This window comes from Rhodococcus sp. T9N (genome assembly GCF_024436645.1).
In the GTDB taxonomy this organism is placed as follows: domain Bacteria; phylum Actinomycetota; class Actinomycetes; order Mycobacteriales; family Mycobacteriaceae; genus Rhodococcus_F; species Rhodococcus_F qingshengii.
Genome location: NZ_JAMSKS010000010.1, coordinates 172,279 through 229,949, shown reverse-complemented (window position 1 = coordinate 229,949; position 57,671 = coordinate 172,279). Strand labels below are relative to the sequence as shown.

The following is a 57,671-nucleotide window of genomic DNA, read 5'->3' as shown; positions in this document are numbered from 1 at the left end:
CCGCACCGGCGGCGGCGCTCGCACCGCAGGCTCCACCGGTGGCCGTCCCGCACGCTAGGCCACACCGCCGCCCCGCGCGCAACGCCGCCCGGTACAACTCAATAGGTTTCGTAGTGGACAGCGTCGGCCAATGGCCGGCGCTGTCGCCATCCGAAGCGTTCGAGATCCGGAACCTGTTGAAACTCGGTCACCTTCCCGACGCACAGCCACGCAATGGGGCGAACGGGTGACGGAATGCCCATTAGTTCGGTGAGGTACTTCTCGTCGTAGAACGAAACCCAGCCGATGCCGATCTCCTCGGCTACCGCGGCGAGCCACAAATTCTGAATTGCCAGTACCGCCGAGAACAGTCCGGTGTCGTCGACGGTATGACGGCCGAGGATGTTCGGGCCACCGCGCGACGGGTCGTAAGTGACGACGATGCCGGTACCGCTCTCGGCGATTCCCTCGATCTTGATGGGGTCGAACGTCGAGCGGCGATCCTCGGGCAAAGACTGCGCGAATTTCACCCGGGCATCGGCGACGTGTGCCGCGAAGGTGTCGAGCGTCTCCGGATTACGAACGACGACAAAATCCCACGGTTGCGTGTTTCCCACGCTCGGCGCGCGATGGGCGGCGTCGAGAATGCGCATCAGAGTTTCGTCGGGGACGATCTCTCCCGAGAACTCGGCGCGAACGTCTCGGCGTCGCCGAATCGCTTCGTACACGGATACAGCTGATTCACTCACGCCCCGACGGTATAGCGGTGCAATCCCAGCATGGCGTCGGGGTGCGGTTCGACCGTTTCTTCGCGCATGCAGGCGCGGAGCGCGCTGCCGACCGCCCCCGAATCCATCCCGGTGCCGATCACGACCAGTTGCGTGGTTCGAGGTTCGCCCGACTTCCATCGCAGCGGCGTGATCCGGACATGATCACCCACCGATTGGATCTCGAATTTTCCTGTGTAGCCCGGAATCTCGAAGTTCACGAAGCCCTTGATGCGGTAAACACCCGACGGCTGATTCTCGAGAAAGTGCGTCAGAGCCCTGGCATCGAGAGGCGTCTCCGATGCGAAATCAACCGATTCGTAGCGGTGGTGCAGGTGATCGTGGTGACACGAGCCGTCCTCGTGATCGTCGTCGTGCCCGTCGCGCAGGAGCTCGTCGAGGCTCAGTTGATCGCCCGGAGCCGGAGGGGTCACCTCGCCGGTATCGAACAACAGAGCGGGGTCTATCCGCGAGTGCGAGGTTTCCACCATCGGCGCTCGCGGATTCAACTTACGAATTTCGGTCGTGAATCGCTCGCGTTCGGCGACCGGAACGCTGTCGATCTTGTTGACTACCACCAGGTCTGCCAGGCGGACATGTTGATCGAGCTCGGGATGTTCGCGGCGAACGGTGGAGAAATTGGCTCCGTCGACCAGGACTACCAGGCCGCCGTAGACGACCGACGGGTTCTCACTTCCGAGGACGAGTCGAATCATGTTCCGCGGCTCGGCAAGCCCGCTGGCCTCGATGACGATCACGTCGATCCCGGACTGCCGGTGCGCCAACTTGTTCAGCATCTCGTCCATGTCCGAGACGTCGACAGCGCAGCACAAACAGCCGTTGCTGAGAGAGACCATCGAATCGACCTGACCGGCGACCATCATCGAGTCGATGTTGACGGAGCCGAAGTCGTTGACGATCACGCCGATGCGTACACCGTCGTTGTTACGCAGAAGATGGTTGAGCAGCGTCGTCTTGCCCGAACCGAGAAAGCCTGCGACGACTATTACGGGAATCTGCTTCTTCGCCACCACACAACCTTCCGAAACCACACGTACCGATCAGTGATCGTAGTGGAGTGTGGCTCCGGAAGGTTCACGCTGACAGCAGACTCACACCGTGCAGAGCGGACGGATGTCCGACGTGCCCTCGGTGGTCGGTGACGTCAGGATCGTGCATGCGTTGTATCCACGGGATTCGGCGACCCGGCGGATCTCACTCCAGCCTGCCGCGTCGACGACCGCCGACCGTGAGAGCACGAACCCGGAAAGCCTGAGCGGATCGCCCACCAGTGCCCACGAATAGTCGTCGGCAATGTAGGTGACGATGTAGTTGGGTGGGCCGTCCAAGCTTTCCTGTGAGGGCACCCCGGGGAAGCTCACGTGCAACTGGGCACCCGTTGCTGGATCGGTAACTCGGGCATTCCCGACGATCTCGTTGGCTTGACCGGTCCACGTCGTACACGTGTTCTTCACGCTCACGTTCGACGAATCGACGATCCCGTAACTCGCCCGGGTGTCCTTCGCGCACGCGAGGTTGAAGGGCTGAGGAATCGCCGCCACCTGGTTCCATTCCCCTACGTAGCGCGCGACGTCCAGGTTCGCCACCGGCTGCAAGGGTTCCCAGAGTGGGCTCGCCTGCGCGGTTCCCGAAAACATCGTCACTGCGGCGCACACTCCCGCAATCGCAATCGCACTTCGCCCCGACCACTTCATGTCACTGCTCCTCGTCTGTACACCGCTCGATCGGCATTGGTTCCTCAAGGCATTCGGAGCTGACGGACTGGAGGATGGGGCGGTATGTAAAACTACTTTTGGTTTGTTATGGACCTACTTCACAAACCTTATGTAGTCTTTGCTAAAAGATAGCTGAAAGTCGGACGGAGCTACTGTGATGAAGGTTGTCGACTTAGGTCTAGAACGCACTCGCTATGCAGTCATCGACGAGACGATCGAGTCGAGGTGGCGCCGCGTCACCTCTATGCAGCACGACGCCGTTGCCGTCGTGACTCCGCGCGACCGGATCACTTTCGCCGAACTCGAACTCCGGACCGACGCATTGGTCCGCGAACTTCGCCTACGTGGGTCACACGGGGCACGCCCGGTTGCGGTCGATCTCGAACCAACGGCCGAGTCGGTGCCCGCCATCCTCGCCACTCTGATTTCCGGTCGGCCCTTGGTCATGATCGACCCACAACTCCCCGAGGCCCGCCGAGCGCACATCATGAGCACCTCGGGTGCAGTCCCGCTGCAGTCGATACTCGACGAGTCTGCTGCGACGGGCTTCAGATTCGACAGCGCGTTGGAACCATCGAGTTCCGACCCTGCCATGATCGCGTTCACGTCAGGCACCAGCGGGGCACCCAAGGGGGTCGTGTTGAGCCACTCCATGTGCCTGAACAAGGCCGACGAACTTGCCGCAGCAATCGACCTGCGACCCGATGATCACATCGGGAACCTGTTGCCCGTCAGTTTCGGAGCCGGAATCACGGCCCTGATCATGGGCCTGATGAACGGAGTCACGGTCTTCTGCTGGGATCCACGTATCGACGGCGTCTCGGGAATCGACGATTGGCTGATCGAGAATTCGATCACGACCACGCACTGTGCGCCGTCCTTTCTGCGGGCGTGGTCGGATCTCGATTGCGATGCAGCAAATGATGATTCGATCGGTTCCCTACGCGTCGTCGTAACGTACGGGGAAGCAGTTCACGGCGAGGACTACGCGCGCCATCGCAGTCACGGCTTCGCTCGCGTCACGTACGTCAACTGGCTGGCCACCACCGAGACCGGTGTCGTCGCGTACAACGCGTTCCCACCACATTCCGAACTACCCGTCGGAGTGGTACCGGCCGGACGTGCTCGCGACGGCAAGGACGTACAGATCGTCGATGTGAACGGCGTGCCTCTCCCCGACGGAGAGATCGGAGAGATTCAGGTTGTCTCCAGTGATCTTGCCGACGGATACCACGGCGACCCGGATCGAACTGCAACACGATTCACGCGCCTGGGCGACGGAGTGAGCATCTACCGGACCGGGGACCGGGGACGCATCGACGAACGCGGAGAACTGCAACTGCGGGGACGCGTCGACGACGCCGTCAAGATTCGGGGCTACCTGGTGGAACCGATGGAAGTCGAGTCGCATATTCGTCGAATTCCCGGCGTCGCCGATGTTTTCGTGGCCGTCGTCCTCGAGAACGATCGACCGGAGATCGTCGCCTACGTGGTCCTGACCAACACCGTGATGGCACGGTCGGGCGCCGAGATGCGGCGCGAACTGGCGACATATCTGCCGGCCTGGATGCTCCCCCGACATTTTCTTCTGATGCCGGCGTTGCCCCGCAACGAAAGAGGAAAGGTCGATCGAACAGCGCTGCCCTCCGTCGAGGTGCGGTCCACTCCACCGACTCTCGCCGGGCCCGCCGAATTGTGGTTGTCCTCGATCTGGGAGTCGATTCTCGGCATCGACTCCATCGACCGTGAGGACGACTTCTTCGAACTCGGCGGCGACTCGCTTGCTTCAACCGAAGTGGTGGCAAAGATTCACGACATGTTCCGGATCCGGATCACGGCTGCGGAGTTCGCGGCCGCCAGTACCGTCAAAGACCTTGCAGCGCTGGTGGATCGGCGCAGAATCGATCCCGATGATCGCGTCTGTCACAACACGATGGTGCCACTGAAGCTCGAAGGCTCCGGGCGACCGCTGTTCATCATGAACGGAGCGGGGTGCCCATCGACGACGCTGTCCACCTTGTCGAAAGCGCTGCACACCGATCGGCCGGTTTACGCACTTCAGCCACACGGCTTCGAATCTCGCGGACTACCCGACCGGTCGGTGAAAGCAAGCGCCCGCCGTTTCATTTTCGAAATCAAGAAGATTCAGCCCACCGGGCCATACCTCCTCGCCGGATACTCGTACGGCGGCTACGTGGCGCTGGAAATGGCGACACAGCTGTCCGAGTCAGGTGACACTGTCGAACACGTCACCGTTCTCGACACCAGAATCTCCACCGAGGCTGCCGCACGACTGGCTGGTCGAGCGGGCATCACTTTGGATCCGTCGATCGTCGACCTTGCACCACAACCATCCACCAATGCCCGCTGGAAGCCGACCAGACGCACCGTCGCGGCCATGTGGATCCGCACGCTGTTCGCCGGCATTCTGCAGTACCCGCCGGCCACCCAGTGGACCGTGTTCCTCTACATAGGAGGCCAGGCGCTCCAGAAGCATCGGATACGAGCATGCGCCGCGCCCGTCACCGTGATCCGTGGGGCCACCAACAACCGTGGACGCGAGATCTGGTCACTCATTGCCACGGGCTCACTGGATTTCGACGACGTCGACGCGTGCCACGAAGACGTCGTCCGCCAACCGTACGTCCGCAAGACTGCGGCGATCATCGATCGAGTCTGTGATCGAGCGTGACCAGCGCTCCTCATGTCCAGCTGTAGAAGAAAGAGCGGCGCGGAGTGAGTGCCCAGTCGGTCGTCGATGAACACACTCGTTCCTTGACGAACGCACCCGCCCTGCCTGCGACGAACATGCCCGTTGCGTTGTCGACACGAGTGGTCCGCTGGAACACACCTCGCCGCCTCCCGAGACTGATGCACCGGCCTGCGAACTTCGGAGCCACCGGGCGCGGCGCGGAACCTTCGAGTCGATGCAGGATCGTCTCGGCCGCATGGACTCCCAAGGGAATCGCGGCCTGACAACTCATCCTCAGTAAAAGATCACCGACTGCGACCGCATCACCCGCACCGACGATGTTGGGGTGGGACGAGCATTCGAGTCGGTCGTCGACCTTCAGACGACCGAGACCGTCGACGGGAAGGCCACTTCGGCGCGCCAGATCGGGGACCCCGAATTCTGTCGCGAGAATCGTGCAATCTGCCTCCACCCGTGCGCCTCCCGCAAGCTCGCAGGACGAACCGTCAATGCGTGTAACCCGGGATTCGGTGACGATGTCGACCCCAAGATCGGTCAATGTTCTGAGAATTGCAGATCGCGCACGCTCTGACAGATCCGGGGCCACGATTCCTCCGGTCACCAAAGTGATTCGGCTGCTTCGCTGCTCAGCCAATTCTGCGGCAGTCTCGATTCCGGTGAGACCGCCGCCGACAACGCAGACCGTAGCCTTCCCGTCGAGTGTCGCCATTCTGGATTCGAGGCGAACCGCGTCCTCGAATTCGGAGACGCTGAACCCGTGCTCCGCCGCCCCGCCGATAGTGCTGGGTAACTGCCCACTTCCGACTGCGTAGACCAGATAGTCGTAGTCGAGCACACTGCCGTCGTCGAGGGTAAGCCTGCCGAGCCCCGCCTCGATCGTCGTCACCTCTCCGAAGACTCGGTGTGCCGCACGCGGTAGCGCCCTGTCGAACGAGACCGTCGCGTCGTAGCCAGCCGCGATCATCTGATGGAGCCTGATTCTTTGCACGAAGTGTGGGCGCGGATTCACGACGGTCACCGTGATGTCCGACCGAGTTCTCAGCAGTCGCTTCGCTGCCATGACGCCCGCATATCCTGCCCCGATTATCACCACGTGTGCACTCATGGTTCTCCGTTCCGCCAACGGTCCCCATGCTGAGAATGCACGGGATGATCAGGCCTCGTCGCGGACGTTATTGAACATTGACGCCCTGGCGTTATGGCGGTCGACACATCTAGGCAGAACTGTGCTGCATGCAATAGAGACTCGAAAAACACAGGGTCGACAACACAACACTGGCTCGAAAACAACAAATGCTCTGCACCGATTGGTGCAGAGCATTTGTTCAGGTGGAGCTAAGGGGACTCGAACCCCTGACCCCCACACTGCCAGTGTGGTGCGCTACCAGCTGCGCCATAGCCCCGTATTCAGTTCACTCTAACAGTCGAACTCGCAGCGGCTGTTCTGCTTTCCGCTTGCTGGAAGAAAGTTACACCACTTGACTCCTGGGCAACAAATCGCCTGGTCAGAGCGAAGCGGCCGCTCCTCGTCGGAGCGGCCGCTTCAGCTCAGGAGGAGAGCTTGGAAACCCAGTCGCTGCTGCCCGTGTCAACGATCTTGCCGTTCGCCACTACCGTGGGCGTCCCGTTCGACCCGACATCCTTGAGCGCCTGGCTGGCGGCTGCGGCATTGGCCGCGGCGGCTTCGACGTTGGTACCGGAAGAGATGCAGGTTGCCACGTCCTCGGATGCGCCCGCATCACGAGCGATCTGGGCGAGGTCGTCGTTGGTGTGGTCGCTGCTGCCGCCCTCGGCCGGCTGCGTGTCGGTCGCGAAAAGCTTGTTGTGGAATGCGGAGTACGCAATCGCGTCACCACCCTGAGCGACGCAGAGCAGAGCGGCGCCGGCCCGTGTGGAGTAGTCACCGCTGCCCGACGCCCGGTTGAGGAAGTTCAACATGTGGTACCGCACGGCGACGTCACCGTTGTCGACGGCGGCCGCGAGAGCCTGGCCACTGAGGTGTTCGAGAGCAGCACAGGCCGGGCACAGCGGATCCTCGAAGAGATCAATGGTTGTCGCGGCGGAGGGCTTGCCGAGCAGCACCACTCCGTTGTCCTGCACCGTGACGGCAACTTCGGAACTCTGCACGGAGCCGTAGCCGTCGTTCTGGGGCTTGTTCTTGCTGTTCGTCCACAAGACACCGCCGATGACGAGGGCCGCGATCACGAGCACCGCGAGGCCACCGATGATGTAGGTGGAGCGGCTCGAGACCGGTTCCGGCGAGTATTTGTTCTTGCTGCTCTTGGTGCTCACGCTGATGCAGTCCTTCGTGCGTCGAAACGATTTACCGATTGCTTACCTTGCCACTGAAGACTGAGTATCCACTGAGAACGCCGCGCGTGATCCGGGCCCTAATGCGAGTGGCGAACGCGGGAACACGAGCAGCCAGACGGCAAGTGCCAAGAAGCCCAGGTCCCGGAGAATCTCCTTCGAATAGTCCCAAGCGCCGACGTCGGCTGCGCCTCCGCCGCCGAAACATCCGCAGTCGATGGACAATCCCCTGGCCCACACCGAAATGATCACCGCAATGAGAACCGTGAGGATGACCACCGAGACTGCAGCAGATGCTCGCACCGCCAACCCGACGAGGATCAGCAGGCCCAGGACTATTTCGACCAGGGGAAGAGCCGTCGCCACCGGACCCACCAGTGACTCGGGCAATAGTTGATAGGCGCGCACCGCGATCTTCGTCTGAACGGGATCAAAGAACTTGAGTCCCCCGGAAATCAGCCAGACGGCCGCCAAACCCAATCGGGCCACAAGACTCACGATGCGAATTGCCACCCGATCGAGAGTACAGAATGCCCGGTCAGTCCAGGTTTGTCCGCGCAGGAGTATCCGTTAGCACCGTCACATCAGTCAGATCTTCGACGACGGATTCGACGGGCTTCGTTCGCGACGGAACGAACAACCAACCCGTCGCCGACACGACTACTACGGCTCCCATCACCGCGAAGGCCGCCGAGTACGACACATGCTGGGCGATCAGTCCGGCACAAATCGGCGCCACTACCCCACCGATGTCGGACATCATCTGAAATACCGCCAGAACGGGTCCGCCTCGGGCCGTCGATCCGACAACATCGGCAACCGCGGCCTGCTGGGCCGGACTCATGAGGCCGGAGCCGACACCAGTCACTGCGGCAATGGCGAAGAACACCACGAGGTTGTCGGTGAATCCCATTGCGATGGTTCCCAGACCGCAGATGAGTAGGCCGCTCACGACAAAGGGCTTGCGTCCGAAGCGGTCCGAGAGTCGTCCGGAGACGATCAACACCAACGCATTGCCGACGGCGAAGATCGTCAGGGCGTAGGCCGCAATCGAGGGGTCTCGGCCGAGGAACTCGACGACGAACAGGGGAACCATGGCAACGCGAACTCCGAAGATCACGCCACCGAAAGCGAGGTTCGATCCGAGCGCTGCCCGGTACACCGGAGACTGGAGGCCTTCTGTGAGAGTCATCGACTTCACATCGACAGCCTTGTCCGGTGACGCCAAATGAGATCCACGCAGGCTCACGAAGACAACGAGCGCGGCGATCACCAACGCAATTGCGTAGATGATGAACGGCATCCGCAGACCGAACTGCAACAGCGCACCGCCGACCAGCGGGCCGCCGATCGATCCCATGAGAAAGCTTGTCGCGTACAGACCCGACACGCGGCCGCGACTGTCCGACGGTGACATGCGAATGATCAGCCCGAGGGCCGACACCGTGAACATGGTCGACCCGATGCCGCCCAACGACCGGAACAGCAGAAGTTGCCAGTACTCCCCCGCGAAAGCGCACGCACCGGTCGAGACCGCGACGATGAGAAGGCCGACGATGTAGACCGGCCGCTCACCGAGTTTCTGTACCAAAGTGCCGCTCATCGGCGCGAACACCAACCGCATGAAAGCGAAAGACGAGATCACGATCGTGGCGGCGGTGACCGATACGTCGAAGCTGCGTGCGAACTGAGGTAGTGCCGGGGCGACCAACCCGAATCCGAGGGCGATGACGAAGCTGGCGGCGACCAGTACCCAAATTTCCTGTGGCAGCTTGGCTGCACGAGTTTTCATGTCGCCCGGAATTCTAGCCGGGCGACCTGAGCGGTCCGCGGGCTAGTTCGCCTTCAAGACGCCGGACACCAAGTCCTTGGCCGCTGCCTGAACCTGAGCCAGATGATCGGCTCCCTTCATCGACTCGGCATAGATCTTGTACACGTCCTCCGTGCCGGACGGCCTCGCTGCAAACCACGCGTTCTCCGTCGTCACCTTGAGACCACCGATCGCCGCGCCGTTTCCGGGCGCGGCAGTCAGTGTCGCGGTGATCGGTTCACCCGCCAGCTCGGTCGCACTCACCTGGTCGGGAGACAATTTTGCCAAGACTGCCTTCTGTGCGCGTGTCGCGAGCGCATCGATCCGTGCGTACGCCGGGCTCCCGAACTTCTCGGCCAACGCGGCGTAGTGCGCTGACGGAGACTTTCCCGTCACCGCGGTGATTTCCGACGCGAGCAACGCAAGGATGATGCCGTCCTTGTCCGTCGTCCAGACGGAACCGTCGTGTCGGAGGAAGGACGCGCCGGCGCTTTCCTCGCCGCCGAATCCCACAGACCCGTCGAGCAATCCGGGAACGAACCACTTGAACCCGACCGGAACCTCGAGCAAATCGCGGCCCAGGCTGCTCACGACACGGTCGATCATCGAGGAACTCACGAGGGTCTTGCCGACCTTGGTATCTGCGCCCCAACCTGGCCGGTTCGCGAACAGGTACTCGATGGCAACGGCCAGATAGTGATTCGGGTTCATCAAACCGCCGTCGGGAGTGACGATGCCGTGGCGGTCGGAGTCCGCATCGTTTCCGGTCGCGATGTCGTAGCGATCCCGAATCCCGATCAGCGACGCCATCGCGTCGGGCGACGAGCAGTCCATGCGGATCTTGCCGTCCGTATCGAGCGTCATGAACCGCCAGGTCGGATCGACGAGAGGATTCACCACTTCGAGGTCGAGTCGGTGAGTTTCGGCAATCGCGCCCCAGTAGTCGACGCTTGCCCCGCCGAGGGGGTCTGCACCGATCGTGATTCCGGCATCGCGGATCGCGTCGAGGTTGAGGACACTGGGGAGGTCTTCGACGTAGTAGCGGAGGAAGTCGTAGCGTTCGACGCGGTCCAGCGCTTGTGCCGCCGTCACACGCCGTACCCCGGAAAGCCCCTTGCGCAGTAGCTCGTTCGCTCGATCGGCGATAACCGACGTCGCATCCGTGTCCGCGGGCCCGCCGTGCGGCGGGTTGTATTTGAAGCCACCGTCACGCGGCGGATTGTGTGACGGTGTCACGACGATGCCGTCGGCCTTGGCCTCCGGACCCGTCGAGTTGTATCGCAAGATCGCGTGACTGACAGCTGGGGTAGGAGTGTAGGCGTCGCGTGAATCGACGAGGACGACGACGTCGTTGGCGACCAGGACCTCCAAGGCCGACAGCCAGGCAGGCTCCGAGAGCGCATGTGTGTCCCGGCCGATGAACAGCGGGCCGTCGATTCCCTGCGCAGCGCGGTACTCGACGATCGCCTGGGTTGTCGCCAGGATATGAGCTTCGTTGAACGCCGAGTCGAGACTGGAACCGCGATGTCCTGAAGTGCCGAAAAGTACCTGCTGCATCGGGTTCTCGGGATCCGGAGTGCGCGTGTAATACGCGGTGACCAGATGAGGAACATTGATCAGATCCTCTGGCAGAGCCACTTGTCCTGCTCGTTCGTGCGCCACGAATCCCCCTCGGCCCGGTGGTCGACCACTGTGTCGACGCGACTGTGGACAATTGTCTACCCTGGCCGCGTGGCGTGCACGCTCGGCGCCGGATCCGTCAATCCGTGATCTGGATTCCCAACCACGCAGCGGACAGTCCCACGATCAGACTGAGGACGATGTAGATCAGAGAAAGCGCCGTCTGGCGCCTCTCGATCATCCCGACGTTCTCGGTCGCGAAGGTCGAATAGGTGGACAAGCCGCCGCAGAAGCCGGTCGCCAGAAGTGCGGCCATCTCGGTGGAAAGAGCTGCCCCGGTGAACAATCCAAGGAGGAAGCAGCCGATCACGTTCGCGGCGAACGTCGCAGCCGGAAATCCCTTGTACGCGGGCACATACCGCGCCAACAGGTACCGGCCACTCGCACCAGCGCCGCCGCCGAGCGCCACCAGGAGAACTGTCATGCCGACGCTCCGTCCCGCGCGCGGATCCAGCGTTCACCGAGCCCTTTGCCCAGTGCTGCAGCGAGGATCGCGGGAATCAACGTCCCGAGAACATAGAGAATCGATCGCCACGGACTCTCCGTCACGGCGTGAACCGCGAAGGACGAGAAGGTGGTGAAGCCGCCGCAGAAGCCTGTGCCGAGAAAGAGGTACCCAACCTTGTTGTGCACGAGCAGGGCCGCGAGAACACCGAGAACGAACGAGCCGACGACGTTGATGACCAGCGTCGTCCAGATGTGGGGAAAGAGCTCCCCCAGACCGTAGCGGCTGAGCGCGCCCAACCCTCCGCCGACGGCAACCGCGCATACCGCAGCCGGCAGTTTCAGATCACCCATGCTCTGGCCTCACCCGAAAGAGCCTACGTCCCGGAGCGGGCTTTCGGCGGGCGAGGAATGAAGTAACTTGTCCGCTGCTGATACTCGCGATAGCCCGGACGCTGTTCCATGTGTCGCTCGAGCAACCGCGCTCCGGTGGCGAAGACCAGGAAGTACGTCATGGCGATCGGTGAGAGGACGGTCAACACCCCCGGCCACACGGACGCCGAGACGAGGAAGATCCCCCACCAGACACACGCGTCGCCGAAATAGTTGGGATGCCGCGTCCATGCCCACAAACCTTGATCCATGATGTGGCCACGGCTGCCCGGATCGGATTTGAACTCCTCCATCTGTCGGTCGCCGACCGTCTCGAACGTGACGCCGACAATCCACAGCGCGATTCCGAGTACGACAAGAAGTCCGAAGCTGCCGTTCGACACTGCTGCGACCTGGATCGGCAGGGAGACGAACCACAACGAAATCCCCTGCGTGAGATAGATCTTGCGGATCGCATACAGCGTTCGATTACCCGTCGCTCGTCCGAGCATTTCTTCGTACCGCGGGTCTTCACCTTTGCCACGCGATCGAATCGCCATGTGCGTCGCCAACCGCAGACCCCAGATCGCCACGAGCGCAAGCATCAGCAACCGGCGCCAGAGGTCGCCGGTTCCCACTATCGCGGACACGAGCGCGATCAGAACGAAGCCGGCGCCCCACGACACGTCGACAACGTTGTGGCGCCCGATCCGTACACCGATCGTGGCTGTCACCGCCATTCCGACGGCGATCGCCAGCAGACTCGTGAGTGTGACCACTCCGAACGCGCCCCAGTCGAATCCGTTCATCGCCGCGACACCCACTGCGGCCGTACCGGTTCCATACCCGATCGACCATCACCGTGCGGCCGGACCGACAGAATCTGATCGACGCCCATCCTGCCGTCCCGAAATGCCATTCCTCCGCCGACGAGGTAGAGACGCCACACCCGAGCGACTTCGACACCTACGAGTTCCACGACGCGATCCCAGTTCGATTCGAAGGTCTCGATCCACGCGTCGACGGTCCGCACGTAGTGCTCACGCAGGGCGTGGACGTCCCGCACTTCGAGTCCACCTTCCTCGATCATCGCAACAGTGCGACCGACGGGCCGCATGTACATGTCCGGCGCGATGAACGACTCGATGAACGGACCTCCCCCGGGGTGCGGGCCAGTGCGGGACATCTGCTGAATCAGCACACGGCCACCGGCAATAACATTGTCGTGGAGCGCTTTCACGTAGGTCGGATAGTTGTCCTCACCGACATGCTCACCCATCTCGATGGAAGCGACCGCATCGAAGGGACCGTCTGGAATCTCTCGATAATCTTGGAGGCGAATCTCGACCCAGTCTTCCAAACCGAGCGCGCGGACCTTCGCGTCGACAAAAGCCTTCTGCTCCGCCGAGATCGTGATTCCGACAACCCTGGCACCGTACTCCCGCGCTGCATGCAGGCTCAACGAGCCCCAACCACAGCCGACATCGAGAAACCGCAAGCCTCGCGCTCGATCGAGACCGACCTTGCGGCACACCAGGTCCAGCTTGTCTGTCTGTGAGTCTTCGAGCGTGTAGTCCGGTGCATCGGAAGTCCAATAGCCCGAGGAGTACGCCATGTTCTCATCGAGGATCAATTGGTAGAAATCGTTCGACAAATCGTAGTGGTGCCCGATCGCCTCGCGGTCGCGGGCGAGGCTGTGCAGGCGCCCCTTCACCTGAGCCTGCGACGCCGGCGGAGCCAAAGGTCTCCCGAAAGCACCGAAGGATCGCGCAGCCTTGACCACGGCCAGGACAAGCGAGGGTGTCGGGGTAATCGACCCGAGCCCCCGCTCGGCAGACACCTTCCACACGTGTGTGAGTGCATCGCCTAGATCGCCCTCGACGTCGAGTTCACCGAGAACATATGCCTGCGCAGCCCCCAACTCGCCGGGATTCCAGAGCAAGCGTCGCAAAACGTTCGGGCTGTAGAGCGTCACTTTCGGAGCATCTTCCGGACCTGCCGTGCTGCCGTCCCATGCAGTCAACCGCACCGGAAGTTCGCCGCCGACAAGTGGACTGAGGATGTCCGAGAGACGACCCGCAACGCCGGTACCTTGTGTCGTTCGATCCATTGTGGCAGTCATCGCTGGTTCCTCCGATCGAGAACAATTTGCTGGACGTCGAGATACCCCGACCGAAACCCCGCCTCGGAGTAGCAGAGATAGAAATGCCACATGCGCGCGAACACTGCGTCGAACCCGAGCGCGGACGCCTCGTCGGTGCGAGCGCTGAATCGCTCGTCCCACAGTCGCAACGTCTGCGCGTAGTGATCGCCCATCGACATCCGCTCACGCACCCGCAGGGTTGTCATGCGCTCGGTGACGTCCTCGATCGCCCGCACCGACGGGAGAAATCCGCCGGGGAAGATGTACTTGTGCACCCAGGTGTAGGTGTTGCGGGTCGCGAGCATTCGATCGTGCGGCATCGTGATGGCTTGGATCGCCGCGCGCCCACCCGGCGCCAGCAGGGCGTCGATCGTCTGGAAGTAGCTTCCCCAGTACTGGTGGCCGACGGCCTCGATCATCTCGACCGACACAACGGCGTCGTACTCCCCCTGTACCTGCCGATAGTCGAGAAGGTCGACCTGAACGCGATCTGCCAGTCCCGCAGCGCTTATCCGCTTCGCTGCCAATTCCTGCTGTTCGACCGAAAGTGTCACCGAGCGCACCGTCGCTCCCCGTTGGGCAGCTCGGATCGCCAATTCTCCCCAGCCTGTGCCGATTTCGAGCACTCGCGAACCGGGTCCGACACCTGCGCCATCCAGCAGTCGATCGATCTTCCGATGCTGCGCCGCTGCGAGCACGTCCCACGATGGGGTCGCCCCTACCGACAGATCCTCGAAGAGTGCACTGGAATACGTCATGGTGTCGTCGAGGAACAGTTCGAACATCTCGTTCGAGAGGTCGTAGTGCCGGGAGATGTTCGAGCGCGTGTTCTGCGTCGAATTCCGTTCACTGCGAGGCTGCTTCGGAATGTAGAGGCCTCGTAGCCGCTGCAGGAAGTCGGGAATGAGCGTCGCCACGCGGGAGGCGAAGACTTCCAGGACCGCAGTGAGGTCGGATGCTTCCCAATCGCCCGCCATGTAAGACTCGCCGAATCCGATCAAACCACTGTCCCCCACACGAGCAGCGAAGTCGTCTGGGCGGTGAATGACCATCAACGGCGAATCGGGGCTACCGCCACCGGAGAACTCACCGTTGGGCATCTGGACACGCAGCGGCAAACGTGCGACCGCCTTGTGGAACAGGGCGCGGGCAACCGGTGATGCAACCCGCACTTTGAGCCCGCTCGGCACGGTGGCGACGCCCGGCCACCGCTCGGTTTCGATCGTGTGAGCGGAAGGTTCGGTGCCGAGAGTGGTTGTGGTCATTGCACTGCCTCCTGCGGGTGATGTTGCGGTCGGGGAACGATGGGTAAGCGCCTGGCCCACAGCCGGATTCCTTGAAATCTGATCTGCGCGGCGACTCGGAGCGGAGCCAGCGGGATGGCGAGCGCACTGCGCACGATCTCGCGCGTCGTCGCCGGCACACAACGACCGGACACCGTGGCCACGAAGGGCGCCTTGCCGTCACGGGCCAGAACTATCGAGAGCGCGAGCGCGGTGTCGGGTAGCGGAAGTCGCATCCGGTACTCGCCGTCCAGATCGTTGAACGGAGATACGTAGAACTCTTTGGACGTGCGAACCGCGCCACGTTCGTCGGTTTCGAGCAGGTAGCAGTGCCGCTCGCCGTAGGTGTTGTGAACCTCGGCAACGACGCACCGCTGACTGCCGTCGTCGTTCAGACACCAGAACACACTCAGCGGGTTGAACACATGGCCGAACACACGCGCGTTCGCAAGCATGAGGATGCGACCGCCGGCGAACTCCAATCCGTTGGTTGCCAGAAAAGTCTCGACGTTGGCACGAATCGATCGAGTGGGGTCGCCGAGGTGATCCCCGGCGTCGAACTTCGCCAAGGGCCGCAAAGCCTTCGGAAGCTCGGGCAAATCGTCGACGTCGACGAGCCAACTGTAGCTTCGGTACTCGAACTCGTTGTGCAACGGCTCCGTTCGAACGTGCCGAATGCTCGTATGAACGATGGACGGCGTGATGGGTGCGGTCACGGCCACCGACCTCCGACGCGTTCGGCGGCGCGCAGGCCAGAGAGTGCACCGTCCTCGTGGAAGCCCCATCCGTGGTACGCACCGGCAAACGCGAGCACGTCCGAGTCCAACTCGGGAAGCCGCGCTTGAGCGGCGACGGAGGTGGGTGTGTACTGCGGATGCTCGTAGGTCATCTGATCGATCACCGAGTCCGGGGACACCATTTCGCCTCCCCCCAAGGTCACCAGGTAGCGCCGGCCGGTCTCCGGGAGCCGCTGCAACCTCGTCATGTCGTAGCTGACCAGAACGTGATCCGGCTTCGCGTTGCATTCAGGGATGTAGTAGTTCCACGACGCGCGCGCATTGGTGTTGCCGGGCAGCACATTCTCGTCGGTGTGAAGCTGGGTGTGGTTGACGGAGTACGGCATTGCGCCGAGGACCTGGGATTCGACAGGCGTCGGATCCGCCAAAATCTTCAGCGCTTGCTGCGGATGCGTTGCGACCACGGCTGCGTCGAAGGTCTGGATCTGGTCGTCGCCGTCACGAATGTCGACGCGATCATCGAACCGGTGGATTGCGCGCACCGGCGTGTTGAGGCGGATATCCCCGATACTTTTGGCGACGAGACGAACGTATTCGCCCGATCCACCGGTGACTGTTCGCCAGGTGGGCGATCCAGTGACGCTCAGCATTCCGTGGTGATCGAGGAACGAGAACAGGTACCGCGCGGGATATTTCAGGGCCGAGCCGGGATCACACGACCAGACTGCCGACACGAGCGGAGTCATGAAATGAGCGGTGAAGTAGTCGGAGAACCGGCCGCTGCGCAGAAACACTCCCAGCGTCTGGTCAGGTGCCGACGGATCCGTGTTGTCGAGCAATGCGCGGGCACGGCGATGGAAGCGCTTGACCTCCATCAACATCGACAGAAAACTGCCGTTCACCAGCAGCCCCGGCGTCGGGAGAACGCCGCGCAACCCTTGGCCTCCCGAGTACTCGAGCCCGCACCCCCCACACCTGACCGACATGCTCATATCGGATTCCTGCGTAGGCACATCGAGTTCTGCGAACAATCGCAACAATGTCGGATAGGTGCGATCGTTGTGGACGATGAACCCCGTGTCGATGGCGAGGCTTCGCCCTTCCGGGTCGGTGACCGAATGGGTGTCCGCGTGCCCGCCGAGCCGTGAATCCGCTTCGTAGAGGGTGACGTCACTGTCCTTACTGAGCACCCACGCCGCTGTCAGACCTGCGACACCACTACCGACGACGGCCACCTTGCGCTTGTCGGAACTCATCGTCGTTCTCCCATCTTTGTTGCGGCTACCCCGCGACTCATTCCTGCGATTGCATCCGCGACGAGGCGATGCCAAGTCGCCGCCCGACGGAGCATGAAGTGGCCTGCGCCGTCGATGCCGATCCATTCAGCGCTCTTACCCGACGCCTGCAGTTCGTCGACCTTTCGCCGCGACACCTCCGGATCGGTCCAGGAGTCAGCCGTGCCGTGAAGGACTGACAGTGGTGTGTCCGAACGCAGATTCACCGACGTTCCATCGGGCCACCACGGCGCCAGCGCGACCACACCGACCACCGCCGGATCGCCACATAGTTCGGCGGCGACCCGTCCGCCCATCGAGTGCCCCAGCAGGATCACCTGAGCTTGTGAATTACGTTTCGTTATCGCGTCGAGTGCGGCGCGGGCGTCCACGACCGGACTGCGCTCGGCACCGTTCCAACCTCGAACTCGATAGCGAGCCTGCACCGCTTTGACACCGGAGAGGCGAAGCTGAGCGGTGAACGGGCACATCCGAAGGTTGGACAGATGCCAGGCGCGAGCCGGGCGATGGCTCGATACCTTTCCTCCAGGCAGCACTAGCACCACCAGGTGCTGGTCACCGTCCTGCTGTTGCCGTCGGTTGGGCGTCATACACGGCATTCGGAGCCGAAAACCATTTGGATGGGGTTCGTAGAATTTCTTTTGTGAATCGTGAAGCACTCGTCGGCGATGTCCTCGACGCCATGGACGCCAACTTGGTATCCCATGCCTGCCACCTGCATGAACACTTGCCGACGGGATCGGTCACGGTCTCTGCAGATGTTGTCGTCGCAGACAGCGGCCTCACCGACGACACTTTCAACATCATCGCTGGTGCGCGCTTCGCTGTACCTGCTGCTGAAGGCCCGGAAGAAGACCGACGACTACTCGACGTACTCGCGTGGCTTCGAGCAACCGGTCGTCCGTTCTCCTGGTGGACAGGTCCGCGCGACAAGCCCTCTAACCTCGGCGCTCGCTTGTCAGCCCTCGGCTGCGTGCGCTCCGAGGAAGAAAGAGCGATGACGGCAGACTTGGACGTCGTCCCACGCCCAACGCCTGTCTCAGAACTGTGCGTTCAGCGAGTGACGACTCGTTCGCAGCTCGCCGACTACGCCGCCGTGATGGCCGCCAATTGGTCGCCGCCCTCAACCGCAGTAATACGTTTCTTCGAAGACACCGCCGATGACATCCTCGATGAGCGCTCGCGGAGTTCGTTTGTCGTGGGATACGCGAACTCCCAGCCTGTCGCCGGAGCCGAGGTCCATTTTGCCGCCGACGTCGCCGGACTGTATGGGGTCGTCACACTCGAAACGGCGCGCCGACGCGGATTCGGCTCGGCGGTCACCCTTGCCGCACTCGACATCGCCCGCGAGCGAGGTGCCCGAACCGCTGTACTTCAGGCGTCCAGCGACGGCGCACAGCTCTATCGAAACGTCGGCTTCGAGGATGTCGGTACCTACGCCGAGTACTCGATCGGCAGCGGTTAGACGTCCCCGCGGGGACGCTTTCCGTCCTCATCCACGGATGTGTGTCGGTACTGGCATCTACTATCGAACGTACATTCGAAACATTGTCGGACACGCGCCGGGGGGCAACGATGAACGCAGCACTGACCGATACCGCAGAACTGACCGATACCGCAGCACTGATCAATGAAGAAACGCAGGGTTCCACCCGAAGCGACGTAGAGCAACTCGGCTCCGAAATCTGCGCTCTCGCCGGCCAGATCGCCGCGGCCACGGCTCGATTCCTTACCCTCCTGTCAAAATTCGACGAAGACCGCGGCTGGACCGGCCCTGGACTTCATTCGTGCGCCCACTGGCTGTCGTGGAAATGTGGAATGAGCCTGCACACCGGCAGGGAATATGTTCGCGTCGCCAAAGCGCTCCGACCTTTGCCCGAGATGCGGAAGGCCTTCGAGCAAGGCCGGCTGTCCTACTCGAAGGTTCGCGCACTCACCCGGGTCACCACGCCGTCAAACGAACAGCAGATGGTTCGGTTCGGATGCGAGGCGCCCGCAGCCCAGATCGATCGTCTCGCCGCAGGTCTGCGTAATGCAACCGACAATGAATCTGGCAAAAGCAAAGCGCCCGAACATCTTCAGGTCCGCTGGCATTGGGACTCGGATACGGGCGAGTTTGTCATCAAAGGACGCCTGCCCGCGCAGGACGGCGCCCGAATCCTCGCAGCATTGGCGGCGGCGGAACGTGAACGCACCCGAACCGCTGCCATCCGCCCTGTCGACGAGAAGGCCACAAAGAACCCGGCCGGAAATATCGGACCAGGACTCGTCGCGATGGCAGAGCTCGCCACCGCCGCAGTCACAGACCGCACGTCCAAGGCCGCCGCGAACGAAGTTGTGTTCTTCCACGAAGCGAACACCGTCCGTGTACCGAGTGGACCCGCGCTCCCCCAAAGTGCCGCCGAGGAAGTGCTCTGCAACGCGAAACTTCGCCTGGGAACGACAAAGGAGGGATGCGTTTTGAATCTGGGCCGAAGGACCCGCGTCGTCAGCGCCAAACAAATGCTGGCATTGAATTACCGCGACGGATGTTGCCGCACACCGGGTTGCGGGCGGACTCGCTTCTTACACGCACATCACGTGAAATTCTGGGGACGCGGCGGAAATACGGACTTGGACAATCTGATCATGCTGTGCGGCACCTGCCACCGCGCGCTGCATGACGGCCAGTTCACGATCACTGCTCTCGGCGAGCAGAAGTTCGAGTTCCTTTACGCCAATGGTGACGTCATCGACCCAGCACCACCGACCGAGGGATTCGCTGATGGCCTACTGCGCGGAGACATACCCGACGACGCGATCATCCCAAGATGGGACGGCGAGCCCCTTCACCTCGATCACGCGGTCAGCGTCATCCTCGACGGTTGGGCCGCCTGAGGAAACATTGGTCTAGTCCAATCTGAATCTGCCGTGAACAACAGGACAACCCTCACATCCAGGTAGTGCAATTGGTCTAGTCCTATCGCAAGATGCTTAGCGTGACCAAGAAAATCGCACGCACCTCAGCCGCTATCACACTCCTCCTCGCCGGCGCGGTAGCAGCCGGAACTGCAACCGCTGCAGCAATTCCCGGATCATCCGACCTCAATCCGTCGGCCGCCGAGAAGACAGTTGTCATAGGCCTCGACGGCACTATGCTCAGCCACATCAAGACCGCCGACGCTCCCCGTCTCCAGAAGCTGATCGCCGAAGGAACCAGCGGAGAATCTTCCATCCTCGGCCACACCACCATCTCCGGACCGTCGTGGTCGACCATCCTGACCGGAGTCTGGGATACCAAGCACGGAGTCAAGGACAACACGTACGCGGGCGCCCGCTTCGACCTCTACCCGAGCGTCTTCACCCGGCTGGAAACAGCAAAGCCCTCCCTCCTCACCGAATCGATCTCCACCTGGGGCGGCATCGACAACATCGCCTCCAGTGGGACACCGAAAGCCGATGTTGTCGTCACCACGGCCGATGCAGGTTCCGGAGCGGCCACCGACGCTGCGACGGCAGACGCCGTCGCCCGCGACATCACAGACAAGGGACCTGACCTGATCTTCACCCAACTCGATCAGGTGGACGGCGCGGGACATAGCGGCGGCACCAACGGCGCTGCGTACGAAGAGTCCATCGCCTCGGTCGATGCTCAGGTGGGCAAGATTGTCGATGCCGTCGATCAGCGCGCAGCAAAGACCGGTGAGAAGTGGACCGTACTGGTCACTGCGGATCACGGGCACAAGCCCGCCGGTGGGCACGGCGGTCAGACACCCGCGGAAGCAACGACATTCGTCATAGCACGCGGCTCGGGATACGCGGCCGGTCAGAACACAGACTCGTACACGATCGCTGACATCACCCCGACAATCCTCCAGAGCCTGGGCGTTGCATTGCCTGCCGATCTGGACGGCAAGCCGCTGGCCAAGGAAGCTCCCGGCTTCGTCGGCTCGGTCGACCTGGGATTCTTCGGCTCCTGATCGCAAGAAGGCCCGGGCCACACAGCAGAGTGCCGCAGCAAGACAGCAGCAAAAAGGCAGCAAAAAGGTCGGGCCGGAGAGCGTGTGCTCTCCGGCCCGACCTGTTGTGGAGCTGCCGGGAATTGAACCCGGGTCCTACGTTGAATCGCTAGGGCTTCTCCGTGTGCAGTTCGCTAAGTCTCTACTTGGATCTCCCAGTCTCGCGAACAAGCCAGGATGACGATCCCAGTCACTGTTTGATGTCCCATTCGACTCCGTGACCGAGCCGAACAGTAAAGCCCTCTAGCTGATGCCAGGAACCGGGTCGAGGGCAACCCCGGGCTGACAGACACGCTTCGCTACTTAGGCAGCGAGAGCGTAGTCGCGCTGATTGGAATCGGCGCTTATAGGTTTGCAGCGACGCTTACGGTGGTCTCTTGCCTGCACCGACACGCTTCCCCTAACTCAACACACGCAGTCGAAACCGTTCAGCCCCGTGTGTGCCCCGCGTCTTTCGTGGGGCTATTCACTATAACGCGCCGAAGTTCGGAAGTCATACCAATTAATCGGCGGCACTTTCCGTGTCCTTCGCCCCAGCCGTTTCCTGCACTGCACCCGCTTCCTGCACTGCACCCGTTTCCTGCACTGCAGCCATCTCACGCTCGGCGGCACCGGTGATGTTGGTGATCATCCCCTGGAAGACAACTCCGTGGAAAGGAAGGATCGAATACCAGTACGCCCGTCCTGCGAGCCCGCGAGGGAAGAAGACCGCGCGTTGATCGAGGTGGGAACCCACCGGCCGTCCGTCGGCACCGGCTGGGCCTTCTGATACTCGCAACTCCAACCATGCTCCGCCCGGGACCTTCATCTCGGCGCGCAATCGGAGCAACTTGCCTCGATCGATTTCTTCGACCCTCCAAAAGTCCAGGGCTTCGCCCGTGTTGAGCCGGCGTGGATCCCGCCTGCCCCGGCGCAGTCCGACACCACCGACCGCGCGGTCCATCCGCCCCCGAATGGCCCACGCCAAAGGGAATGAATACCAACCGTTCTCGCCGCCGATCGACTCGACCACCGACCAGAGGGTTTTCGGATCCGCCGCGCAGTCACGTTCGCGATGATCGACGTAGACCGCTTCGCCGGCCCAATCCGGGTCGGATGGAAGAGGATCGGATGGAGCGCCCGCAATCGTTGCACCGGACCACGCCGTCTCCACCTCACCGGTGTCGATCTTTCGAAGTGCCAGTCGCACCGCTTCTCGATACGGCGTGAGGCCCTCGGCGGGAGGCGGGATGAAGCTGTCGATGTCGTGATTGTGCATCACCGCGTCGTTCTGCAGGGATTCGATCAGGGGCATCGCCAGACCTCGTGGGATCGGCGTGACCAATCCCACCCAGTGACCTGCCAGACGCGGGGTGAGGACGGGCAGGACGAGGATGCGTCGGCGTACCAATCCAGCGACGTCGGCGTAGGTGTTCATCATTTCGCCGTACTGCATGACATCCGGCCCACCGATGTCGAAGGCGCGGTTGACCTCCGGCGTCGTCGCCGCGGCTGCAATCAAATAGTGGAGTACGTCACGCACCGCGATCGGCTGAATGTTGTTGTGCACCCACTTGGGTGTGGTCATCACCGGAAGCCGATTGGTCAAGTGGCGCACCATTTCGAAGGACGCCGAACCCGATCCGATCACCACTCCAGCTTGGAACACAACCGCCGGAACCTCGGAGTCGAGCAGGATCCGACCGACTTCGAGCCGGGACTGCAAGTGAGTCGACAACTCTCGGTCGGAGGGATGAAGCCCGCCCAGGTAGACGATCCGTCGCACCCCCGCATCGCGGGCAGCGGCGGCGACGTTCTCCGCGCTTCGCTTGTCGATATCCGAGAACGACCCTCCCCCACCCATGGCGTGAACGAGGTAGTAGACCACGTCGATATCGTCGAAAACACCTGAGAGGGTGGCACTGTCGGTCAGATCCCCGCGCTTGATCTCCACCGAATCGTGCCAGGGAACATCGCGTAGTTTCTCCGGGCTGCGCACCACCACTCGAACTCGATGACCCTCTTCGACCAGGCGAGGGGCAAGACGTCCGCCGATGTATCCGGTCGCACCCGTGATCAACACTCTCACTGCGTCCATCACCCCACGCTACGCACAATTCAACTGCGAAGCGCGAGTGCAACCTCGAGGTCGTCGTTGGTCAACATCATGTTGATCCCCGCTCCGGCCTTCGCCCCGGCGGCTGCGGCCATGATGACCTGGGCACCCGGGTCCACGACATTGCCCGCAGCGAACACGCCGGGCACGCTTGTGGCCCCCATCATGTCGACTGTGACGAAATCGCCCATCATCGTCTCGGCGCGCTGCGCACCGAATGCGCGCAAGATCGCATCGTTGGGGTCCATCGTGAGGGCGCCACCGACAAAGACCGCCGAACGCGCGACCACACTGCCGTCGGCCAACCGCACGCCCACCAACCGATCATCCTCGACGACGGGACCGGCAACCTCACCCTCGACGATCGAAATACCGCGAGCCGCAAGCTTTTCCCGATCTTCGGAACTCAGTTCGGTGATGCGATGAAGGAAGAGAACCACGTCATCGGACCACTGGCGAACCATGAGCGCCTGGTGCATCGCAAATTCCGCGCTCCTGGCGATCACGCCGAGCGGCTGATCACGCACGCCGTACCCGTGGCAGTACGGGCAGTGCAACACATCGCGTCCCCAACGCTCGCCGAAGACTTCGAGTTCTACCGGTAGGCGGTCCGTCAGACCCGTCGAAACAAGCACCTTGCGCACCTGAATCTTGCTGCCGTCAGCCAGTTCTACCGAGAATTTCTCGCCGTCCCGTGTCACGGAGACAACGGTGCCGTCGTGGAACTCGCCGCCGAATTTGCGGACCTCACCTCGGCCGATGGTCAACAATTCTGCGGGGTTCATGCCGTCACGGGAGAGGAATCCGTTCATGTGGTCGGCGGCCGCGTTCCGTGGCGATCCGTTGTCGAAGACGATCACGGACCTGCGTGCCTGACCGAGAATGAGTGCGGCGTTGAGGCCTGCCGCACCGGCTCCGATTACTGCTACGTCGAATGAGTTCTGCGTCATGAATCCAGAATGACAAGAGAACGCAGTCTTGACAAACGCTGTTGCCACTTTGGCAAAATGAGTGCATGACCGAAACATCGTTCGAAGCCGTACTAGCCGGCATCGGCCCTCGTCTACGTGCGTTGCGCCAACAGTCCGACATGACCCTGGCCGATTTGTCGGAGACCACCGACATCAGCGTCAGCACACTGTCGAGACTCGAATCCGGTACTCGCCGAGCCAACTTGGAGCTTCTGCTGCCGATTGCCAAGGCACACGGCGTCCCCTTGGACGACCTCGTGAACAGCAAGATCAAAGATCCGCGCGTGCGCGAAGAACCTCGGACGGTCGGATGTATGACGGTCATTCCGTTGACGAGTCAACCCGGCAATCTGCAGGCCTACAAGATGATCATCTCGCCCACCGACGACGATCGCGAACCGGGATCCCACGAGGGCTACGAGTGGGTCTACGTTCTGTCCGGGCGCATCCGACTCCAACTCGGCGACCGGGATTTCATCATGGGGGCAGGCGAGGCCGCCGAGTTCGACACGCACATCCCGCACCGCATCAGTGCTGCCGACGGACGGCCGGCCGAGGCGATCAGCCTCTTCGGAAAACAGGGCGAGCGGGTTCACCTACGCGCAGCGCCGGCCGACAGACGCGGCTGAGGAAAATTCTCCGAGAAGCGAGGACATCTACAAGCGGGTGACTCGGTGGAGCGGGTGCACATCGTTGAGAGATGACTGAGAATCCGGCCAAACCAATTCCACCTGTTGTACCGCGCCGCCTGTCTCCGCGCGAGATAGCTAGCCCGATGAATCATCATGACCGAGAAGAGGAATCCCGATGAGTGGAAAAACCACTTCCTACTGCGGTCCGGGCTCGTGCACGATTTGAATCGCTCCGATGAAGTGGTTCGGCGGACCCACCTTGTCGATGTATGGAATGTAGATGTTCGTTCGTCCCACAGGGCCTGCCGACCGCTCAGAGCTCTTGCAGGGTAATTGATCTTGCGTCCAATCATTCGTCGAGTTCGCGGGGCGACGAATTCACGTAAGTGGCGAAAACAAGGGGAATGACATGGAATTACGACAACTCGCGCGCGATCTTCAAGTCTCGCGTATTGGCTTAGGGTGTAACAACTTTGGTACCCGACTGGACCCTGAGGGGAGTACGGAGGTCGTCCGTACCGCCCTCGATGAGGGCGTCACCCACTTTGACACAGCGACGATGTACGGAAACGGACGCTCGGAGGAAATCCTCGGCAAGGCGCTCGCAGGTCAACGAGACCAGGTGGTAATCGCCACCAAAGCGATTCCACGCCCGCGTGAGGTCGATTACAAGCCCGGAGTACTCGCACGAAGCATCGAGGATAGCTGTGAGGCAAGCTTGCGGCGACTCAGCACCGACCGAATCGACTTGTACTACCAGCATGTCCCTGACCCCGATGCTCCACTGGAGGAGGCCATCGAGGCGTTGAATGGGCTGGTAGCCAAAGGGAAAGCCCGCCACGTAGCTTGCTCGAACTACTCCGCGGATCAGATGAGGCAGGCCGAGGGCATCGCCACCGGTACTGGCGCATCGCATTTATTGGCGAACCAGGTCGAATGGAATTTGCTCAACCGCGCGATCGAGGCAGACATTGTTCCCGCCGCACACGAGGTCGGAATGTCAATCATCCCTTTCTTTCCGCTTGCTTCCGGAATGCTCACCGGTAAGTACACGATGCGACGGCCGTTTCCGACCGGCAGCCGACTAGCCAGTGCGCCGTACTTCGCCACACTGGCGACGGAAGAGAACTTCGAGTACGTGGAGAAACTGTCAGCGTTCGCACAAGCGTACGGACACTCGATACTCGAACTCGCCATAGCGTGGCTGTGCGCGCAGGAGAGCGTTCCCTCTGTGATCATCGGTGCGATGAACCCCGAACAAGTGCGATCAAATGTTGCCGCCGCGGAGTGGAAGCTCGACGACGACGTTCTTGCGGCGCTGCCTTCGCGCCCCTGAAAGTCTGCGGTTCAACTCCTTTTGCTGATTTGACTACTGAGCAGCCAGATAGAAAACAAACGGCCCGCGCACTGGTAGCTCGCTTTCGCAGTCCAATGTTGGACTTCCAACCTGTAAGCCGCGTCGACCGTATTCGTTCCGCCGGCAGTCGCAACGACAGGACCAGCGCATCACCTCCGAGTGTGTGTGAGTGACGAAGAGAAGTGGCCATCGATGACCTACCAGGCTGTGCAGCCAATCGAGGGCACTGCCCTCTGCTGGGGATGCATCCCACACGCTGATTTGATACAGCTCGCCGAGTTGGCCCGTAGGGGCGGCTTTCCAGAGATCACTGTTCATCCCTCGCAATATTCGATTGTGAAGAGTGCCGACTCCCGAGTGCGGGAGCGCCTGGACGATCTAGGTGTGACTGTTGGCGTGATCGATGCGCTCATGACCTATCTACCCGGCTCTGCTCGACTGGATGAGGTACCTCCACACTGGCGCAAGCTCATGGTAGATCTCGAAGAGTGTCTCGAAGCCGCTGAGGCGCTTCACGCTCGCACTCTCAACGTCGCCCATTTCTTGGGTGATCCGACAGTGAAGAGAAACGCGCTGGCGTCGGCGGTGCGACAAGTCGCCGACCGCGCAGCCGAGGTCGGAGTTCGTGTCAGTCTGGAGTTCATCCCCGGCACAGGAATACCGGATCTCGGTGCGGCGTTGGACATCGTCCGGCGAGCCGACCACCCCGGCGTTGGAATCCTGTTCGATACTTGGCACTTTCTGCGCTCGGGTGGTACGCCGACCCAGCTTGCAGAGGTTACCCATGGTCAGGTATTCGAATTGCAGATCAGCGATCGTGTCCAGCCTGGCCGCCACGATCCCTATGTACCGATGACCGGCCGCCTGGCTCCTGGCGAGGGAACGGCGCCGATCGCGGAGATTGTGCGGGCGTTGGGGGTCGTGGCTCCCGACGTCGTGTTGGGAGTCGAGGTGTTCACCGCTGATATCGGAGATCCGGAGGAAACCGTGGCCCACCTTTCCGCGGCCACTCGGATGTTCCTGCGGAGTACTGAATTTGGTTCGCCCGCGGGCATTGTCGAGCCGTCATGAGCTATTCCGAGGCCCTGAGTTTGGTGCGATACCAAACTCGCACCGCCGCCGCGTTTCCAATTTGGCCACTCCGCCAATCGGAGACCAGTTCAAACCACGCGGGACTCTTTTGACAGGATGGTGTCGGATCGGGGTATCCGGCGTGCAAGTAGCCCAGGTACTCGTCGAGGAATGAAACAGCGCGTTCCTACGATGGGTGTACGGGTCACAGCCGCTGAAAAGGAACTACGCCCCAGCGACGGCAATCATGCCGACTGCCGCCAGCGCCAACAGCATTCCCGCTTGTTGCACGCGGCTTACCCGCTCGCCCAGCATCACCATGGCGAGCAGAACCGTCGCAGCCGGATACAGCGAACCGATCACGCTGACCAGTGAGAGCATTCCGCCTTGGAAGGCGTAGATCATCGTCCCGTTCGCGACGACGTCGAGGACGCTGACGTACACCGCGAGCTTGAGTGGCTCGCCTCGTGGGAGAACGAAGTGACCGGCCGCCAGCGCGACCAACCACACCACGACGGTCGCGGCGCCTCGAGATACGGCCAACGCCCACAGCCCGCTGCCCTCGCCGATCTGGTGAAGTGCGATGAACGAGAGCGCAAATGCGCCACCGCTTCCGACGGTCAGAAGAGCCACTTGTCTGGTGAAGCGGAGGGTGATTCCGCCGGCAACCTCACCCGCGGTGTCGTCAGGCGACTCGCGGCTGACCAGGACGACGGCGACCAGCGCGACGGCAATACCCAGGTACGCGATCAACCCCGGCCGCTCACCGAAAGCGAAGCCGACGAGCACCGGAATGCCCGCCACCAGAACAGCTGTCAGCGGCGAGACCACCGACATGGGGCCGGTTGCCAGCGCGAGATAGAACCACCAGACCGCCAGACCACTCGTGACGCCCGCGATCGCACCCCAGATCAGACCGTTCGGCGTCAGCGTCCCGGATACGAAAGGTGCTGCGATCAGTACGATGACGAGCGAGAGTGGATACGAGACGATCACCACACGCAGTGCGGCAACTCGTCGTGACGCAACTCCCCCGACGAAGTCGCTGACTCCGTAGGCAACTGCCGCCACGAGGGCAAGCAGGATGGAGGTCAGCGCATGCCCTTGATACGACGACCGAGCTCGCGGGTCACCTCGCGCTCGGCGGTGCGCTTGGCCATGTCCTGGCGCTTGTCGTAGTCCTGCTTACCTTTTGCCAGTGCGAGTTCGACCTTGACCTTGCCGTCGTTGAAGTACATCGACAGCGGGACCAGCGTCTGGTTTCCCTCGCGGGTCTTGCCGACGAGGTGCTCGATTTCACGCTTGTGCAGCAGGAGCTTTCGGGTACGACGTGGCGAATGGTTGTTCCACGTGCCTTGCGTGTACTCCGGAATGTGCAACGAGCGCAACCACACTTCGCCGTTGTCCACCGTGGCGAACGCGTCGACGAGCGACGCCTTGCCTTCACGCAGACTCTTGACCTCGGTCCCGACGAGAGCGATGCCGGCCTCGTAGGTGTCGATGATCGTGTAGTTGTGGCGTGCTTTGCGATTGGTCGCAATGACCTTGCGGCCCTTTTCCTTCACTGTCCGGGCCTCTCAGTCCGCTGTCTTGCTGTCGAATGGTTCTTGCTGTTCCAGCATAGAAGCTCGTGCAAACCGATTATTCGCGGACGTACAGACGCAGCGTCACGTACGCCGTCACCGCGGCCATTCCGACACCGGCAAGTACGAGGATCGGCGAGACGAACAGCACGTCACTGTTGGATATCCGCGCCACGATGTTTGCTTCGTAGACGTCGGACAGGACCCCGTCGATGAAGACGTTCTTCGCCGTGAACAGCCCGGCAATGGCGAGCACCGCACCGATCAAGGCCGCCACGACGGCTTCGAGGAGGAACGGAAGCTGGGTGTACCAACGCGTCGCGCCGACCAACCGCATGATGTTGACCTCGGTACGACGCGTGAACGCGGCGATCTGGACCATGTTGGCGATCAGCAGGATGGCCGCTATCGCCTGGACGATCGCGATCGCGAACGCTGCGTTGCGCACTCCACCGAGCACGCTGAACAGTCGGTCCACCAACTCGCGCTGATTGAGCACACTCTCGACGCCGGGCCTCGAACCGAAGGTGTCGTTGATGACGCCGAACCGCTCCGGGTCACTGAGCTTGACCTTGAACGACGCCGGGAAGCTGTCCGGGCTCACCAGGGCTGCCAGTTCGGGCTGGTCCTTGAACACGCGCTCGGTGGCGTCCTTCACGGCGTCTTCGCGGTTGAGGTACTGAACCGCGACGACGGACGGAGTCTGCTCGAGTTCCTTGCGCAACGAACTGCAGATCTCCTGCTCGCAACCGGGATCGGCCGAAGAGATGTCGTCGGTCAGGAAGATCTGCACCTCGACTCGTTCGAGGAAGATCTGCTGGGTCTTGCCTGCCATCTGCACGACCAGCAGACCACCGCCGAAGAGTCCGAGGGAGATCGCCGTCGTCAAGATCATGGCGATGGTCATCGTGATGTTGCGGCGTAGGCCGGTCAGGACTTCGCTGAAAATAAAGCTGGCGCGCATCGGGGAATCCGATTCCTTTTCGAGAGGCCGGTTGTTTCACGACAACCGGTGGGCGTACGGGACGTGTGGTCGTAGTCGGCGCTACCTGCCGACGCCGTACACACCCCGCGCTTCGTCTCTGGTCACCTTGCCGAGATCGAGTTCGATGACGCGTCGACGCATGGAGTCGACGATGTGGTGATCGTGGGTCGCCATCACGACGGTGGTGCCGGTGCGGTTGATCCGCTCGAGCAGCAGCATGATGTCCTGGCTCGTTTCGGGGTCCAGGTTGCCGGTGGGCTCGTCGGCGAGCAGCACGAGAGGGCGGTTCACGAATGCGCGGGCGATGGCGACGCGCTGCTGCTCACCGCCGGAAAGTTCGGTGGGCAGTCGATCGGCTTTGCCGGCCAGACCGACCATGTCGAGAACCTCGGGCACAGTGCGCGCGATGACGTTGCGGGGCTTGCCGATGACTTCCAACGCAAAGGCCACGTTCTCGGAGACCGTCTTCTGCTGAAGCAAGCGGAAGTCCTGGAACACACAGCCCATGCTCTGGCGAAGCTTCGGCACGCGGCGGGCCGCCAACTTGTTGACGTGGAAATCCGCGACCTCGATGTCGCCGGACGTGGGCGACTCCATCTTGAGCAGCAACCGCATGAACGTCGACTTGCCGGAGCCGGAGGGGCCGATGAGGAAGACGAACTCCCCCTTCTCCACCTCCACACTGACCTTGTCGAGCGCCGGCCTGGTGGAGGCCTTGTAGGACTTCGACACATTCTTCATGCTGATCACAACTAGCCAGTCTAGCCGTTATCTAACGGTGACCTTGGCGCCACGCGCGAGCACCCTCGTCCTTATCCGGTACCGGTGGTCGCGGGTGACTGCGGCACAGACGTCGGTGCCTGCATCGCCGCGCCAGGTTGGGGAACGGTCGTCGTCGCCGGAGTGGTCGGCACCGTGGTCGCGGACTGTTCGGCGTTGCCCGGCGCAGGCGCGGGACCCGAAGTCGGCGTCGGAGAACCTGAGCTGCCCGTGCTCGATTCCGGAGACTGGGTCTCGGACGTAGTCGTCGGCTCGGTCGAGGACGGCACGGGGGTCGTCGTCGACGGTTTGACCGAGGGCGCGACGTAAGGCTCGGTCTGCGACGTGTCCACGCTGGGCGGTGGTGTCACTGCGGTCGGGTCCTCAGGATTGAGATACGTATGCAACAGATACGTCAATATCCACGCCACGATGAGAATGAAGGTAGAGGTTCGCATCCGGCCGCCGAAGATCCGGGACGGGAGCCAGTCCAGGTGAAACAGTCGGTCGAGTCCGCGGCGCGGTTCCTGATCGGTCATTCGCTCGCCTCCTCGGTCCGTACGGTGTGCAGATCCGGTGACACCGTGATCCCCTGACGTCGCAGTGCTGCGGCGACGCGGACACGAAGAGCGCGTCCGACCTGGAACTGTTTGCCAGGGAGTGTGCGCGCGACCATCCGCACGTTGACCTGATCGACCTCCAGGCTTTCGACGCCCATGACCGTGGGCTCGTCGAGCAGCAGTTTCTTGAGTCCGCGGTCGGCCATCGCGTCGACTCCGACCTGGCGAAGCACCTCGTTGACCCGGGTGAGATCGGCGGTCGCCGGAACCGGAACGTCGATGACGGCGCGTGCCCAATCCTTGGACAGGTTGGTCGCTTTCACGATCTGCCCGTTGGGAACGGTGATGACCTCGCCGTCGGAGTTCCGCATTCGCGTCACGCGCAGGGTCACGTCCTCGATGACACCCTCGGCGTCGTCGGAGGAGCCGGTGATCGCAAGCCGGACGGTGTCACCGAAGCCGTACTGGCGTTCGGTGATGATGAAGAAACCGGCAAGAATGTCCTGCACGACGCGCTGTGCACCGAAACCGAGCGCCGCACCGAGAACGGTCGCCGGCGCGACGAGACTGCCGATCGGCAGGTTCAGTTGGTCGAGAACCTTCAGCGTCGCGATCACGTAGATGAACGTGATGACCACCCAGGTGATGACCTGCGCGACCGAGTGACGATGCTTGGTGGCCTCGGAACGAACCAGCGCATCGCCCAACTGATAGTTGGAGTCGATCTGGTCGGTGACCTTGTTGCCTCCCCAACTGACCAACCGGGCGAGAATCATCGCCCCGAGCACGGTCATGAGGACGGACAAACCGGTGGTTTGAAGCCAATCGAGCAGGTTCTGCCCAGGTCGAAGTAAAGTCATCGTGCCTTTCGGTATCCGAACGCTATGCGGACTGGTTCTCGCTCATGCGCCAGCGGATGCCGGCCTCGAGGAACCCGTCGATGTCGCCGTCGAGCACTGCCGACGGGTTGTTGACCTCGTACTCGGTACGCAGGTCCTTGACCATCTGGTACGGATGCAGAACATAGGAGCGCATCTGGTTGCCCCACGAGCTGCCGCTGTCGCCCTTGAGCGCATCCATCTCGGCGCGCTCTTCCTGACGCTTGACCGCGAGCAGCTTTGCCTGCAGGACGCGCATCGCCGACACCTTGTTCTGGAGCTGCGACTTCTCGTTCTGACAGGTGACGACGATTCCCGTCGGGATGTGCGTGAGTCGAACGGCGGAGTCCGTCGTGTTGACCGACTGGCCGCCGGGACCGGACGAGCGGTAGACGTCGACGCGGATGTCGTTCTCGTTGATCTCGATGTGGTCGGTCGTCTCGACGACCGGCAGTACCTCGACCTCGGCGAACGACGTCTGACGACGACCCTGGTTGTCGAAGGGGCTGATGCGAACGAGCCGGTGAGTGCCCATCTCGACGGACAACGTGCCGTACGTGTACGGGCCTTTGATCGCGAACGTCGCGCTCTTGAGTCCGGCTTCTTCGGCGTACGACGTGTCGTAGACCTCGACGCCGTAGTCGTGCTTCTCCGCCCAGCGGATGTACATACGCATGAGCATCTCGGCCCAGTCTGCAGCGTCGATACCGCCGGCACCGGAGCGGATGTTGATGAGCGCGTCGCGCTCGTCGTACTCGCCCGAGAGCATGGTCTTGACTTCCATCGCCGCGATGTCGTCTCGCAGGCTCGCGCGCTCGGCGTCGGCGTCGGCCACCGCGTCGGGGCCTTCGTCTTCTGCCAGTTCGTAGAGGATCGGCATCTCGTCGAGTCGCTCGCGTAGTGCCACGATCCGGCGCAGCTCGGCCTGCGCGTGGGAGAGCTGGCTCGTGACCTGCTGGGCGTGTTCCTGGTCGTTCCACAGACCCGGGTCGGCTGCCTGGTGCTCGAGCTCGTCGATGCGTCGGCGCAGCTCCTCGACGTCCACAACCGATTCGCAGGTGCGAAGGGTGGTGTCGAGGGCGTTCAGGTCTGCAATTACGTCGGGATGCACGGTTCTCAAGGCTACCGGGTGCCGACCTCGGCCCTGCCGCCCGTCACGTATTGGGATCACCGGGACTGGAAGCCTTGCCAACCTCGCTCCGAGGGAACCTACTGGAACGATGACTGTCACCGACGAATACCTGCAGAACAACGCCGCCTACGCCGAGCAGTTCACCGGACCGCTCCCCCTCCCACCCAGCAAACACGTCGCCGTACTCGCCTGCATGGACGCCCGCATCGACGTCTATCGGGTGCTGGGAATCAAGGAAGGCGAATCGCACGTCATCCGCAATGCGGGTGGAGTCGTCACCGACGACGAGATCCGATCCCTGGCCATCAGCCAGCGTCTGCTGGGAACTACCGAGATCATCCTCATCCACCACACCGACTGCGGAATGCTGACGTTCACCGACGACGACTTCAAGCGATCCATCCAGGACGAGATCGGCATCAAACCAAATTGGGCTGCCGAATCGTTTCCCGACATCGACGAGGACGTCCGTCAGTCGTTGAAGCGCATCGAGAACAGTCCGTTCGTCACCGCGACGACCTCCCTACGCGGATTCGTCTTCGACGTCGCAACCGGAAAGCTGAACGAGGTCCTCCCCGATTGAGCCGGTAGGTTGTGTACCCGTGACCGATCGCGCATCCGACCTCGCACTCGCCCTCCGTATCGCCGACGAGGCTGACGCGATCACTCGCGCCCGCTTCGGCGCCCTCGACCTTCGAGTGGACGACAAGCCGGACCTCACCCCCGTCTCCGACGCCGATCTGGCTGTCGAGCGAGCAGTGCGCGCGACGCTCGGTGAGCATCGTCCTACGGATTCCGTACTCGGCGAGGAATTCGGCGGCGACGCAGTCTTCGAGGGCAGACAGTGGGTGGTCGACCCCATCGACGGGACCAAGAACTTCGTCCGCAACGTACCGGTGTGGGCCACGCTGATCAGCTTGCTCGAGGACGGCGTCCCGGTCATCGGCGTCGTGAGCGCACCTGCACTGAATCGGCGATGGTGGGCTGCAACAGGTTTGGGTGCACATACTTCCTTCGGGGACAGTGATGCGCGGGCGATCCAGGTATCCGCCGTCGATCGCAGCGAGTCAGCGAGCCTGAGCTTCTCGAGCCTCTCGGGGTGGAAGGACCGCGGAATTCGCGATCAGTTCGTCGAACTCACCGACGACGTCTGGCGCGTGCGCGGTTACGGGGACTTCTTCTCCTACTGCCTCGTGGCCGAAGGCGCCGTCGACATTGCTGCCGAACCCGAGGTGTCGCTGTGGGATCTGGCAGCGCTCGACGTATTGGTCCGTGAGGCCGGCGGCGCGTTCACCGATCTGGACGGCGGCGCAGGTCCGCACGGCGGCAGCGCGGTCGCCACCAACGGACTGCTGCACGAAGACGTTCTGGCCCGCCTGCGGTAACACCCGAGTACCAGAACATCCCACCCGCCGCAAGGGCCCGAGGGAGGAGTTCCGACAGGCCCGTCGGCAGGATTCGGCACGACATCTCGGCCCGTTGACTGGAAGTAGTTGATCACGCACTACTTCCAGGAGAACGATGAACCGGATTTCCAGGCGCACGATTCTGTTCGGTCTGGCCGCAGCGCCCCTCGGGCTCGCGGTGGGCTGCGGCGCCGACCCGGCAGCGAAGAGCGCCACGTTGGCGGTGGCCGGAACTTCGCGTCCGCTACCGATTCCGCCGCTTGCCGAATCCACCGTCGACGACGCCGGTGTTCGCCACTTCACACTTCGTGCCGGTGCCGGGACCACCGAGATCGTCGCGGGAAAACTCACCGACACTTGGGGTTTCAACGGATCCATTCTGGGGCCGACCGTCCGCGCCGAACGCGGAGAATCTGTCGCATTCACGATCGACAACACACTGGCAGAGCCCACGACCGTCCATTGGCACGGCATGCATCTGCCCGCCCGATACGACGGTGGCCCGCACCAAACCATCGAAGCCGGCGGACGCTGGGAACCGGCGTGGACGATCGGTCAGCCGGCGTCGACGCTCTGGTATCACCCACACCCGCACGGATCCACCGAACGGCACGTGCAGCGCGGTCTCGCCGGACTGTTCCTGATCGACGATACCGACACGCGGGCGCTGGACATCCCCAAAACCTATGGTGTCGACGATGTTCCGCTGATCATCCAGGATCGTCGATTCCTCGCCGACGGCAGCTTCGACGAATCGGATCCGACCGACATAGGCCTGCTCGGCGACACGATCGTCACCAACGGCATCTCCGACGCCTACCTCGACGTCACCACCGGGGTCGTCCGGTTGCGCATTCTGAACGGCTCTTCCGGCCGTCTCTACAACCTGGGGTTCCCCGACGACCGCACGTTCGATCTGATTGCCACCGACGGCGGACTGCTCGAATCACCGATCGCGATCAAGCGGATTCAGCTCAGCCCCGGCGAACGAGCCGAGATCGTGGTTCGCGTCGACCCCGGTGCGACGACCACACTGGTGTCGTTCCCGATCGAGGACGGCGGTGGCGTGAGTTCCTCCGACGCCGAGAACTTCGGCATGAACGACCGCTTCGACATCATCGAACTGCGGGGCGTTGCCAGCCGCGCGTCACGGTCGACTCTCCCGGCGCAGTTGGCCGTACTGCCGCGTCTGGATCCGTCGAAGGCAAGCGTTTCCCGAACCTTCGATCTGCAGTGGTACATGATCAACGGGCAACGAATGGACATGAACCGCATCGACTTCGAGGCCGAGGTCGGCGCGACCGAGGTGTGGACGATCACCAACAAGGACAACTGGCCACACAATTTCCATGTCCACGACGTACAGTTCCAGATCCTCGACGTCGACGGTCGCACCCCCCCGCCGCACTTGCGCGGACTCAAGGACACCGTCTACGCACCGCCGGGCAGCAGGGTTCGCGTCGCACTGCAGTGGTCCGAGTACACCGATCCCACGTTCCCGTACATGTTCCACTGCCACCTGCTGATGCACGAGGACCAAGGGATGATGGGCCAATTCCTCGTCCTCGAACCGGGGCAGAAGGCGGCTCCGATGCAGATGGACATGCCGATGGACATGCCGATGCCTTCGTCTGGTTCGCACTCCGGTCACTGAAAGTTCTGCAAGTGGTACACGGCGAGGCGAACCCGATTGTCGCAACCGGTCTTCGACATCAGGTTCGCCACGTGCGTCTTCACCGTGGTCACACCGAGATGCAGCGTGTCCGCGATCTCCTGATTGCTCTTCCCTTCTGCCACCAGTGCGAGGACCTGCGATTCGCGATCGGTCAACGGAACCTTCTCCGTCGCAGCAGTGTCTGCGATACCACCGATCACCGCTCGATCCACAACGCGGCGGAGAAGTTCCGGAGTGAACACCATCTCACCCTCGGCGATCCGCCGAATGGCGCCGAGCAGCTCGGCGGGTTCGGTGTCCTTGACGAAGAATCCCGAAGCCCCCGCGGCGAGTGCGGGATACAGATGATCGTCGTCGTCGAAGGTGGTCAGCACGAGAATGCGCGCTCGACGACCGGCCTTGACGATCTGCTGCGTGGCACCGATCCCGTCCAGCCCGGGCATTCTCAAGTCCATCAGAATCACGTCGGGATCCAATTCTGCAGCGAGCGCTACCGCCTCGACGCCGTTCGACGCCTCACCGGCCACGGTCATGTCCTCGGCTGCCGCGCACAGCATCCGCAAACCGGCGCGCACAAGTCGCTGGTCGTCGACGATCAGCACGCTGATCACGAGACATCGCCCGAGACAACGAGTGGAATACTCACGTGCACTTCCCATTTCCCGTCACTGTTGGTGCCGGCGGTCATCTCGCCGCCGACCAACCCCGCACGCTCCTGCATTCCCACCAGGCCATGACCTGCACTCCGAGGCGATCCCTCGACGTCGTTGACAACCCTGACATGCACCCGGTTGTCTTCGCGACCGACCGAGACCGATACCAGCCCCTTCTTGTCGCCGTGCTTCATGACGTTGGTCAGTGATTCCTGAATCACCCGCAACAACGTCAGCCTCCCGATCGCGTCGAGATCGGCTGCGCCTGACTCGACATTCTCCTGGGCATCGAAGACTGCCTGCACCTCGAAACCCGCCGCACGCACACGATCTATCGCCGCCTCGATTTCCGCCTCGACGGCATCCGGCTCGACCAGAGCGACCTCACCGAGCGAAGGATCACGAAGTGCGACCAGGAGGCGACGGATATCGGCCAGCGCATCGGACGCAGTCCCACGCACATCCGCGAGGACCTCACGCACGGCCTCGTCCTGGGGCGCCAAGACATGTTGAGCCACGCCGATTCTCAGGACGATCGATGCCATGTGGTGCGCAACCAGGTCGTGCAGTTCGCGGGCGAGCGCACTGCGCTCCGCAGCGCGGGTCTGCGCAAGATTGTTCGCGGCCAATTCACGCTGCGAGCGTAGATACAGCCCGAGCAGCAGTGGCAACCCCACGTACGCAAGCACTTTCACAGCCGTCGTGACAGACCAGAACGCTTCGTGAGATTCGAACCAGATACCCGCGAGCACCGAACCGCACCATCCTGCTGCCGATACGGCAACCATTTCTCTACGCTCGGCCCGCATCGTGACGTCGACGACGGCGACCGCCCCGAGATACGGAACAAGCTCGGACAGCCCCCAGGCGTCGGCGACGAACATCGGAACGGCGAGCGCCGAGATGACCAGGGACGCGAAGACCGGCCATCGACGGCCGACGGCGAAGGCGAGCGCCGACAGCATCGACAGAATCCAGTAGGTGAGGGGAACTCGATACTCCCCCGGATACGTGCTGGCGATCAACAGGCACGGGACCACCACCAACGGCGTGTAGCGCACGTACCGCTGTATCCGATCTGGCACCTCTGTCCGGTTCACCCCTCGAGCCTATGACGCGCATCATTTCGCGGTTTCTCGACAACAGACCTTACTGATGAGTAAGATAAGGATCGTCCAACGCCCCAACACCGAGAAACAGCTGGTGATCATGACCAAGCAAGACAGTGTTGCCCCCGACAAGAGCGCTCAGCGCAGCGAATCGGGCGCGCAGCGCGGCGGCGCCAAGGGTGCGCCCCGCGACACGTCCGCCGTCGGCCTGAACCCGATCAAACGCGACGCCATGGGCGCAGCCATGCGTGTGCTTACCAAGATCACCGGTTCGGAACTGGCCGAGAAGTTCAATCTGCGTCAGACCATCGATCGCGTGACCTACGAGGGCACCAAGACGGGCTTCAAAACCCTGGGTGCCGCCACTCGAGGATTCCAGAAGGTCTCGGGCAACGGCGCACCCAAGCGCCTGCCCGACAACCCGAGCAAGAACGCCGACTACTTCGATCTGACCCCCGACGACGACCAGAAGATGATCGTCGAGACCGTGCGCGAGTTCGCGGCCGAGATCCTGCGTCCCGCAGCGCACGACGCCGACGGCGCAGCGCAGGCACCCGCCGATCTCTCCAAGCGCGCAGCCGAGCTCGGCATCACGCTGATCAACGTTCCCGAAGAACTCGACGGAGCAGCTGCCGACCGCGGCGCAGTCACCAATTCGCTTGTTGCCGAGGCACTTGCGCACGGAGACATGGGACTTGCACTTCCGATCCTCGCACCCAGCGGCGTTGCAGTCGCACTGACGCAGTGGGGCACCGACGCGCAGCAGAAGACCTACCTTCCGGCCTTCACCGGCGAGCAGGTCCCCGGCGCAGCAGTGGTGGTCAACGAACCACGCGCACTGTTCGATCCGTTTGCCCTGCAGACCAAGGCAGTTCGCTCCCCCAGCGGCTACAAGCTCAACGGCGTCAAGAGCTTGGTGCCCGCCGCGGCTACGTCCGAGCTCTTCGTCATCGCCGCAGAACTCGACGGCAAGCCGTCCTTCTTCATCGTCGAATCCGACACCAAGGGACTCGTCGTCGAAGCAGATCCCAGCATGGGACTGCGCGCCGCAGGCCTGGGTCGCCTGATCCTCACCGATGTCGCTGTGTCGGAGTCCGCACTGCTCGGCGACGGTGACGCCGAGCAGCGCAAGGCCGAATACGCCGACGCGATTCGCCTGGCTCGCCTCGGTTGGGCGTCCATGGCCGTCGGAACCAGCCAGGCAGTTCTCGACTACGTGATTCCGTACGTCAACGAGCGCGAAGCGTTCGGCGAGCCGATCAGCCACCGCCAGGCGGTTGCCTTCATGGTCGCCAACATCGGCATCGAACTCGACGGACTGCGCCTGGTCACGCTTCGGGGCGCTTCACGCGCCGAGCAGGGCTTGTCTTTCGCTCGCGAATCCGCTCTGGCCCGGAAGCTGGCTTCCGAGAAGGGCATGCAGATCGGCCTCGACGGTGTGCAACTCCTCGGTGGACACGGGTTCACCAAGGAACACCCGGTCGAGCGCTGGTACCGCGACCTCCGTGCCATCGGCGTTGCCGAGGGCATCGTCCTCATCTGACGCCGCTGAACTTCCAGGAGAACCACGATGATCAACCTCGAACTTCCCAAGAAGCTCAAAGCATCAGCGAACCAGGCACATCAGGTCGCGGCGCAGATCTTCCGACCCATTTCACGTAAGTACGATCTCGCTGAGCACGAGTATCCCGTCGAGCTCGACACCATGGCCGCCATGGTCGAAGGCCTCTCCGATTCCGGTGGAGACATCGGCGGTGCCAGCGGCGGACGGTCCGACGCGAGCGCCAAGGGCGGCAACGCCAACGGCGGCAACATGTCTGCGCTCCTCAACTCGCTCGAAACGTCTTGGGGCGACGTCGGACTCATGCTCTCGATCCCCTACCAGGGGCTCGGCAACGCCGCGATCGCCGCAGTGTCAACCGACGAACAGCTCGAACGTTTCGGCAAAGTGTGGGCCTCGATGGCCATCACCGAACCGAGCTTCGGTTCCGACTCCGCCGCCGTGACCACCACCGCCGTTCTCGACGGCGACGAGTGGGTTCTCAACGGCGAGAAGATCTTCGTCACCGCCGGTGAGCGTTCGACGCACATCGTCGTGTGGGCGTCGGTCGACAAGTCGAAGGGCCGAGCGGCCATCAAGTCGTTCGTCGTTCCGCGTGACGCACCGGGCCTGAGCGTTGCTCGCCTCGAGCACAAGCTGGGCATCAAGGCCTCCGACACCGCAGTACTCCTGCTCCAGGATTGCCGCATTCCCGCGGACAACATCCTCGGCAGCCCGGAGGTCAACGTGGAGCAGGGCTTTGCCGGCGTCATGCAGACGTTCGACAACACCCGGCCCCTCGTTGCAGCCATGGCCGTCGGCGTCGGACGCGCAGCTCTCGAAGAACTGCGCGGCATCCTGACCGAAGCCGGTGTCGAGATCTCCTACGACACACCGGTCTACAACCAGCATGCAGCTGCAGCCGAGTTCATCCGTTTGGAAGCCGACTGGGAGGCCGCGTACCTGCTGTCTCTGCGCGCGGCGTGGATGGCCGACAACAAGAAGCCGAACTCGCTCGAAGCGTCCATGTCCAAGGCGAAGGCCGGCCGCACCGGCACCGACGTGACGCTCAAGGCAGTCGAGTTGGCCGGCACTTACGGCTACTCGCAGCGCCCGTTGCTCGAGAAGTGGGGCCGCGACTCGAAGATTCTCGACATCTTCGAGGGCACCCAGCAGATCCAGCAGCTGATCGTCGCACGCCGTCTACTCGGAAAGTCGTCCGCCGAACTGAAGTGACGGTCGCACGGACCAGATCCCGAAACACTCCGCCCCGCCACCTTTCGAGGTGGCGGGGCGGAGTGCTCGGTCGCCATCGTGAAACTTCACCACCGAAACCTGATTGCGCATTAGTGTGTAATCAGTCCTACAACGACGCTGGGAAGAGGTTCACGTATGCCCGGATTGGTCACCAAGGTCACTGACACCATCGGCGCGGCGGGGGTTATGTTCCGAGCCGGACTCGTCCCGTTCCCTCGCCTCGATCGCGGACTCAAATCCATTGCAGCCGTGGACAAGTACGGACCCTTTGCCGGGCCGGTCCATGCACACGCCGAGAACGGCTACGATGCGGTGGCGATCATCGACGAGCGCGGACCCATCACCTATGCCGAGCTCGAGCGTCAGAGCAACGCGTTGGTCCGGGCGTGGCAGGCCGACGGCATCACCTCCGACTCCGTCATGGGTGCGATGTGCCGTAACCATCGAGGCTTGGTCCTGACCATGCTGGCGGCAGCAAAGAACGGAACGAAGCTCGTTCTCATGAACACGGGCTTCGCTCGGCCCCAACTCGTGGACGTCGCAGCGCGTGAGAAGGTGGTCGCCTTCGTCTACGACGACGAGTTCGCGGACATCGCCGATGCCTTGCCGGACGACGTCGTCGTCTATCGTTCCTGGCCAGAGGGCACAGCCGCTGACGGTTCCACGGCAGCTACTCTCGACGAGGCCATCGCCGGACGCACCACGTCGTCGGTGCCGGCACCCGAGAAGAACGGTGGCTTCGTCCTCCTCACCAGCGGCACAACGGGAACTCCCAAGGGTGCGCCGCGTGGCCACACCTCCCCTCTCGCGTCGGCACAGTTCCTCGACCGCGTGCCGTTGCGCCGCGGACAGACCATGATGATGGCGGCCCCCGCCTTCCACGGAACCGGTGTCTCGCAGTTCGCTCTCGCGTTGGCGCTCGGCCAGACCGTCGTCATGCATCGAAAGTTCGATCCGGAGAACACGATCAAGCTTGTCGCCCAGTACAAGTGCGACAGTCTGGTCGTGGTCCCGACGATGCTCACTCGCATCATCGACCTCGGTCCCGACGTGCTGTCCAAGTACGACACGTCGAACCTGAAGATCATCTTCTCGGCAGGTTCGTCACTCTCACCCGACCTGTGCAAGCGAGTCACGGCCTCGTTCGGGTACGTCCTCTACAACCTGTACGGATCCACCGAGGTCGCAGTGGCCACGGTCGCGACTCCCGAGGATCTGACGATTGCGCCGGGAACCGCGGGCCGCGCTCCGGTGACCTGTCACGTCGAACTGTTCGACGAGAACAACAAGAAGATCACCACCCCACACACGATCGGCAGGATCTTCGTCGCCAGCGGGCTGAGCTTCGAGGGATACACCGACGGGCGCGACAAGGAACGTATCGACGGACTTCTCTCGACCGGCGACGTCGGACACTTCGACGCCAACGGCCTCCTCTTCGTCGACGGCCGCGACGACGACATGATCGTCTCCGGTGGCGAGAACGTCTACCCGCTCGAAGTCGAGAACCTGCTCGCCGATCGCGAGGACGTCTTGGAAGCGGCAGTCATCGGAGTCGAGGACGCCGACTTCGGGCACCGTCTGCGAGCGTTTGTCGTCGTCGCCCACGGCGCCGACCAGAACTCCGACGAGCTGAAGGATCACGTCCGGTCGAATCTCGCGCGCTACAAGGTTCCCCGCGAGATCGTCTTCATCGACGAACTTCCCCGCAACGCCACCGGAAAGCTGTTGCGCCGCGTCCTGATCGAGATGGAGATCAGCGAAGACTGAGCACAGTCACAAAGCTCTGAGCGTGCGGATCAATTCCGCCTCGTCGACGCGAGTGGAGTGCCCGTCGCGGAGCACGACCTCGCCCGCAACCAACACCGTGTCCACTATCTGACGACTGCCCGTCGTGAGAATGGACGCGCCCGGATCTCGCACCGGGAGGCAACCGAAGTCGCGTTCGAACCGAATCATGGTGAGGTCGGCGGGATCGCCCACGGAGATCCCGCCGGACCTGGCCGGCAGACCGAGTGCTGCGTTTGCACCGCCGGATGCGATGTCGATCATGGCTTCGAAGCCGAGCAGGTCGGCGCGGCCGCGCGCGGCTCGCTGCACGTAGGCGCCGGTGCGCAGCGTCTCGAGCATGTCCTGAGTATCGTTGCTGGCTGCGCCGTCCACACCCAACCCCACCGCGATCCCCGCGTCGAGGAAACTCGGGACGGGCGCGATTCCGCTACCGAGGCGCATGTTGCTGACGGGGTTGTACGACACTCCGACGCCGCGCTCCGCCAGCACCTTCTGACCACGGTCGTCGAGTTCGACGCAGTGGACCGCCAGCACCCGGTCCCACAAGAAACCATGGGAATCCAGGTAGTCGACCGCGTTCATGCCCGCGTGTTCGGTACACATCGTGTTGTCGGTCTGCGTCTCGAGCAGGTGAATCGAGACCGTCAGGTCGCGAGCCTGCGCGAACTCACGCACTTCCGACATCCCCTCCGGGGTCAGGGAACGCGGGTTCGGTACCGCGACTGCCACGTCAATGCGGGAACCGGCGACGTCCCGCATCATCTGATCCGTATGTGCGAGAACGTCTCCGAGTGGTTGCATGAGCCGCGGATCGAAGCCCCACTTCCTCGTCTTGTCCGCCCGGTCTGCGGTTCCGCGTCCCAGCACCGCACGAATCCCGGTGTCGTGCAACGCCCGGATCACGGCATCGTGAACCTCGCTGGACGGGTGCGGCCACATGTGTTCGACCAGGGTGGTCGTACCGCTGCGCAATGCCTCCAGCGAGGCTGCGACAGTGGCCGCGTATGCGCGCTCGGGAGTGATCTGAACCGACTCTTCTGCGACCGCGAGTAGCCATTCGAGAAGCGGTGCCCCTTCGGCGATCCCACGCATCAGTGACTGCTGAAGGTGCGTATGGGTGTTGACGAACCCAGGGATCAGATACGCCCCCGATCCGTCCACACTTCCAGGTGTGGCGGTGCCGGTCGACTTCTCGATCGATTCGACCACCCCATTCGAGACGACGACGTCGTGGCCGGTCAGCCATTGCCCGCCGCTGTACAACGTCACGTCCCGGATGATCACGTCGGTCATGTTCTTGGGCGCGGTAGTCATCGCCAGTTCTCCTGAAAGTGTGTGACGGAACGGATACGGATCAACGCGCGAAGTTCGCGCGTACTCGCTGGTCGATGTAGTCCTCGGCAGTGATCGGCGGGTACTTGCCCGCCGGCCCCTCGATGGTCACGTCGCGGTTCGCCTGAGCGAAGAACGCGAGGCTGTAGCGGGCTCCCCGATAGTCGGTGACTCCGGGACTCTTGACTCGATGAAAATTCGACGGCAGGACGTCATCACTCCATCTCATCAGCATGTCGCCGATGTTGCAGGTGATTGCTTCCTCAGCCGGCACCACCGACGTCCATTCCTGGGTGTCCATCTCCTTGCCCGGGCACAGTTGCAAGCCGCCCTGACCGTCACGCTGGAAAAGCAATGTCAGGCAATCGAAATCGGTGTGTGCTCCGGCACGCCACATCCCTTCGACATCTGCGTCGGCGGCAAGGGGGAAGTAGTGGAGTAGTCGCAGCGTGCTCTGGTAGGTGTCCACCGACGGGTCATGTGCCCTGGTGAAGAAGTCTCGTTCGAATCCCAGCTTCTCGGCGAAGCACGACAACAGGTCCATCGCAATGCCCCAGCACTTGGCTTCGAAGTCCAGGATCGTTTCGCGGAATCCGCCCAATTCGTCTGCAGTGGGCCACAGATCACCCATATGCGGGCGGGTCACCTGATAGGACTCTTTCTGATCAGGTGTTCCGATGGACGGACGCACCTGCGTCATGCTCTCCCAGCCGGAGTTGAAACCCTTCTTGAGCGGATACTGCGCTTTGACCTCAGTGGGCAGTGCAAAGAATCGCTCGGCCGCCGCGAAAGCCTCGCGGACCTGGTCCAGATCGATCCCGTGATTGACGATTTGGAAGAATCCGATGTCGGTCGCTGCCGACCACAACTCCTCGGCGATCTCGCTGCGCCGGTTCTCGAAATCCGAGAGATCGATTCTTCGGACCTCGCGGTCGGTGGTCTCCGTGCCCAGGCCACCCATGCGGGTCTCGCGGTTGAGTTCTGTCATGTCGTACGTCATTTGCTGTCAGCTCCTTCAGCGGATTCCGATGGACCGATCGGTGAACTTGTCGGTGTAGATCTCTTCTGCAGTCAACGACTGCGGTATCGCCGCACCCCCGGCGTTCAGGATGGGCTTCAGTTCTTCGACGGTGTGAGCGACTCGCGTCATGTCGAACGTGCCGACGGATCCGTCCGCCTCGTTCGCGATCAGGCCCTTCTCTTTCAAGAGTTGGGCACTGAACGCTGCTTCACCCTCGGTGTAGGGAGAGAACGACACGTCCTGCGAGACGACGTCGACAATGGCAGCATTCGCCGTATCCGGCGCAGTGATGTAGTCCGCGGTGGCCTGCTGAATGATCGGAACCAGCTTGCTCAAACACGGGGAGAGTGTCTCGACCTTGTCGGCACGAACGGAAACATTGGACGCGTAGATGTCGAAACCCGAATCTTTCAGCAGGTCATAGGAAACCGGCTTGTCCCACGCCGGCGTCTCCTTCTCGTACGTGTACGGTTCCGAATTCGCGAATCCTTGCTGAGCGATGGTCGGGTCACCGACAAATCGCGAGGGAGCTCCGTCGTAGCTCGTGTCGAGCTGAGACCGCTTCAGTAGGCCTTTCGCCACGAGCCACTGCGGAAACAGTTGCTCCTTGGAAACGACGACACTCGCGTCGGACTTGCCGATATCGGCAACACTCGCCCATTCCGGATGAGACTCTTTGTCCCACATGAGGATTGCCGGGCTGTACTTGAGCAATGGCGTGACGGCCACAACGGGCTGACTTGCCGCTGCCGCGATCACCTGATCGCCGTGCACCAAGCCGAGAGTGATCGAATCGTCGACGTACATCTGGGAGCTGACGGATTGGAACCCGATTGCCGGTCCCCCGGCCCGCAAGGTCAAGTCGACTCCGGTGTCCTTCCCTCCGGCGACAAGAGTCCCACTGACGGACTTGTCGTCGGTGTCGACCGAATAGCCGGGACCAAGCATCTCGAAGAGCGCCCCCATATCCGACTGTGGCTGCCATTGGAGTTGAGCCACAACGTTTTCCGGACAGAGACCCGCTAGGTTCTGAGCCTCGGCAGCTGGTTCGAGAGATTCAGCCTTGGCCGTCTCAGCCTCACTGGAGCTGCACGCAGTCAATCCGATGGCTGCACACATGGCCAGTGCCGCGCCCGCCGCTCCCACACTTCTGCGATTGGAATGCACCTTGCGATTTGAATACACAGCGTCTCCTTCGTGAAAACAATTGGGATGTGGGCGAACCAGGAAGGGTGATCCGATGAGCACACTCTGCAGCACGTGGATTACATGCAATCGACTCGTTGTTTCCATCAGGTAACGTGCGCCAGGATTCTCGCTTCACCTGCAATGTCACCTCACATTTACATTCAGCAACCTAGGCGACATACATGCAATTCAAGATGGTTCATACATATTGAACAACTTTTGCATGCATTATCGAACCGGAGGCTCAGATGGAACTCGCGAACACGATGCAGGATGCCGACGCTCGCAAGCTCACCGCACCGATGCAGATGGTCTTTTCCGATGTCGTCAAGAAGTTCGATACCGGCACTGTCGCGCTGGACGGCATCGATCTGAACGTGGAGCGAGGAGACTTCGTCGCCGTGGTCGGACCCTCCGGCTGCGGCAAGTCGACTTTGTTGCGCATGGCGGCCGGCCTCGAGCGACCGACCAGCGGCGCGGTTGCCCTCGACACCGAATCAGTTGGCTTCATCTTCCAGGAGCCGACTCTCCTCCCCTGGCGAACCGTGCAGGCCAACGTCGAATTGTCCGCCGAACTCGGTGGCGGCGACAAAGCAGCCCGAAAGTTGCGCGCCGACGAGGCAATTCGCGCAGTGGGCCTGGCGGACTTTGCGAAACAACTGCCCAACGCGTTGTCGGGCGGAATGAAGATGCGCGTCTCGTTGGCACGTGCGCTCACCCTCGCACCTGCTGTGATGCTGCTCGACGAACCTTTCGGTGCTCTCGACGAGATGACACGACTGGAGATGCAGGTAGAGCTGCAAAGGCTCTACACCGACAAGGGGTTCACCTCGATGTTCATCACGCACTCGGTATCCGAGGCCGTGTACCTCGCAAACAAGGTGGTCGTCATGACCGCCCGGCCCGGACGAATCCATTCGGTCGTGGACATCGATTTCCCGTACCCGCGTAGCCCGGAACTGCGCTACGACGCCCGATACACCGAACACGTCGCCGAGATCTCGGCCAGTCTCCATGGGAGCTCACGATGACCGAAGTCCTTGCAGTGCAACAGGGCACCGCACGCAATTCCGCCGTTCGCACTGATTCTGCGACCGCCGCGCGAGCACAGTCACAGCCCGGACGGCCCTCGCGAATGAGAGCGCTCGGCACCTTCCTTCTCTATCCGCTGCTCTCACTTGCCGGCGCGGTCGCAGCGTGGTCGATCGTCAGCTACCTCGTTCTCTCCCCGGAACGTCGATTTCTCCTTCCGCCGCCGAGTCAAGTACTGACAAAGTCGCTACTCGACTGGAAACACCTCTCTCCCATGCTCGAAGCCCTCGCAGTGACGGCACAGGTAGCACTGGTCGGCTTCGTGGTCGCGGTGGCAGTCGGCGTCGGAACCGGCGTGCTGATGAGCCAGGCCAAGTGGATCGAGCGGATCGTCTATCCCTATGCCGTTGTGCTGCAGGTCATTCCCATCCTCGCCATCGTCCCCCTCATCGGGCTCTGGTTCGGCTACGGTATGACCGCGCGTACCCTGGTGTGTGTTCTCATCGCAGCCTTCCCGATCATCACCAACACACACTTCGGATTGCAATCGGTCGATCGCGGACTGCACGAACTGTTCACCCTCGGCCGCGCGTCCCGTTGGGATCGATTGGTGAAACTCGAACTGCGAGCGGCAATGCCGGCTATTCTCACCGGCATCCGCACCGCCTCCGGCCTTGTTGTCGTCGGTGCCATCATCGGCGACATGTTCTTCGCCAAAGGACAACCCGGGATCGGAACGCTGCTCGACGTCTACCGAAGCCGCCTTCAGTCCGAGGATCTGATCGCCGCGATCGTGATCGCGTCGGTGTTCGGTGTCCTCGTCTTCTCTGCCTTTGGATTCCTCTCACGTGTGCTCGTCGGTAAGTGGCACACGTCCGGCCGCAAGGACTTTAAATGACCCACGAAACTCCTGTCTTCGAAATCCCTACGATCGATATCAGCCCGTACCTCCGCGGCGAGGCAGCGGTTGCAAACGCCACCAACAGCACTGCCTGTGCGGAAGTGGCAGCTCAACTCGATCGCGCGTGCCGGGAGGTCGGATTCATACAGATTGTCGGACACAGCATTCCACGATCGGCGACCGAAGGACTGGCCGACGCTCTCGACGAGTTCTTTGCTCTCCCACTGACGGTGAAGAACAACTATCGCCGTCCCTCGTCCGAGAACCGCGGCTACTCACCACCGAAATCGGAATCACTCAGCATGAGCCTGGGCGTCGCCGCTGCGAACCAGATGAACGATTTCTACGAAGCAATAGTCGTGGGCACAGAGGTGAGCGACTATCCGGGCGTCGACCTACCCGAGTCCAGCTACGCCGCCAACACCTGGCCCGTGGCCGCGCCCGGATTCCGACCGGCAATCGAAGAGTATTTCCGTCATGCCCAGGGCTTGGCACGAATCCTGATGTGCGCCTTTACCGACGCTCTCGGATTGCAGCCCGGGTACTTCGATTCGATGCTCGACCATTCGATCGACGCGATGAAGATGAACAACTACGCACTGCCCGAGGGCGAGATCCGCATCTCCGGCGACATGACGGGAATGGGCGCTCACACCGACTTCGGAATCTTGACCATCCTGTGGGCAGATCGAGTTCCGGGTCTTCAAGTTCTGAGTGCCGACGGCTTATGGCACGACGTCCAACCTGCCGACGGCGCACTCTTGATCAACCTCGGCGACGCGATGGCACGCTGGACGAACGACCGATGGCGCTCGACAGTGCACCGAGTCGACCCACCTATCGTCGATGGTCAGATCATCCGACGTCGCTCTGCCGCATTCTTTTTCGACGGGAACTACGACGCCGTCATCGAAGCACTGCCAGGGACTCTCACACCGGGCGAAGTGGGATACCCGCCGATCACGATCGCTGAGAACATCGCGGCCAAAGTGGCCGGACTGAAAGGCGCGACGGCGCCCGAGGTCGACAGTCGCAGCGCTGACCGGGTGCGCGCCGCTGGATAGCGCTCCCGGGTACCGTCGACATCGTGCAGGATCGAAGTGAGGACAAGATGACCACCACCGAACGAGCTTTACTCACCGAGTCCGTGCACGAGACGCTTCGCGAACTGATCTTTTCGGGCGAGCTGGCGCCGGGGACACCACTGAGTGTTCCCGCGCTGGCGAGCAAGCTCAATGTCAGTCGAACGCCGGTCCGCGAGGCCGTGCAGCAGTTGATCTACGAGGGCATCGCCGTCCACACACGGAATGCGGGTGCAAAAGTCGATTCGCTGGACGCGGAGTCTCTGCGCGCGGTCTTCGAGGTGCGTGAGGTACTCGACGGTCTCGCGGCGTTCAACGCGACGGCCAATGCCACGCACGAAACCGTGTCACAGCTGAACAAGATGGTGCAGGTGCAACGCGAACTTCTCGAGAGCCCGCCGGATCAGCGTCGGGATTCGAAGCTCGACCTCGAGTTCCACACCTTGATTCGTGAGACTGCATGCAATCACCCGCTCAGCGAAGCCCTGCATCGTCTGGATGGTCAGTCACACCTCTACCGTTCGGACATGTGGAGCCTCGAGCTCAATCGGCGGATCGCCGTCACCGAGCACGCACGTATAGTCGCGGCCATCGAATCGGGTGACGCCTTGGGGGCGAGGACTGCCGCGAGCGCACACGTAGCCGGGCTACTCGTCCGAACAACCCGGACCTGAAGCTTTACCGAAATGACGGAAACAGCGTGTCAGGCCAGGTGATGTCGCCGTCGTTCTCGTCCACGAACGTACCGACACAGTCGCGCCCCAAAGCGCTGATCGCTCCCGAGATGACCTCTGGATGCTCGAGCTCGGTGAGGTGGTCTCCTCCGGTTCCGGCCCCGGGAACGCCATCGACGTACACCCGGCACTGGCCCCCGTCCAACCGACCGTCCGCCCACTCGCCCGAACTCTGCACCACCGAATAGTAGGCAGATCCAGGAGTGTCCTCACCGGCATTGAGCTTGGTGAGAACTTCGGAGAACATGCAGGTGTCGTAACCGTCGGCAGGGCCTTGTACGCAGCCATCGGGGCTACCGTACTGCGGCGCACCGATGGCGACGAATGAATCCACTACTTCGGAGCCACCGAGGAACTTCGCGTAGTACCGGGAGCTCAGTCCACCCGCACTGTGCGCGATCACCCCGACGGAGTCAGCGCCGGCAGCGTAGGAGCGAATCGAATCGGCAATCAGCTCGGCGTCGGCCGCAATCATCTTGCCGGGTGCGTCGACGAAGTGTGTCTCGTAGCCCGCAGCGCTCAGTGCCTTGTCGAGGGCGCGGTAGGTCGCCTGGTGCGTTTCTCCCGAGTTGTAGAGCTGCTGCCCCGGAACGATGAAGACCACGCGCTTCGCATCGGTGATCCGCCCACCGGCGGCAGCGCTTCCTGCCGAGAACGCCAGAGCGGTGGTCACCAGCGAAGTAGTCACCGCCATCGCCAAGAGAATCTTCGAGAGTCGCACGTCGCCACCCTACGACGGCTGCGCACAAAAAAGGACCGCCGCACTGGATTCCAGTGCGGCGGTCCTTTTCTAGTAGCGGGGACAGGATTTGAACCTGCGACCTCTGGGTTATGAGCCCAGCGAGCTACCGAGCTGCTCCACCCCGCGATGCATGGACAAAGTTACACGAGCAGGTGAACGGAACGCAAATCGCCTGCGCTGGAGCGAAATACACGCCTGAAAGTCGAAGAATCGGGTGACTGGGTTCACAAAATGCCCGTGAGCATCAACACATAACAAGCATGTAACGAACGTACGTCGAAACGGCATCGGAAAGGCTCTACCAGCACAAACGCTAAAATTTTGGGTCGAGAGCAGACCAGACAGTCCGGAAAATTGCGAATCGACCCTCGTTCGACGCTCCCGTACGGTCGGTCCCGGCCCGAATCAACCGGGCGAACGCCGACCCGCCGCTGCTCCACTCTGCCCCGCGGGATCGGAACCCCCGAAACCTTCGAGGGGCAGAGACACGGAGAGACAAGCGCCCGGGAAAGTCAGCATCATCGCCGACCCGCAGGCCCGCCGATGTCAGCAAGCGCGGAGAGGATTTACCCCGACATGACGTACACCAGCATCAGCAAGCGTGCATTCGGCACATTGGCAGTAGCCGGCGCACTTGTCGCAGTGCCCCTCACCATGAGCACCGGCACCGCTTCCGCAGCCACCCACAACTGGGACGGCGTCGCACAGTGCGAGAGCGGTGGCGACTGGAACATCAACACCGGAAACGGCTACTACGGCGGCCTGCAGTTCTCGCAGAGCACCTGGACCGCCAACGGTGGCACCGGCTCGCCCGCCAACGCTTCCAAGGAAGAGCAGATCCGCGTCGCCGAGAACACCCTGCAGAGCCAGGGCCCCGGCGCATGGCCCGTCTGCGGCCAGCGTCTGACCGTCGCGAGCGAGCCTGCAGTCGAAGAAGCTCCCGCCGCAGCGCCGGCTCCCGTCGCCGAGGCACCCGCAGTTGCTCCCGCCATCGAGATCCCGGCCGAGCTCAAGCCCGCCGCACAGCAGGCTTACGACACCGCTCGTGACCTCGCCGGCCAGTACGGCTTCGCCGCACAGTTCCAGCAGCTCTCCGATGCCAACGCACCGATCGTTGCAGCACTGCGCTGATTCAGCTCGTACAGCTTCACCTGAGCACACAAGAAGGCCCACCATCCGATCGGATGGTGGGCCTTCTGCTATTCATGAACTGACGCCGCTTACCTCGGCAGCGCCTGGTACGCGTCAACAGCCTTCTGCAGGCGGTCGAGCGCAGCACCGTAGCTGGTGAAGTCACCGCTCTGTTGCGCCGACTTCAATGCCGCCATTGCCGAATTGACCTCGGCCAGCGCCTTCGTGACGTCATCCGAAGAAGCCGGCGGGGCCGGTGCCGTCGGAGTTGTCGGCGTTTCCGGTTGCGCTCCGGTATCCGGATCGGGTGCCGGCTGGGTGACCGTCGCTGCCGAACCTGCGCCCGGCCAAATCTGACTGATCGCCTCGGAGACGGTCGGTGCATAACCGATCCGAATGCCGTTGGTGTCGCTGAAGCTCACCAATACACGCGCCAACTGAGGGAACGCGTTCTGCGAGTTTCGCTGCGAGTACAAAGGCTCGACATAGAGGATTCCGCCCTCGGCAATCGGCAGAGTCAGCAAGTTTCCGTACTGAATCTTGTTCGACTGCTTGAGCAGTGACACTTCCGAAGCAACACGCGAATCCGACGTCATCGCAGACTGAGCCTGCTGTGGACCCTGAGTCTGCGTATCGGTCGGCAACTGCAGCACCGTGAACTTGCCGTAGTTCTCCTTGTCGTTCGCCACCGAGATGTAGGCCGACAGCAACTCACGACTGAACCCGACCATCGGACTGGTCAGACGGAAATCCGCCTTCGCGGTGTCCTTGTCGCCCACCAGCACGTAGTACGGCGGCTGGTTGGCCGACGTGTCGATCGTCGGATCGCTCGGAACCGACCAGAACGCGTTGTTGGTGAAGAACTCACTCGGATCGTCGACGTGGTACTTCGCCAGCATCTCTCGCTGAACCTTGAACATGTCTTCCGGGTAGCGGAAGTGTGCCTGCAAGTCGTCCGAGATTTCGCTCTTCGGCTTCACCGTGTTCGGGAAGACCCCCATCCACGCCTTCAGAACCGGATCCTGCTCGTCGACCTGGTACAGCGTGACAGTGCCGTCGTAGGCATCGACCGTGGCCTTCACTGAGTTACGGATGTACGAGAACTCCTGGCGCGGAATGAGGCGCCCGGTCGTCTGGTCGATACTGTCCTCGACCAACCCGTCGAGCGAACTGCGCTGCGCGTACGGGTAATCCTGGGCCGTGGTGTAGCCGTCGATGATCCACTGCATCTTGCCGTCGACCACTGCGGGGTAAGCAGCGCCGTCGGTCGTCAGCCAAGGCGCGACCTCCTCGACCCTTTCCTTCGGATCACGCTTGAAGATGATCTTCGAGTTCGAGCCGATTGCACTCGAGAACAGGATGTTGCGCTCGGTGTACTTCGCCGCGAATGCAAGACGGTTGAACCAGTTGCCGATCGAAACGCCACCCGAACCTGTGTAGGTGTACTTCGAGGTGTCGGTGTCGTACTCCCGCGGTCCCTCACCGTCGACGGAACCGACGATCGAGTAATCGGCGTCCGACTGACTGATCACCTCGCCGTAGTACGAACGAGGATTGTCCACCTTGAGATTCTCGTTCTCGGGCGTGGTCGTCAGGTCGCTCACCGAGTAGATCGGGTAGCCACCGGTGTTGTTCTGACTGTCGCCCTGCACGGCCGTGACTTCGTTGGCCTGGGCGGCGACGAAACCGTTGCCGTGCGTGTAGACCGTGTGCTTGTTGATCCAGTCCGTCTGGTTGCCGGAAAGGTTGTTCGGCGACAGCTCACGCGCGGCGACAACGAAGTCACGCAACTGGCCGTCTTGTTCGTAACGATCGACGTTGAGCGTCTGCGGGAACCCGTAGAAGTTCTTGAGCTGACGCTGAGCGGTGAACGTCGGCGACAGAATGGTCGGATCCAACAGGCGTGTGTTCGCGATCGTGGTCCGGTCTGCCGGAACGTCCTGGGGCTGCTTGGTGCCAATTCCCGGATAGTCGACGTAGTCGACGTTTTCTTCCGTGATCCCGTACGCCTGACGGGTCGCTTCGATGTTTCGTTCGATGTACGTGCTCTCCTTCTGCGCCGCATTGGGCTTGACGGAGAACTGCTCGACGATCATCGGGTAGACGGCACCGACGAGGACCGACGAAAGAACCAGTAGAGCGACTGCCATGGCCGGTATCCGAAGATCCCGCGTGAAGATCGAGGCGAAGAACGCCAAGGCGCAGATGACCGCAATGGACAACAGAATGAGCTTCGCCGGCAGGACCGCATTGATGTCGGTGAAGCCCGGGCCGGTGAACGTCGGTTCCTTACGACTACTCGACATCAACGAGTACCGATCAAACCAGTACGCCACCGCCTTGAGAAGCACAAAGGTGCCGGCGATGACAGCCAGCTGAATACGAGCGGCCGTGGTGAACGTCCCATTGCGCCCGGCCAACTTGATCCCACCGAAAACGTAGTGGGTGACCAGGTTTGCCACGAAGGCAAGCAGAATCGAGACGAACAACCAATTCAGAACGAAACGGTAGAACGGCAGATCGAACGTGTAGAAGCCGACGTCCAAGTTGAACTGAGGATCGGTGATCCCGAAAGCCTGGCCGTTGAGGAACAACTGGATAGTGACCCAGTTGGCCTGTGCGATGAGACCGGACAGGATGCCGATCGCTACCGGAATGATCACGCCGAAAAGACGAAGACGCGACATGACGGTGGTGCGGTAGCGCGCGATCGGATCATTGGGCCCGGAGACCGGGACGAACACCGGGCGTGCGCGGTACGCGAGAAGCATCGCGAGCCACACGATGGCGCCGACGACAATTCCGACGACCAGGAAGAGCACGAATCGCGTCAGCAGAACCTTGGTGAAGACACCGCGGAAGCCGACTTCGCCGAACCACAACCAGTCCGTGTACATGCCGATCAGTCGCGGCCCCACGAGCAGCAAGGCCGCCACTACGACAGCCACCACCAACAAGATTCGACTGCGTCTGGACAGAGAGGGTAAACCTGCGGGGGGCCGCATGCCCACGTGCCACGCTCCAAGATTTGGCGACGCCGTGGCGTCGCAACCGATTGCATCGATCACTGCGGCCACGCCCGAGTGGACTTGGCCGTTTCCGACCACTCTACGTAACAACGGTCACGGGTTGACAACACGGAGAGCGGGGAGCCGGACAGAAGGTGGGAGGATGAACGTGTGAGTGAAGAGAATATGAGCAGATCACCGAGTGCCCTCGCCCGGTGCGTTCATGAAGTTGTCGACCACATCGACGCCGAAGGCTGGGATCAGCCGCCGAAGCTGTACGCGTTGGTACCCACCGAAATGCTCGCCGCGGCCGAACCCGGACTGCTCGACCAACTCGCCGAGGGCGCCGAATACACACCGATCGAACAGGAATCGCTTCCCGAGGACATCATCGGCGGTTCACGGGCACTCGACGAGTTCCTGGCGACGACGCATTGGCCCGAGTCCGTGCAGGGTTGCATCCTGGTGCAGGAGATCGTCGTCCTGCCGCCCGAGGCGGAATCGGATCTCGACCACGCCACGGCGCCGGTATTGACCGATCAGCACGCGGCGGACGAAGTCGCTCGACTGACGGCCGACGCGCATCCCGATCGACGCGAGGCTCGACTGTTCGTCGGCGTGCTCCGTGACGGTCCCTCGCTGTCGCTCCTACAGATGCGTCCCGACGAGGATGCGGATCCGTACGGTGATTTGGAACTGCTCACCTACGACGGTCTTGCACCTCACCTCGTGCACGCCCTGTACGCGACGCTCGACGAGGTCGAAGAAGACTGACAGAGTCGTCGGCGGCCAGGCAGCTTTCAGCAGCGGGGTGCGTCGCCGCCCGTGTTGAGGCTCTCGAGTGAGTCCACTGCGCCGGGCAGGTTGTCGACCTTGACGAGTCGAAGCCCGTCCGGCGCATTCTGTTTCGCCTCGTCACAGTTCTGGGCCGGCACGAGGAAGGTCTCAGCACCGGCTTGGGACGCGGCGATCAACTTGTACCTGATGCCGCCGATCGGACCGACCTCGCCGTCGGAGTCGATGGTGCCCGTTCCGGCCACGAACTTTCCACCGTTGAGCTCCCCCGGAGTCAGCTTGTCGACCAAGGCCAGTGTGAACATCAGTCCGGCAGAAGGACCGCCGATGTCGGCGAGATTGAACTGCACGGTGAAGGGAACGTCCGGGACCTCGCTGGGTGTGACGCCGAGGTAACCCGATTCGGGCTTGTTGGGCCGCGCCCCGACGGTGACCGGCACAACGGTCTCCACACCCTCACGAAGGACGGTGACGTCGATCGCGGTGCCGGGCGCGATCGCACCGACCGTGTCCTGAACGCCGGTGATGGTGGTTACCGGAGTGTCGCCGATCTTGACCAGGACGTCGCCTTCTTGCAGGGCACCCGCAGCGGGACCGTCCGGAGTCACCTTCGAAACAGTCAGTGCCACCGGCTTACCGAGAAAGTGCAGTGCCGCCAACTCGGCACTGTCCTCGGACTGCTGGAAGTCGGCCGTGTTGGCCTGCTGAATCTCTTCCTTCGACTTCTCGGGCGGATAGATCTCCGAGCGAGGGACGAGTCCGTTGCTGCCACTCGCCCACAGTCCGAACGCTTCGAAGATGTTGAGGCCGTCGCGAACCGACACCGTTGTCATGTTGAGGTTGCCGTCGGTGGGATCGACCTCGGTCCCCTGGATGTCCACGACGGGCTTACCGTCGACGTCGCCGAGCGTGTTGAAGGTGGGGCCCGGACCGAGTGCGACATAAGGAACAGTGACCATTGTTCCGACGACTCCCAACACGACGATGGGTGCGAGTGCGGCCAAGAGCGTCACTATCCGTCGATTCACCTGATCCAGAGTAAAGCGCGAAGGCTCCGGAGCACCGATCGCACCGCCTGAGCGCCGTGCGTGTTCGCCGTCAGCGTGACTCGGAGGGCGACTCCGACCGCTCGAGCCTTGTACCGTTGAGGTATGAGCAATATGCCGTTCGGCTTCTCCAACTCCGACGACGATCCCGATCGCGACAAGAACGCGGCGGGTGGCAATCCGTTCGGGGGTGGTGACATGCCGTTCGGGTTCGGCGCGGGCGGTGAGGGATTCGATCCGGCTCAGCTCGGCCAGATGCTCACCCAGTTCGGGCAGATGCTGAGCGGAATGGGCTCGTCGATGGGCCAGGGCGGTACGTCCGGCCCGGTCAACTACGACATCGCCAAGAAGCTGGCACGCCAACAGATCGGATCGGTCACACCGATCACCGAGGGCAACGTCAAGGCGATCGCCGACGCCGCGCACCTGGCCGAGATGTGGCTGGACGCCGCGACAACGCTCCCTGCCGGAGCGAGCCGCACTCTTGCGTGGACTCCGAACGACTGGCTCGACAACACGATCGACACCTGGAAGCGACTCTGTGATCCGGTGGCCGAGAAGGTAGCGGGCATGTGGGTCCAGGGTCTTCCGGCCGAAGCACAGCAGATGGCTGGCCCGATGCTGGGCATGCTCGGCCAGATGGGCGGACTCGCGTTCGGCTCGCAATTGGGCCAGGCACTCGGCCAACTGTCCACCGAGGTGCTCTCCTCCACTGACATCGGCCTGCCCCTCGGCCCCGAAGGCACCGCGGCCCTTCTCCCGGCTGCGGTTCAGGCTTTCAGTGAGGGTATCGAACAGCCGCATCAGGAAGTTCTGGTCTTCCTCGCCGCGCGGGAAGCCGCTCATCAGCGCCTTTACAGTCACGTTCCGTGGCTGCGCCAGCGTGTTCTCGCGACAGTGGAGGAATACGCCCGCGGAATCACCATGGACTTCTCGGC

The 57,671-nt window shown here is 62.3% G+C and carries 54 protein-coding genes, 2 tRNA genes and 1 other RNA gene (2 of these 57 only partly in view); 21 read left to right on the top strand and 36 right to left on the bottom strand.

Annotated features, from left to right (window positions below; genetic code table 11):
• On the top strand, positions 1-58 hold the 3' end of the coding sequence (locus M1L53_RS18290; RefSeq protein WP_042450056.1) for a DEAD/DEAH box helicase. 1,382 nt of this gene lie to the left of the window's left edge; only the last 58 of its 1,440 coding nucleotides appear in the window; its start codon lies beyond the left edge, outside the window; its stop codon occupies positions 56-58.
• Between the two features lie 40 nt (positions 59-98).
• Here the strand turns inward: M1L53_RS18290 and bluB are convergent, their stop codons facing one another.
• From bluB to M1L53_RS18275, 3 genes are all read right to left on the bottom strand, one after another.
• Positions 99-728 (bottom strand): 5,6-dimethylbenzimidazole synthase, encoded by a 630-nt coding sequence (bluB, locus tag M1L53_RS18285; RefSeq protein WP_007731309.1) that lies wholly within the window; start codon positions 726-728, stop codon positions 99-101.
• A complete protein-coding gene (locus M1L53_RS18280) occupies positions 725-1,777 on the bottom strand; it encodes a GTP-binding protein (protein WP_054187604.1) in 1,053 nt (350 codons plus the stop codon). Before M1L53_RS18280 ends, bluB begins: the two co-directional genes overlap by 4 nt.
• An 81-nt stretch (positions 1,778-1,858) precedes the next feature.
• Positions 1,859-2,461 (bottom strand): lipocalin family protein, encoded by a 603-nt coding sequence (locus M1L53_RS18275; RefSeq protein ID WP_054187605.1) that lies wholly within the window; start codon positions 2,459-2,461, stop codon positions 1,859-1,861.
• A gap of 178 nt (positions 2,462-2,639) precedes the next feature.
• Here M1L53_RS18275 and M1L53_RS18270 point away from each other — a divergent pair, with 178 nt between their 5' ends.
• Positions 2,640-5,174 carry an alpha/beta fold hydrolase gene (locus tag M1L53_RS18270; RefSeq protein WP_054187606.1) on the top strand — a complete coding sequence of 845 codons (2,535 nt, stop codon included), beginning with the start codon at positions 2,640-2,642 and terminating at the stop codon, positions 5,172-5,174.
• Between the two features lie 10 nt (positions 5,175-5,184).
• Here the strand turns inward: M1L53_RS18270 and M1L53_RS18265 are convergent, their stop codons facing one another.
• The 14 genes from M1L53_RS18265 to M1L53_RS18200 all read right to left on the bottom strand — a co-directional run bounded on the left by M1L53_RS18265 (position 5,185) and on the right by M1L53_RS18200 (position 17,859).
• Positions 5,185-6,300 carry an NAD(P)/FAD-dependent oxidoreductase gene (locus M1L53_RS18265; protein WP_083471181.1) on the bottom strand — a complete coding sequence of 372 codons (1,116 nt, stop codon included), beginning with the start codon at positions 6,298-6,300 and terminating at the stop codon, positions 5,185-5,187.
• Between the two features lie 225 nt (positions 6,301-6,525).
• Positions 6,526-6,598 (bottom strand) — tRNA-Ala (locus M1L53_RS18260).
• 145 nt (positions 6,599-6,743) lie between these two features.
• A complete protein-coding gene (locus M1L53_RS18255; RefSeq protein ID WP_007731305.1) occupies positions 6,744-7,487 on the bottom strand; it encodes a DsbA family protein in 744 nt (247 codons plus the stop codon).
• Positions 7,488-7,529: 42 nt separating this feature from the next.
• Positions 7,530-8,018, bottom strand: coding sequence for a MauE/DoxX family redox-associated membrane protein (locus M1L53_RS18250; protein WP_003942318.1), 489 nt, complete (start codon positions 8,016-8,018; stop codon positions 7,530-7,532).
• 25 nt (positions 8,019-8,043) lie between these two features.
• Positions 8,044-9,297 (bottom strand): MFS transporter, encoded by a 1,254-nt coding sequence (locus M1L53_RS18245; protein ID WP_003942326.1) that lies wholly within the window; start codon positions 9,295-9,297, stop codon positions 8,044-8,046.
• A gap of 42 nt (positions 9,298-9,339) precedes the next feature.
• Positions 9,340-10,977: a phosphoglucomutase (alpha-D-glucose-1,6-bisphosphate-dependent) gene (pgm, locus tag M1L53_RS18240; protein ID WP_054187608.1), complete on the bottom strand. Its 1,638-nt coding sequence runs from the start codon at positions 10,975-10,977 to the stop codon at positions 9,340-9,342.
• Positions 10,978-11,074: 97 nt separating this feature from the next.
• The gene (crcB, locus tag M1L53_RS18235; protein WP_003942344.1) at positions 11,075-11,419 is read right to left on the bottom strand and encodes a fluoride efflux transporter CrcB; all 345 of its coding nucleotides are present in this window, start codon (positions 11,417-11,419) and stop codon (positions 11,075-11,077) included.
• Entirely contained in the window at positions 11,416-11,793 is a 378-nt protein-coding gene (locus M1L53_RS18230) for a CrcB family protein (RefSeq protein ID WP_007731302.1), read from the bottom strand. Before M1L53_RS18230 ends, crcB begins: the two co-directional genes overlap by 4 nt.
• Before the next feature lie 23 nt (positions 11,794-11,816).
• Entirely contained in the window at positions 11,817-12,620 is an 804-nt protein-coding gene (locus tag M1L53_RS18225) for a DUF1295 domain-containing protein (RefSeq protein WP_037130102.1), read from the bottom strand.
• Positions 12,617-13,933 carry a cyclopropane-fatty-acyl-phospholipid synthase family protein gene (locus M1L53_RS18220; protein ID WP_054187609.1) on the bottom strand — a complete coding sequence of 439 codons (1,317 nt, stop codon included), beginning with the start codon at positions 13,931-13,933 and terminating at the stop codon, positions 12,617-12,619. Before M1L53_RS18220 ends, M1L53_RS18225 begins: the two co-directional genes overlap by 4 nt.
• A complete protein-coding gene (locus tag M1L53_RS18215) occupies positions 13,930-15,219 on the bottom strand; it encodes a cyclopropane-fatty-acyl-phospholipid synthase family protein (protein WP_003942339.1) in 1,290 nt (429 codons plus the stop codon). The genes M1L53_RS18220 and M1L53_RS18215 overlap by 4 nt, the downstream gene beginning before the upstream one ends.
• Complete coding sequence (locus M1L53_RS18210) at positions 15,216-15,959, bottom strand: DUF1365 domain-containing protein (RefSeq protein ID WP_042450068.1); 744 nt, start codon at positions 15,957-15,959, stop codon at positions 15,216-15,218. Before M1L53_RS18210 ends, M1L53_RS18215 begins: the two co-directional genes overlap by 4 nt.
• Positions 15,950-17,230, bottom strand: a complete 1,281-nt coding sequence (locus M1L53_RS18205; protein ID WP_042924499.1) for an NAD(P)/FAD-dependent oxidoreductase — start codon at positions 17,228-17,230, stop codon at positions 15,950-15,952. Before M1L53_RS18205 ends, M1L53_RS18210 begins: the two co-directional genes overlap by 10 nt.
• Positions 17,227-17,859, bottom strand: coding sequence for a dienelactone hydrolase family protein (locus M1L53_RS18200; RefSeq protein WP_054187610.1), 633 nt, complete (start codon positions 17,857-17,859; stop codon positions 17,227-17,229). Before M1L53_RS18200 ends, M1L53_RS18205 begins: the two co-directional genes overlap by 4 nt.
• A gap of 53 nt (positions 17,860-17,912) precedes the next feature.
• On the opposite strand from M1L53_RS18200, the gene M1L53_RS18195 reads away from it, so the two are divergent.
• The 3 genes from M1L53_RS18195 to M1L53_RS18185 all read left to right on the top strand — a co-directional run bounded on the left by M1L53_RS18195 (position 17,913) and on the right by M1L53_RS18185 (position 21,228).
• The gene (locus tag M1L53_RS18195; RefSeq protein ID WP_083471182.1) at positions 17,913-18,734 is read left to right on the top strand and encodes a GNAT family N-acetyltransferase; all 822 of its coding nucleotides are present in this window, start codon (positions 17,913-17,915) and stop codon (positions 18,732-18,734) included.
• A gap of 110 nt (positions 18,735-18,844) precedes the next feature.
• Positions 18,845-20,146, top strand: coding sequence for an HNH endonuclease signature motif containing protein (locus M1L53_RS18190; RefSeq protein WP_054187611.1), 1,302 nt, complete (start codon positions 18,845-18,847; stop codon positions 20,144-20,146).
• 92 nt (positions 20,147-20,238) lie between these two features.
• The gene (locus M1L53_RS18185) at positions 20,239-21,228 is read left to right on the top strand and encodes an alkaline phosphatase family protein (protein ID WP_232319030.1); all 990 of its coding nucleotides are present in this window, start codon (positions 20,239-20,241) and stop codon (positions 21,226-21,228) included.
• A gap of 104 nt (positions 21,229-21,332) precedes the next feature.
• Here M1L53_RS18185 and ssrA read toward each other — a convergent pair.
• The 3 genes from ssrA to M1L53_RS18170 form a co-directional block, all read right to left on the bottom strand.
• Positions 21,333-21,703: a transfer-messenger RNA gene (gene ssrA, locus M1L53_RS18180) on the bottom strand.
• Between the two features lie 66 nt (positions 21,704-21,769).
• Positions 21,770-23,344 (bottom strand): SDR family oxidoreductase, encoded by a 1,575-nt coding sequence (locus M1L53_RS18175; RefSeq protein ID WP_261949249.1) that lies wholly within the window; start codon positions 23,342-23,344, stop codon positions 21,770-21,772.
• Positions 23,345-23,364: 20 nt separating this feature from the next.
• On the bottom strand, positions 23,365-24,312 hold the full coding sequence (locus M1L53_RS18170; protein ID WP_050655138.1) for an NAD(P)/FAD-dependent oxidoreductase: 948 nt from the start codon (positions 24,310-24,312) through the stop codon (positions 23,365-23,367).
• Between the two features lie 65 nt (positions 24,313-24,377).
• On the opposite strand from M1L53_RS18170, the gene M1L53_RS18165 reads away from it, so the two are divergent.
• The 3 genes from M1L53_RS18165 to M1L53_RS18155 all read left to right on the top strand — a co-directional run bounded on the left by M1L53_RS18165 (position 24,378) and on the right by M1L53_RS18155 (position 27,393).
• Positions 24,378-24,962 (top strand): helix-turn-helix domain-containing protein, encoded by a 585-nt coding sequence (locus M1L53_RS18165; RefSeq protein ID WP_007731290.1) that lies wholly within the window; start codon positions 24,378-24,380, stop codon positions 24,960-24,962.
• Between the two features lie 412 nt (positions 24,963-25,374).
• On the top strand, positions 25,375-26,301 hold the full coding sequence (locus M1L53_RS18160) for an aldo/keto reductase (protein WP_039973210.1): 927 nt from the start codon (positions 25,375-25,377) through the stop codon (positions 26,299-26,301).
• A gap of 213 nt (positions 26,302-26,514) precedes the next feature.
• Positions 26,515-27,393 carry a sugar phosphate isomerase/epimerase gene (locus tag M1L53_RS18155; protein ID WP_083471183.1) on the top strand — a complete coding sequence of 293 codons (879 nt, stop codon included), beginning with the start codon at positions 26,515-26,517 and terminating at the stop codon, positions 27,391-27,393.
• A 225-nt stretch (positions 27,394-27,618) separates the two neighbouring features.
• Here M1L53_RS18155 and M1L53_RS18150 read toward each other — a convergent pair whose 3' ends face one another.
• From M1L53_RS18150 to prfB, 7 genes are all read right to left on the bottom strand, one after another.
• Positions 27,619-28,476 carry a DMT family transporter gene (locus tag M1L53_RS18150; protein WP_073512801.1) on the bottom strand — a complete coding sequence of 286 codons (858 nt, stop codon included), beginning with the start codon at positions 28,474-28,476 and terminating at the stop codon, positions 27,619-27,621.
• A gap of 8 nt (positions 28,477-28,484) precedes the next feature.
• Positions 28,485-28,958: an SsrA-binding protein SmpB gene (gene smpB / locus M1L53_RS18145; protein ID WP_003942330.1), complete on the bottom strand. Its 474-nt coding sequence runs from the start codon at positions 28,956-28,958 to the stop codon at positions 28,485-28,487.
• Positions 28,959-29,034: 76 nt separating this feature from the next.
• Positions 29,035-29,940: a permease-like cell division protein FtsX gene (ftsX, locus tag M1L53_RS18140; RefSeq protein WP_003942367.1), complete on the bottom strand. Its 906-nt coding sequence runs from the start codon at positions 29,938-29,940 to the stop codon at positions 29,035-29,037.
• Between the two features lie 81 nt (positions 29,941-30,021).
• The gene (gene ftsE, locus M1L53_RS18135; RefSeq protein ID WP_020969258.1) at positions 30,022-30,702 is read right to left on the bottom strand and encodes a cell division ATP-binding protein FtsE; all 681 of its coding nucleotides are present in this window, start codon (positions 30,700-30,702) and stop codon (positions 30,022-30,024) included.
• 71 nt (positions 30,703-30,773) lie between these two features.
• Entirely contained in the window at positions 30,774-31,259 is a 486-nt protein-coding gene (locus M1L53_RS18130) for a hypothetical protein (protein WP_007731286.1), read from the bottom strand.
• Positions 31,256-32,140: a mechanosensitive ion channel family protein gene (locus M1L53_RS18125; protein ID WP_003942304.1), complete on the bottom strand. Its 885-nt coding sequence runs from the start codon at positions 32,138-32,140 to the stop codon at positions 31,256-31,258. Before M1L53_RS18125 ends, M1L53_RS18130 begins: the two co-directional genes overlap by 4 nt.
• A 22-nt stretch (positions 32,141-32,162) precedes the next feature.
• A complete protein-coding gene (prfB, locus tag M1L53_RS18120; RefSeq protein WP_003942364.1) occupies positions 32,163-33,269 on the bottom strand; it encodes a peptide chain release factor 2 in 1,107 nt (368 codons plus the stop codon).
• A 109-nt stretch (positions 33,270-33,378) separates the two neighbouring features.
• On the opposite strand from prfB, the gene M1L53_RS18115 reads away from it, so the two are divergent.
• The 3 genes from M1L53_RS18115 (at position 33,379) to M1L53_RS18105 (ending at position 36,350) form a co-directional block, all read left to right on the top strand.
• Complete coding sequence (locus M1L53_RS18115) at positions 33,379-33,873, top strand: carbonic anhydrase (RefSeq protein ID WP_007731285.1); 495 nt, start codon at positions 33,379-33,381, stop codon at positions 33,871-33,873.
• 19 nt (positions 33,874-33,892) lie between these two features.
• Positions 33,893-34,675, top strand: coding sequence for a histidinol-phosphatase (gene hisN, locus M1L53_RS18110; RefSeq protein WP_054187613.1), 783 nt, complete (start codon positions 33,893-33,895; stop codon positions 34,673-34,675).
• A gap of 136 nt (positions 34,676-34,811) precedes the next feature.
• A complete protein-coding gene (locus M1L53_RS18105; protein ID WP_054187614.1) occupies positions 34,812-36,350 on the top strand; it encodes a multicopper oxidase family protein in 1,539 nt (512 codons plus the stop codon).
• Here the strand turns inward: M1L53_RS18105 and M1L53_RS18100 are convergent.
• On the bottom strand, positions 36,344-36,982 hold the full coding sequence (locus M1L53_RS18100) for a response regulator transcription factor (protein ID WP_047271656.1): 639 nt from the start codon (positions 36,980-36,982) through the stop codon (positions 36,344-36,346). The genes M1L53_RS18105 and M1L53_RS18100 overlap by 7 nt on opposite strands.
• Entirely contained in the window at positions 36,979-38,124 is a 1,146-nt protein-coding gene (locus tag M1L53_RS18095) for a sensor histidine kinase (protein ID WP_042450087.1), read from the bottom strand. Before M1L53_RS18095 ends, M1L53_RS18100 begins: the two co-directional genes overlap by 4 nt.
• A gap of 103 nt (positions 38,125-38,227) precedes the next feature.
• Between M1L53_RS18095 and M1L53_RS18090 the strand changes: the two genes are divergently transcribed.
• From M1L53_RS18090 to M1L53_RS18080, 3 genes are all read left to right on the top strand, one after another.
• Entirely contained in the window at positions 38,228-39,676 is a 1,449-nt protein-coding gene (locus M1L53_RS18090) for an acyl-CoA dehydrogenase family protein (RefSeq protein ID WP_003942317.1), read from the top strand.
• Positions 39,677-39,703: 27 nt separating this feature from the next.
• Positions 39,704-40,909, top strand: a complete 1,206-nt coding sequence (locus tag M1L53_RS18085; protein WP_003942363.1) for an acyl-CoA dehydrogenase family protein — start codon at positions 39,704-39,706, stop codon at positions 40,907-40,909.
• A gap of 156 nt (positions 40,910-41,065) precedes the next feature.
• Positions 41,066-42,700 (top strand): acyl-CoA synthetase, encoded by a 1,635-nt coding sequence (locus M1L53_RS18080; RefSeq protein ID WP_003942348.1) that lies wholly within the window; start codon positions 41,066-41,068, stop codon positions 42,698-42,700.
• Positions 42,701-42,706: 6 nt separating this feature from the next.
• Here the strand turns inward: M1L53_RS18080 and M1L53_RS18075 are convergent, their stop codons facing one another.
• From M1L53_RS18075 to M1L53_RS18065, 3 genes are read right to left on the bottom strand one after another with little or no spacing between them, the layout of a single operon-like run.
• A complete protein-coding gene (locus M1L53_RS18075; protein ID WP_007731280.1) occupies positions 42,707-44,035 on the bottom strand; it encodes an amidohydrolase family protein in 1,329 nt (442 codons plus the stop codon).
• 40 nt (positions 44,036-44,075) lie between these two features.
• Complete coding sequence (locus tag M1L53_RS18070; RefSeq protein WP_003942293.1) at positions 44,076-45,053, bottom strand: isopenicillin N synthase family oxygenase; 978 nt, start codon at positions 45,051-45,053, stop codon at positions 44,076-44,078.
• Between the two features lie 15 nt (positions 45,054-45,068).
• The gene (locus tag M1L53_RS18065) at positions 45,069-46,259 is read right to left on the bottom strand and encodes a nitrate ABC transporter substrate-binding protein (protein WP_082238981.1); all 1,191 of its coding nucleotides are present in this window, start codon (positions 46,257-46,259) and stop codon (positions 45,069-45,071) included.
• 251 nt (positions 46,260-46,510) lie between these two features.
• On the opposite strand from M1L53_RS18065, the gene M1L53_RS18060 reads away from it, so the two are divergent.
• From M1L53_RS18060 to M1L53_RS18045, 4 genes are read left to right on the top strand one after another with little or no spacing between them, the layout of a single operon-like run.
• Complete coding sequence (locus M1L53_RS18060) at positions 46,511-47,293, top strand: ABC transporter ATP-binding protein (protein ID WP_003942349.1); 783 nt, start codon at positions 46,511-46,513, stop codon at positions 47,291-47,293.
• Positions 47,290-48,192, top strand: a complete 903-nt coding sequence (locus M1L53_RS18055; RefSeq protein WP_042450093.1) for an ABC transporter permease — start codon at positions 47,290-47,292, stop codon at positions 48,190-48,192. The genes M1L53_RS18060 and M1L53_RS18055 overlap by 4 nt, the downstream gene beginning before the upstream one ends.
• On the top strand, positions 48,189-49,259 hold the full coding sequence (locus M1L53_RS18050) for an isopenicillin N synthase family oxygenase (RefSeq protein ID WP_042450095.1): 1,071 nt from the start codon (positions 48,189-48,191) through the stop codon (positions 49,257-49,259). The genes M1L53_RS18055 and M1L53_RS18050 overlap by 4 nt, the downstream gene beginning before the upstream one ends.
• 47 nt (positions 49,260-49,306) lie before the next feature.
• Complete coding sequence (locus M1L53_RS18045; RefSeq protein WP_007731273.1) at positions 49,307-49,951, top strand: GntR family transcriptional regulator; 645 nt, start codon at positions 49,307-49,309, stop codon at positions 49,949-49,951.
• Between the two features lie 4 nt (positions 49,952-49,955).
• On the opposite strand, the gene M1L53_RS18040 is transcribed toward M1L53_RS18045, so the two are convergent.
• On the bottom strand, positions 49,956-50,732 hold the full coding sequence (locus tag M1L53_RS18040) for a triacylglycerol lipase (RefSeq protein ID WP_054187615.1): 777 nt from the start codon (positions 50,730-50,732) through the stop codon (positions 49,956-49,958).
• 73 nt (positions 50,733-50,805) lie between these two features.
• Positions 50,806-50,879 (bottom strand) — tRNA-Met (locus M1L53_RS18035).
• A gap of 450 nt (positions 50,880-51,329) precedes the next feature.
• Here M1L53_RS18035 and M1L53_RS18030 point away from each other — a divergent pair.
• Entirely contained in the window at positions 51,330-51,884 is a 555-nt protein-coding gene (locus M1L53_RS18030) for a transglycosylase family protein (RefSeq protein ID WP_003942299.1), read from the top strand.
• A gap of 89 nt (positions 51,885-51,973) precedes the next feature.
• Here the strand turns inward: M1L53_RS18030 and M1L53_RS18025 are convergent, their stop codons facing one another.
• The gene (locus M1L53_RS18025; RefSeq protein WP_207623849.1) at positions 51,974-54,889 is read right to left on the bottom strand and encodes a UPF0182 family protein; all 2,916 of its coding nucleotides are present in this window, start codon (positions 54,887-54,889) and stop codon (positions 51,974-51,976) included.
• Positions 54,890-55,063: 174 nt separating this feature from the next.
• Here M1L53_RS18025 and M1L53_RS18020 point away from each other — a divergent pair, with 174 nt between their 5' ends.
• Positions 55,064-55,666, top strand: a complete 603-nt coding sequence (locus tag M1L53_RS18020; protein WP_003942343.1) for a PPA1309 family protein — start codon at positions 55,064-55,066, stop codon at positions 55,664-55,666.
• Between the two features lie 26 nt (positions 55,667-55,692).
• Here the strand turns inward: M1L53_RS18020 and M1L53_RS18015 are convergent, their stop codons facing one another.
• Positions 55,693-56,715, bottom strand: coding sequence for a PDZ domain-containing protein (locus tag M1L53_RS18015; RefSeq protein ID WP_054187616.1), 1,023 nt, complete (start codon positions 56,713-56,715; stop codon positions 55,693-55,695).
• Positions 56,716-56,838: 123 nt separating this feature from the next.
• Between M1L53_RS18015 and M1L53_RS18010 the strand changes: the two genes are divergently transcribed.
• Positions 56,839-57,671, top strand: the 5' portion of a protein-coding gene (locus M1L53_RS18010) for a zinc-dependent metalloprotease (RefSeq protein ID WP_054187617.1). The gene runs 568 nt beyond the window's last position; 833 of the gene's 1,401 nt are visible here — the first part of the coding sequence; it begins with the start codon at positions 56,839-56,841; its stop codon lies off the right edge, out of view.

Coding starts and splice junctions, on each gene's coding strand:
- M1L53_RS18190 (WP_054187611.1), top strand. CDS start 18,845: ATGAACGCAGCACTGACCGATACCGCAGAACTGACCGATACCGCAGCA.
- M1L53_RS18265 (WP_083471181.1), bottom strand. CDS start 6,300: ATGAGTGCACACGTGGTGATAATCGGGGCAGGATATGCGGGCGTCATG.
- M1L53_RS18215 (WP_003942339.1), bottom strand. CDS start 15,219: ATGACCACAACCACTCTCGGCACCGAACCTTCCGCTCACACGATCGAA.
- M1L53_RS18060 (WP_003942349.1), top strand. CDS start 46,511: ATGGAACTCGCGAACACGATGCAGGATGCCGACGCTCGCAAGCTCACC.
- M1L53_RS18050 (WP_042450095.1), top strand. CDS start 48,189: ATGACCCACGAAACTCCTGTCTTCGAAATCCCTACGATCGATATCAGC.
- M1L53_RS18185 (WP_232319030.1), top strand. CDS start 20,239: ATGCTTAGCGTGACCAAGAAAATCGCACGCACCTCAGCCGCTATCACA.
- M1L53_RS18075 (WP_007731280.1), bottom strand. CDS start 44,035: ATGACTACCGCGCCCAAGAACATGACCGACGTGATCATCCGGGACGTG.
- M1L53_RS18225 (WP_037130102.1), bottom strand. CDS start 12,620: ATGAACGGATTCGACTGGGGCGCGTTCGGAGTGGTCACACTCACGAGT.
- M1L53_RS18275 (WP_054187605.1), bottom strand. CDS start 2,461: ATGAAGTGGTCGGGGCGAAGTGCGATTGCGATTGCGGGAGTGTGCGCC.
- M1L53_RS18125 (WP_003942304.1), bottom strand. CDS start 32,140: ATGACTTTACTTCGACCTGGGCAGAACCTGCTCGATTGGCTTCAAACC.
- M1L53_RS18055 (WP_042450093.1), top strand. CDS start 47,290: ATGACCGAAGTCCTTGCAGTGCAACAGGGCACCGCACGCAATTCCGCC.
- M1L53_RS18270 (WP_054187606.1), top strand. CDS start 2,640: ATGAAGGTTGTCGACTTAGGTCTAGAACGCACTCGCTATGCAGTCATC.
- M1L53_RS18070 (WP_003942293.1), bottom strand. CDS start 45,053: ATGACGTACGACATGACAGAACTCAACCGCGAGACCCGCATGGGTGGC.
- M1L53_RS18165 (WP_007731290.1), top strand. CDS start 24,378: ATGACCGAAACATCGTTCGAAGCCGTACTAGCCGGCATCGGCCCTCGT.
- M1L53_RS18160 (WP_039973210.1), top strand. CDS start 25,375: ATGGAATTACGACAACTCGCGCGCGATCTTCAAGTCTCGCGTATTGGC.
- M1L53_RS18030 (WP_003942299.1), top strand. CDS start 51,330: ATGACGTACACCAGCATCAGCAAGCGTGCATTCGGCACATTGGCAGTA.
- crcB (WP_003942344.1), bottom strand. CDS start 11,419: ATGACAGTTCTCCTGGTGGCGCTCGGCGGCGGCGCTGGTGCGAGTGGC.
- M1L53_RS18245 (WP_003942326.1), bottom strand. CDS start 9,297: ATGAAAACTCGTGCAGCCAAGCTGCCACAGGAAATTTGGGTACTGGTC.
- M1L53_RS18080 (WP_003942348.1), top strand. CDS start 41,066: ATGCCCGGATTGGTCACCAAGGTCACTGACACCATCGGCGCGGCGGGG.
- M1L53_RS18045 (WP_007731273.1), top strand. CDS start 49,307: ATGACCACCACCGAACGAGCTTTACTCACCGAGTCCGTGCACGAGACG.
- ftsE (WP_020969258.1), bottom strand. CDS start 30,702: ATGAAGAATGTGTCGAAGTCCTACAAGGCCTCCACCAGGCCGGCGCTC.
- M1L53_RS18115 (WP_007731285.1), top strand. CDS start 33,379: ATGACTGTCACCGACGAATACCTGCAGAACAACGCCGCCTACGCCGAG.
- M1L53_RS18085 (WP_003942363.1), top strand. CDS start 39,704: ATGATCAACCTCGAACTTCCCAAGAAGCTCAAAGCATCAGCGAACCAG.
- M1L53_RS18105 (WP_054187614.1), top strand. CDS start 34,812: ATGAACCGGATTTCCAGGCGCACGATTCTGTTCGGTCTGGCCGCAGCG.
- M1L53_RS18205 (WP_042924499.1), bottom strand. CDS start 17,230: ATGAGTTCCGACAAGCGCAAGGTGGCCGTCGTCGGTAGTGGTGTCGCA.
- M1L53_RS18025 (WP_207623849.1), bottom strand. CDS start 54,889: ATGCGGCCCCCCGCAGGTTTACCCTCTCTGTCCAGACGCAGTCGAATC.
- M1L53_RS18230 (WP_007731302.1), bottom strand. CDS start 11,793: ATGGGTGATCTGAAACTGCCGGCTGCGGTATGCGCGGTTGCCGTCGGC.
- M1L53_RS18175 (WP_261949249.1), bottom strand. CDS start 23,344: ATGGACGCAGTGAGAGTGTTGATCACGGGTGCGACCGGATACATCGGC.
- M1L53_RS18170 (WP_050655138.1), bottom strand. CDS start 24,312: ATGACGCAGAACTCATTCGACGTAGCAGTAATCGGAGCCGGTGCGGCA.
- M1L53_RS18130 (WP_007731286.1), bottom strand. CDS start 31,259: ATGACCGATCAGGAACCGCGCCGCGGACTCGACCGACTGTTTCACCTG.
- M1L53_RS18155 (WP_083471183.1), top strand. CDS start 26,515: ATGACCTACCAGGCTGTGCAGCCAATCGAGGGCACTGCCCTCTGCTGG.
- M1L53_RS18220 (WP_054187609.1), bottom strand. CDS start 13,933: ATGACTGCCACAATGGATCGAACGACACAAGGTACCGGCGTTGCGGGT.
- M1L53_RS18200 (WP_054187610.1), bottom strand. CDS start 17,859: ATGACGCCCAACCGACGGCAACAGCAGGACGGTGACCAGCACCTGGTG.
- ftsX (WP_003942367.1), bottom strand. CDS start 29,940: ATGCGCGCCAGCTTTATTTTCAGCGAAGTCCTGACCGGCCTACGCCGC.